Source organism: Streptomyces sp. STAM6, assembly GCF_054963715.1.
The window spans coordinates 54912-112582 of sequence record NZ_JBUEFZ010000020.1; the positions used below are offsets into that span (position 1 = coordinate 54912).

Consider the following 57671-nt stretch of genomic DNA (forward strand, 5'->3'; position numbering starts at 1 on the left):
GGTGGCGGACGCGCTGCGGGCGGAGGCGTTCGAGGAGGTCTCGGTCTTCGACACCCCGGACGGTTCGCAGTCGGTGTACGGCCGGCTGCCGGGGCCGGAGGGCGCGCCGACGGTGCTGCTCTACGCGCACTACGACGTCCAGCCGCCGCTCGACCCGGCCGGCTGGGACACGCCGCCCTTCGAGCTGACCGAGCGCGAGGACGGCCGCTGGTACGGCCGCGGCGCCGCGGACTGCAAGGGCGGGTTCATCATGCACCTGCTCGCGCTGCGCGCCCTGAAGGCGAACGGCGGGATACCGGTCGGCGTCAAGATGATCGTGGAGGGCTCGGAGGAGCAGGGCACCGGCGGCCTGGAGCGGTACGCGGAGGCTCACCCCGAGTTGCTGGCGGCCGACGCGATCGTGATCGGCGACACCGGCAACTTCCGGGTGGGCCTGCCCACCGTCACGGCGTCGCTGCGGGGAATGACGATGCTGCGCGTCCAGGTGGACACGCTGGAGGGCAACCTGCACTCCGGGCAGTTCGGCGGGGCCGCGCCGGACGCGCTGGCCGCGCTCGTCCGCGTCCTCGACTCACTGCGGGCCGAGGACGGCTCGACGACCGTCGACGGGCTCGCGGCGGAGGGCACCTGGGACGGGCTCGGGTACGCGGAGGAGGACTTCCGCAAGGACGCCAAGGTGCTGGACGGCGTGGGGCTGATCGGACACGGTTCGCTCGCGGACCGGCTGTGGGCCCGCCCCGCGGTCACCGTCATCGGCATCGACTGCCCGCCGGTGGTGGGCGCCACGCCGTCCGTGCAGGCATCCGCGCGCGCCCAGATCAGTCTGCGGGTGCCGCCGGGGCAGGACGCGGGCGAGGCGACCAAGCTGCTGACCGCTCACCTGGAGGCGCACACGCCGTGGGGCGCGCGGGTGACGGTGGAGCAGGTGGGACAGGGCCAGCCGTTCCGGGCCGACATCGGCAGCCCGGCGTACACGGCGATGGCCGAGGCGATGCGGATCGCGTACCCCGGCGAGGAGATGCAGTCGGCGGGCATGGGCGGCTCGATCCCGCTGTGCAACACGCTGGGCGCGCTCTACCCGGAGGCGGAGATCCTGCTGATCGGACTGAGCGAGCCGGAGGCACAGATCCACGCGGTCAACGAGAGCGTGTCGCCGGACGAGCTGGAGCGGATGTCGGTCACCGAGGCGCACTTCCTCCTCAACTACGCCCGTTCCAAGGGGGCGTGAAACCCGCACCGGCGGCGGCGCAGGGTTGCGCCGGGAGCGGAAGTAGCCGGGGGCGAAGAACGATGCGGCGGGCGCAGGGGGGTACCTACGTTCGCCGCATGGACTTCATCGAGGTGAACCGCCACCTGTACATGTTCCGTTTCCCGATCGGCCAGGCGTATCTGTGGCGGGACGGGGACGACGATCTGACACTGATCGACGCGGGCCGGGACGATGCCGGCCCGCTCGTCGAGACGGCCTTGCGCCGAGCCGGGCTGCGCCCGGAGGCCATCCGCCGGATCGTGCTCACACACGGCCACCGCGACCACGTGGGCGCGGCCGGTGAGCTGGCCGAGCGGTACGGCGCCGAGGTGATGGCGCACACCCTGGAGGCGCCGGTGGTGCGGGGTGAGGTACCGGTACCGGAGCCGGTGCTGCTCGACTGGGAGATCCCGCTGCACGAGCGCGGGCTCACGGTCCCGGCGGCTCCGCCGACCCGGGTGGACCGGGAGCTCGTGGACGGCGACGAGCTCGGTTTCGGCGACGGGGCGCGGGTGGTGCACGCGCCGGGGCACACGGACGGCTCGATCGCCGTCCATCTGCCGCGCCACGGCGTGCTGTTCACGGGTGACGCCGTGGCGGGGGTCGGCGAGGCGATGCTGGGCGTCATCAACGTGGACCGCGAGCAGGCCAAGGCCTCGATGCGCCGCCTGGCCGGGCTCGCCCCGGACACGGTCTGCTTCGGCCACGGCGACCCGCTGACGAGGGACGCGGCGGCCGTCCTCGCCGCCGCGGCCGGCCGGGACGCGGCCGCCCGCGACGCGGCGGCATAGCGGGCCACCGGCGGGCAGCACCGTGCCGTCCGGCCGTGACCGGCGGCGGGGGCGGCGCCTGAGCGAGGGTCAGCCGACCGGAACTCCCGCCTCCAGGTTGAGGACCGTTCCGCGTTCGCGCGCACGCAGGGCCCAGCGGAGGCGTTCGTAGCGGGCGGGGGGCAGCAGGCCGGCCGCCTCCTCCTCGGTGACGAATCGCCAGCCGCGCAGTTCGGAGCCGGGGAGGAGGACGTCGGCGGCCTGGGCGCCGGTGAGCCGGCCGCCGTCGAACAGCAGGCGCAGCCCTCCGTAGCCGGGCGGGTGGGGCGGTTCCCAGTCCACGAGCAGCAGCTTCGGTACGGATTCGAGGCGGAGCCCGATCTCCTCGGCGACCTCCCGCATCCCGGCCCGGGCCGGCGGCTCGCCCTGTTCGACGACCCCGCCGGGGAACTCCCAGCCCGGCTTGTAGGTGGGGTCGACGAGCAGCACCCGGTCCTGTTCGTCGAAGAGCAGGACTCCGGCGGCCAGGGTCTCGCCGGTCGGTTCGGGTGTCTGGACGATCTCGCAGATGCCGGCCGCCCCGGAACGGACGGCCTCGGCGACGGTCGCGGCGGTCTCGTGGGGAGTCAGGGCGCTGTTGTCGACGGCGTACGCGTCGGCGGACAGCCATCCGCCCAGCGCCGCGTGGTACGGCTCGATGTGGTCGTAGGCCCACTGCCGGACCCGTTCATTGCCGTCGGGGTCGTTCTCGAACTCCTGGCGCGCCGCTATCCGCGACCGCAGGATCGTTTCGTCCGGTGTGAGGACGACATGGCGCACGGTGATGCGGCGGGAAGCCAGCCCGCCGAAGATCTCGTCGCGGTACTCCTGTCTCAGCAGGGTCATGGGCACCACCAGGACCCCGCCGACATCGGCGAGCAGCGCCGCCGCCGCGTCCACGACCATGCGCCGCCACATCGGCAGGTCCTGATAGTCGGTCACCTCGGCCAGGCGCTTCTGAGGCAGCAGGTACCGCAGTGCCCCGCCGATGACCTCGGGGTCGTACAAGGTGCTGTTCGGGATCAGATCGATCAGTTCGCGCGCGGTACTGGTCTTGCCTGCGCTGAACGCACCGTTGATCCAGACGATCACGGTTCCCCCTCTTCCGTAGCCCCCAGTGGCTTGCCCGCAACACCCTGCCACGGAAACCCGTTCCGGAAGGAGACCGTGCGGTCCCCGCCGCCGGGGCACGGCCGTGGGCCACCGAACGGCCCAACGCCGTCGGGGGCTCCCGGACCACCGGGGCGCTCCGGGGTAGAAGTTCCGCACACCGACATCCGGAGGTCTCCCGTGCCAGAATCACGCCGCCTGCTCGTCCTGCGCCATGCCAAGTCCGACCGGCCGCCGGGCGTGGCGGACCACGACCGGCCCCTCGCCGCGCGCGGCCTGCGCGACGCACCCGCCGCCGGTCGCCTGCTGAGGGAGACCGGCCTCGTCCCCGACCTGGTGCTCTGTTCCACGGCGACACGGGCCCTCCGGACGTGGGAGCTCGCCGCCGAACAGCTCGGGACGGCGCCCCAGGTGCGCCTCGACGGCCGACTGTACGACGCGGACGCCGACGACCTCCTCGCGGTCGTCCGTGAAACCCCGGACGACGTACGCACCTTGCTGCTGGTCGGCCACAACCCCGCGATGCAGGACCTCGTCCTGCTGCTGGCCGCGGAGGGGCACGGCGACGCCCTGTCCCGCGCACGCGAGAAGCTGCCGACGAGCGCGGTCGCGACGCTCACGCTGGGGACCGGCTGGGCGCGGAGCGCTCCCGGAGGCGCCGTTCTCACGGACCTGGCGGTGCCGCGGGGGTCGGAGGACTGAAGTCGGGTGACGTCCCCGATTCCCCCTGGCGTCCCAGCGGTCGTGGCCGACGCGACGCGTGCCGCAGCCGCTGCTTCCCCCGCGTTTCGACAACCCCGGCGAGGGCCGGCGTGTCGCTACGCTCACCCGGCCGGTGGTACGGGCGCCGGTCCAAGGCGGCCGGGGCGCCTCGCGGCGCCGCGGGTATGGCGAAGCGCTCCCCATTGCGGCACTCATCGGTGACGCCCGCGTCCCGCCCGCCGGGCGGGCCGGGCCGCCGTCCATGGATCGGACCTCGCGGCGCCGGGCCGCCGGCCCGCCCGACGAGTTCTCCCACCTGGACCGGGGTGAGGAGGCACGTTGGGGCGGGGGCCTGCGGGCGGCGCGCGGCGACCGGGAGTCCGGTCAGGAGTCCGCCGGCGGCGGGACGGCAGTTGCGCCACCGGCCGGCTGCGAAGCCGGTACGGCTTGCGGAGTCGGTACGGCTTGCGGAGTCGGCCGGACCGCGAAACCGGTACGGGCCGCGGAGCCCGCATGGACCGCGAAGCCGTACGGACCGCGAAACCGGTACGGGCCGCGAAACCGGTACGGGCCGCGGAGCCGGTACGGACTGCCCACAGCGCTGTCTCGACACGGCCTCGCGAGGAGCCCGGCACCGGCGCGGTGCGTCAGCCGACGGTCGCCGCCGGGGCCGTGGCCGGCCTGCGACGCGGGGCCGCCGCGGCCGCCGCGCCCAGGAGGCCGGCGTCCGTGCCGGTGAGCGCGGGGGCGACCTTGAGTCCCTGGACGAAGGAGAGCGTGGCGTAGTCGTGCAGGGCGCTGCGCAGAGGGGCGAAGAGCACCTCGCCCGCGCCGGCCACTCCCCCGCCGATCACGGCGATGTCGATCTCGACGAGGGTCGCGGTGGCGGCGATGCCGGCCGCGAGGGCCTGGGCCGCGCGTTCGAACGAGGCGAGGGCGACCGGGTCGCCGGCGCGCGCGGAAGCGGCCACAGCGGCCGCGGTGGTGTCGCCGTCGGGCCCGGGCAGCCAGCCGCCTTCGAGGGCGCGCCGGGCGATGTTGGGCCCGCTCGCTATCCGTTCGACGCACCCGCGTCCACCGCAGGGGCAGGGGTCGCCGTCGAGGTCGACGCTGATGTGGCCGATGTGCCCGGCGTTGCCGGTGGGGCCCGCGTGGAGGCGGCCGCCCAGGACGAGGCCTCCGCCGACCCCGGTCGACACGACCATGCAGAGCGCGTTGTCGTGGCCGCGGGCGGCGCCCTGCCAGTGTTCCGCGGCCGTCATGGCGGCACCGTCGCCGACCAGGGCGACGGGCAGGCCGCCGGTCGCGTCCCGTACCCGGGCGACCAGGGGGTAGCCGCGCCAGCCCGGTACGTTGACGGGGCTGACCGTGCCGGCGGAGGCGTCCACCGGCCCCGCGCTGCCGATGCCGACCGCGCCGACCTCGGCCCACAGCGGCGACCCGGCGAGCTCCGCGACCACCGCCTCGACGGTGTGCATGACCGTCTCACCGTCCTCGCGCGCGGGGGTGGGCAGCTGGGCGCGGGCGAGAATCGTGCCGTTGTCGTCGACCAGCGCGCCGGCGATCTTGGTGCCGCCGATGTCGAGTGCGGCGACGAGGTCGGAATGCATCGGTGTCGGTCCCCCGGTGATGAGTCTGCCCCGGCAGGCCGTGTCAGCCGTTGCCGGACCTGCGAATTCCATGCTGCTTCAAGACTGATTCAAGACCAGTCTCCTCCAGTCTCCCTACCCCTGACAACGTTGTCCAGGGCCTATGCTCGACGCCACACCCTTGCACCACGCCCTTACCCGACGACACGACAGGACTGCGCACCGTGGCCGAGACCGCCCGCCGACCCGATCACCGCTACGGCAATCGGCCGACGATGAAGGACGTGGCGGCCCGGGCGGGGGTGGGGCTCAAGACCGTCTCCCGCGTGGTGAACGGCGAGCCGGGCGTCACTCCCGACACCGAGCGCCGGGTACAGGAGGCCATCGAGGCACTCGCCTTCCGCCGCAACGACAGCGCGCGCGTGCTGCGCAAGGGCCGCACCGCCTCGATCGGTCTGGTCCTCGAGGATCTCGCCGACCCGTTCTACGGCCCGCTCAGCCGCGCGGTCGAGGAGGTCGCGCGCGCTCATGGCGCGCTGCTGATCAACGGTTCGAGCGCCGAGGACCCGGACCGTGAGCAGGAGCTGGTGCTGGCGCTGTGCGCGCGGCGGGTCGACGGGCTGATCGTGATCCCGGCCGGCGCCGACCACCGTTATCTGGAGCCGGAGATCAGGGCGGGCGTGGCGACGGTGTTCGTGGACCGTCCGGCCGGGCGGATCGATGCCGACGTGGTGGTGTCCGACAACTTCGGCGGCGCGCGGGACGGTGTCGCGCACCTCATCGGCCACGGTCACCGCAGGATCGGGTTCATCGGTGACCAGCCCCGGATCCACACCGCCAAGGAGCGGCTGCGCGGCTATCGCGCGGCCATGGAGGACGCGGAGCTGGCCGTGGACGAGGCATGGGTTTCGCTGGGGTCGACCGAGCCCGGCCGGGTGCGTGACGCGGTGACCGCGATGCTGTCCGGCCCCGACCCGGTGACCGCGATCTTCACCGGTAACAACCGGGTGACCGTGACGGTGGTGCGGGAACTCGCGGGGCGCGAACGGCCGGTGGCGCTGGTCGGCTTCGACGACATCGAGCTCGCCGATCTGCTGGGCATCACCGTCGTCGCCCAGGACGCCGCCATGCTCGGGCGGACGGCGGCCGAGCGGCTCTTCCGCCGGCTGGACGGCGCCGACGACGCGCCCGCCCGCACCGAGCTGGGGACGGTGCTGATTCCGCGCGGGTCGGGCGAGATCGCCCCGTCCTCCTGAGCGCTGCTGGTGCCCCGGGTCCGCGGCGGTTCCCCGGGGCGCCGCCCGCACAGGCCGGGGCGGCGTCAGCAGACGGGGAGGCCGGGCAGCGGCGCGTCGTTGTCGCCGCCCTGGATGTAGACGACGCTGACGTACACGTTGGTGTTGCCGCTGTCGTCGTCCGTCCTGGCCCACCAGACGTTGGTCCACTCGCCGTGCGTCTCGCGGCGGCCGAGATTCGCCTGGCAGTAGAAGTAGTTGGTGCCCGCGTTGAGGACGCCCATCTCGCCGCCGTCGTAGCGGTACGACTTCGCGGTGCGCCACACCTGGCAGTTGTACTTGCCGCCGCCGATGGAGTGGCAGACCGGGGCGGGCGCGGGCGCCGGGTCTCCCCCGCCGGTCGTGGTGGTCGAGCCACCGGTCGTGCCGCCGGTGGTGGTGCCCGTGCCTCCGGTCGTGCCGCCGGTCGTGCCGCCGTCGGCGCCTCCGGACCCCTTGCCGCCGTCCGTGCCCGCACCGGGCGCGGGTGCCGGCTTCGACGGGGTGGCCGGCTTCGTGGCGCCGGGCTCGGACGCCTTCGCGCTCGGCGTTCCCGCGGACGGCGAGGGGGCACTGCCGGGGTCGAGGGCCCGGCCGGGTTCGCCGGCCGTGGGAGTGGTGTCGGCGCGGCCGCCCGCCAGTTCCTGGCCGGCCGGGGGCTGTTCGCGGTCCATGAGCGCGTACGTCACGCCTCCGCCCGCCAGCAGGACCGCGGCCGCCGCGGCCGCCACCAGGGCCCCGGAGCGGCGCTTGGCCTTCGCCGCGGCCTGGGGGGCCGGTGCCCGGCCCGCGTGAGCCTGGGGCGCGTGAGCCTGGGGCGCGGGTGTATGCGAGACCAGTGATTGCGGGGCCGGTGCCGGCGGGACCTCGGTGGGTGTCGCCGGACCGAAGCCCTGTGGCTGGTGGGGCAGTACGTTCCGCTCGGTCGGCACATAGGTACCGGCGGGACCCTCGGGGTTCACGGGCGTCTGTCCGGCCGCCACGGCGGCCAGCAGCCGGGCCGCCGTGGCGGCGTCGGGACGCTGGGCCGGGTCCTTGTGCATCAGCTGCCGCAGGACGGGGCCGAGAGGGCCCGCGCGGCGGGGTTCGGGCAGTGGCTCGGCGACGATCGCGGTGAGCGTGGACCAGGTCGACGTACGGCGGAACGGCGACGCGCCCTCGACCGCGGCGTAGAGCGTGGCACCGAGCGCCCACACGTCCGAGGCGGGGCCCGGGTCCTGGCCCTGTGCCCGTTCGGGGGCGAGGTAGTCGAGCGAGCCGACGATCTCGCCGCTGCGGGTGAGGTGGGTGGTGGAGCCGTCCCCCGGGTCTTCCATGGCGGCGATGCCGAAGTCGGTGAGGACCACCCGGCCACCGCGGTCCAGGAGGACGTTGCCGGGCTTGACGTCGCGGTGGAGCACGCCGACGGCGTGGGCGGCGCCGAGTGCCTCCAGCACCTTGGCGCCGATTCCGGCCGCCTCGCGCGGATCCATCACGCCGCGCTCGCCGAGCACGTCGTCGAGGGAGGGTCCGTCGATGAGCTCCATGACGATGACGGGACGGCCGTGGTGGTCGGCGACGTCGTGGACGGCGATGACTCCGGGGTGGCGGACGCGGGCGGCGGCCCGGGCCTCTCGCTGCATGCGCAGCCGCAGGTCGGCGAGTTCGTGGCCGGAGGAGTCGGTGTACGTCCGGAGTTCCTTGAGGGCCACCTCGCGGCCGAGCACCTCGTCGTGGGCGCGCCACACGACGCCCATGCCGCCGCGGCCGAGCTGCCGGATGATCCGGTAGCGCCCGGCGATCACTTCGTTCTCCCCCGAAGACACCGCTGCCCCGTTCCCTGTTTCGCGATTTCCCGTCCGAATGACGCGTACAGAGTACGGGGCTGCGGTGCCGGCCAGGCCTACTGGGCCGTGGCCGTCAGATCGCCGCGCCGCGGCGCGGCGAAACCGTCGAGGTCCGCCCGGGTGAGACCGGTGAGGCGGGCGACCTCGGCGGTGTCGAGGGCGCCGCAGTCGATGCCGCGCAGCAGGTAGGAGCTGAGGGCCTTGGCGGTGGCGGGCTCGTCCATCACGTCGCCGCCGGCGTGGTTGGCGTAGGCGGAGAGGCGCGCGGCGGCCTGCTCGAAGCCCTCGCGGTAGAAGGCGAAGACGGCGGCGTACCGGGTGGGCAGGTGCCCGGGGTGCATGTCCCAGCCCTGGTAGTAGGCGCGGGCCAGGGCGCGGCGGGTGAGGCCGTAGTGAAGGCGCCAGGCGTCGTGAACCTTCTCGGTGGGGCCGACGGGCAGGACGTTGGTGGAGCCGTCGGAGACGCGTACTCCGGTGCCGGCGGCGGCGACCTGCATGATCGCCTTGGCGTGGTCGGCGGCCGGGTGGTCGCTGGCCTGGTAGGCGGCGGAGACGCCGAGGCAGGCGCTGTAGTCGAAGGTGCCGTAGTGCAGTCCGGTGGCGCGGCCCTCGGCGGCGTCGATCATGCGGGCGACGGTGGCGGTGCCGTCGGCGGCGAGGATGGCCTGGCTGGTCTCGATCTGGATCTCGAAGCCGATGCGGCCGGGCTCCAGGCCGCGTGCCTTCTCGAACTCCTCGACCAGCCGCACCATGGCGGTGACCTGCTCGGGATAGGTCACCTTGGGGAGGGTGAGGACCAGGCCGTCCGGCAGGCCGCCGGCCTCCATCAGCCCGGTGAGGAAGATGTCGAGGGTGCGGATGCCCCGGTCGCGTACGGCGGCCTCCATGCACTTCATGCGGATGCCCATGTAGGGCGCGGCGGTGCTTCCGGCCCGGGAGGCGCCCGCACGGTACGCCTCGGAGATCAGGCGGGCCGCCCGGGCCGCGTCGGTGTCCTCGTCCGTGCCGCCGTAGCCGTCCTCGAAGTCGACCCGGAGGTCCTCGATGGGCTCGCGCTCCAGCTTGGCGCGCACGCGCGCGTGGACGTCCTCGGCGAGGTCGTCGGTGAGGCCGAGTACGGCCGCGAAGGAGGCGGCGTCGGGGGCGTGCTCGTCGAGGGCGGCGAGTGCCTGGTCGCCCCAGGAGCGGATGGTGCCGGCGGCGAAGGCGTCACCGGGGACGTAGACCGTGTGGACGGGCTGGCGGGTGCCGGGGTCGCCCGGGTACCGGCGGGCGAGTTCCGCGTCCACCGAGACGAGGGAGGCGCTGATGCCCTCGCTGACCGCGCCCGCGAGGCTCGTCGACACCTTCTCCTGCTGACCCATTCCCACACCCTCCACACTCAGGATTTCCGCTTCACGGAATCAACAATCCGCATAGCGAAGTTAATGGGTGCCCTTGACCTGCGTCAATGGTCCCTCCGACGACGAGGGGCCGCGCGGTGGTGTCCACCGCGCGGCCCCTGGCCGGTTCCGGAGAGCGTCAGCCCTTGCGCGCCTTGACCTCGTCGGTCAGCTGCGGGACGACGTCGAAGAGGTCGCCGACCACGCCGTAGTCGACCAGGTCGAAGATCGGGGCCTCGGCATCCTTGTTGATGGCCACGATCGTCTTGGAGGTCTGCATGCCCGCGCGGTGCTGGATCGCGCCGGAGATGCCGGAGGCGATGTACAGCTGCGGCGAGACCGACTTGCCGGTCTGGCCGACCTGGTTGGAGTGCGGGTACCAGCCGGCGTCGACGGCGGCGCGGGAGGCGCCGACGGCGGCACCGAGCGAGTCGGCGAGGGCCTCGATGATCGCGAAGTTCTCGGCACCGTTGACGCCACGGCCGCCGGAGACCACGATCGCGGCCTCGGTCAGCTCGGGACGGCCGGTCGACTCGCGCGGCGTGCGGGAGACGACCTTGGTGCCGGTGGCCTTCTCGGAGAAGGAGACCGCGAGGGCCTCGACGGCGCCCGCGGCCGGGGCGGCCTCCACGGGGGCCGAGTTCGGCTTGACCGTGATGACCGGGGTGCCCTTGGAGACACGGGACTTGGTGGTGAAGGAGGCGGCGAACGCGGACTGCGTGGCCACCGGGCCCTCGTCGCCGGCCTCGAGGTCGACGGCGTCGGTGATGATGCCGGAGCCGATGCGGAGCGCGAGGCGGGCCGCGATCTCCTTGCCCTCGGCGGAGGACGGGACGAGCACGGCGGCCAGGGAGCCCCCGGCGGACACCGCCTCGTACGCGGCCTGCAGGGCGTCCACCTTCGGTACGACGAGGTAGTCGGCGAACTCGGGGGCGTCGGCGGTGAGGACCTTGACCGCGCCGTGCTCGGCGAGCGTGGCGGCGGTCGCCTCGGCGCCGGAGCCGAGGGCGACGGCGACGGGCTCGCCGATGCGGCGGGCCAGGGTCAGCAGCTCCAGGGTGGGCTTGCGGACGGCGCCGTCCACGTGGTCGACGTAGACGAGAACTTCAGCCATGGGACTTCAATCTCCTGCGATGCGAAGAATCTGGGGCGGTGAGGAGGCTCGCGCGAGCCTTAGATGAACTTCTGGCTCGCGAGGAACTCGGCCAGCTGCTTGCCGCCCTCGCCCTCGTCCTTGACGATCGTGCCGGCCGTGCGGGCCGGACGCTCCGCCGCCGAGTCGACCGCGGTCCAGGCACCCTCGAGACCGACCTCGTCGGCGTCGATGTCCAGGTCGTCCAGCTCCAGGGACTCCACCGGCTTCTTCTTGGCGGCCATGATGCCCTTGAACGACGGGTAGCGGGCCTCGCCCGACTGGTCCGTCACGGACACGACGGCCGGCAGGGACGCCTCCAGCTGCTCGGAAGCGGTGTCACCGTCACGGCGGCCCTTGACGGTGCCGTCCTCCACGGAGACCTCGGAGAGCAGGGTGACCTGCGGCACGCCCAGACGCTCGGCGAGGAGGGCCGGCAGGACACCCATGGTGCCGTCGGTCGACGCCATGCCGCAGATGACCAGGTCGTAGCCGGTCTTCTCGATGGCCTTGGCGAGCACCAGCGACGTACCCATGACGTCGGTGCCGTGCAGGTCGTCGTCCTCGACGTGGACGGCCTTGTCGGCACCCATGGACAGCGCCTTGCGCAGCGCGTCCTTGGCGTCCTCGGGGCCGACGGTGAGGACGGTGATCTCCGCGTCGTCCGCGTCCTCGGCGATCTGAAGCGCCTGCTCGACCGCGTACTCATCCAGCTCCGACAGCAGGCCGTCGACGTCGTCGCGGTCGACGGTCAGGTCATCGGCGAAGTGCCGGTCGCCGGTGGCGTCGGGCACGTACTTCACACAGACAACGATCCTCAAGCTCACGCCGGCTCTCCTACTGCATCGTCATTACTGGGCTGCTTGTGTTACACGCAGCATAGGCGCCTGATAGGGCGGTTTCCGGTCGGGGCGGCTGACGCCCCGCTCCGAATATTACTCGTCAGTACACCGATTGCTTTCCCGCTGAGCAAGCGCTTTGCACTGTGACCTTGCCAACGCTGAGTAACCGGGACTTGTCAGTCGCGCAGGGCGTTGAAGCGCCCCTGGTGGTACAGCAGCGGCCGGCCCGCCCCCGCCGGGTCCCCGGCCACGACCTCCGCGAGCACGATGCGGTGGTCACCGGCCGGGACACGGGCCACGACCCGGCAGACCAGCCAGGCCAGTACGCCGTCGAGCACGGGCACGCCCTCCGGGCCGGTGTACCAGCGGGTGGGGGCGGCGAAACGGTCCGCCCCGCTGCGCGCGAAGGTGGCGGCGAGCTCCTGCTGGTGTTCGCCGAGTATGTGCACGCCGATGTGCTCGGCCTCGGAGACGACCGGCCAGCTCGACGACGAGGTGCCCACGCCGAAGGAGATCAGCGGCGGATCCGCGGCGACGGAGGTGAGGGAGGTGGCGGTGAATCCGACGGGGCGCTCACCCCGCGCGGTGACGACCGCCACACCGGCCGCGTGCCGCCGGAAGACGGAGCGCAGCAGTTCGGGTGCGGCGAGGGGCGTGGCGGTGGCCGGGTCGGCGGAGACCGTCATGGAACTGTCCTTCTCGGGGAGGCGCGACTGGGGGATCCGTGGCTGCTCAGTCACCCGGACAGCGCGCGCTCGCGTTGCGGGCCAGGTCCACATGGGCCCGCCCGTGAAGAAGGAGTTCTGGGGGCACAGCGTCAGACTGACGATAGATGGTGGGCGCAGTCAAGGGCGTCCGGGGATGTGGGAGATGTCTCACGGAGGTCCCCTGGCGGGCGGTCTCACGGGGCGTCACACGGCCTGCCCCAGGGCCGCGATGACATCCGCCCTGCGCGGCATGCCCTCGGCCCTGCGGACGATCCGGCCGGCGGCGTCCAGCACGAGCACGCTCGGAGTCCTGGCGATACCCAGGGCGCGGACGAGTCCGAGGTTCTCCTCGGCGTCGATCTCGACGTGTGCGACGCCGCCGACCATCGCCGCCACGTCGGCCAGGGTCCGACGGGTGGCCCGGCACGGCTGGCAGAAGGCGCTGGAGAACTGCACCAGGGTGGCCCGTTCGCCGAGCGGGGCACCGAGCTCGGCGGGCCCCAGGGCATGGGGCCCCAGGGCCTGGCCCCCGGGTTCCGCGGGGCCCGTGGAACCCGCTGTCCCTCCCGGCCGCGCCGCGCTTCCGGCTTCCGCCGGGCTTCCCGGTTCCGCCGCGCTTCCGGCTTCCGCCGGGCTTCCCGGTTCCGCCGGGCCCGCGTGCCCCCGCACTCCGCCGTCCGCGCGCACTGTTTCCGCCTCCCTCCTCGTCGTCCATCCCTCCAGCGCCGGGAGGGCCCGGATGATTCCCGGCGGGGTCACGGCGGGCCCGACGTGACGAGGATCTCGCCGTTCCCCGGCACCAGGACTGGCTACTCGTCCGTTCATGGGGCACGATCTGCGCAAAGCCGTAAACCTACGGCTACGTAACTTTCCCGCCGGGATCCCCCTTCCCAGGCAGAGAGAAGGGTCCACTCCGTCCATGGCCGAGCTTGCCTATCGTCCCGCCATCGGTCTCGCCCTGACGCTGTTCAAGGCCTGGGACCTGAAGATCGACTGCAAGGGATCGGAGAACATCCCGCGCTCGGGCGGTGCGGTGCTGGTGAGCAACCACATCAGCTACCTCGACTTCATCTTCGACGGTCTCGCCGCCCTGCCCCAGAAGCGCCTGGTGCGCTTCATGGCGAAGGAGTCGGTGTTCCGGCACAAGATCTCCGGCCCGCTGATGCGGAACATGAAGCACATCCCGGTGGACCGCAAGCAGGGCGAGGCGGCGTACGCGCACGCGCTCGCCTCGCTGCGTTCCGGCGAGATCGTCGGTGTGTTCCCGGAGGCGACCATCTCGCAGTCGTTCACGCTGAAGAGCTTCAAGACGGGCGCGGCACGGCTGGCCCAGGAGGCCGGGGTGCCGCTGATCCCGATGGCCGTGTGGGGCACCCAGCGGCTGTGGACCAAGGGACACCCGCGCAACTTCAAGCGCAGCCACATCCCGATCACCATCCGGGTCGGGGAGGCCATCGAGGCCTCGCGCGACAAGTACGCGGGGGCGATCACGCGTCAGTTGCGCGAGCGCGTCCAGGAGCTGCTGGAGGCCGCACAGCGCGCCTATCCGGTACGCCCCAAGGGCCCGGACGACACGTGGTGGATGCCGGCGCACCTCGGCGGCACGGCTCCGACTCCCGAGGAAGTGAAGGCCGCCGAGGCGCGCTGAACTCATCGCGGGCCCGGGTCCGGGGCGTGGACGGTGATCCGCGCTCCGGGGCTCAATTTCTCCAGCGACTCGGCGAGTTCGGTGCCCGCGGCCTCGAGCTCACGATGGGTCATCGGTGCCAGGCTCTCCAGCAGGAAGATCGCGTTCACCGATTCCCCGGTGAGCCGGGTGCGGGGCCCCTGGCGCCAGTTCCAGCGCCGGCACGTCACGCCCTCGTCGTCACGCCAGACGATTTCCCCGGCGTCCGGGTGCTCCACCGTCTCCTCGCCGCCCGCCACGGTGACGAACGGTTCGTCGCCGGCCGCGCGCACCAGCCGCATGCCGCCCTCGATCCGGTCGAGGTCCTCACCGCCGACCGGGACGAGGTGGGCGACGCTGATCGCGTTGTAGGCGTCGACGAGCAGATTGATCCGCGGCAGCCCGCCGTCCGCGAGGGCGCGCTTGGCCAGGGCCTCGGCGGAGTTCCGGGTGCGGGAAGGCTTGGCGCCGAAGGCGGTGTACGCCGCGCGCCAGGCCACCATGTGCGGGTCCTCGTGCGGCGCCCGGCCGTCGAGGCGCTCGGCGAGGCGGCGCGCCGCGTCGTCGAGCAGAGCGGAACTGGTCGCGTCACTGGGACCGTTGACCAGCCCGCGGGCCTCGACGGCAAGATGGGCGAAGCCGGGGACGAGGGTGCGCACCTCGTCGGCGACGGTGAGCGTGAAGGTCATGATCCGCCGTTCGGAATTTTCGTCGGAAACACTGTCTCACGGTTCACCCTACCGCACCGATCAGTACAGTTTACTGAACCACAATCCGCCGGAAACGGCCGACCGGAAGGTGAGGGCCTTCCGGTCGGCCGTTTCCGTCGCCGAGCGTGTCGCCGCCGTGGATCAGCGGGCCATCTCTTCCTTCAGCGCCTGGAGGAAGGAGTCGACGTCCTCCTCCGTGGTGTCGAAGGAGCACATCCAGCGCACATCCCCGGCCGCCTCGTTCCAGAAGTAGAAGCGGAAGCGCTTCTGCAGGCGCAGACTCACCTCGTGCGGCAGCCGGGCGAAGACCGCGTTGGCCTGCACGGGGTGGAGGATCTCCACCCCGTCGACGGCGCGCACGCCTTCCGCGAGGCGCTGGGCCATCGCGTTGGCGTGCCGGGCGTTGCGCAGCCAGAGGTCCTTGGCGAGCAGTGCCTCCAGCTGCACGGACACGAACCGCATCTTGGAGGCGAGCTGCATCGACAGCTTGCGCAGATGCTTCATGTGGCTGACCGCGTCCGGGTTGAGGACGACGACGGCCTCGCCGAAGAGCATTCCGTTCTTCGTGCCTCCGTAGGACAGGACGTCCACCCCGACCGCGTTGGTGAACGCGCGCATCGGCACATCCAACGAGGCGGCCGCGTTGGCTATCCGGGCGCCGTCCAGGTGGACCTTCATGCCGAGCCCATGGGCGTGCTCGACGATCGCGCGGATCTCGTCCACCGTGTAGACGGTGCCCAGTTCGGTGTTCTGGGTGATCGAGACGACCTGCGGCATCGCGCGGTGCTCGTCCTCCCAGCCCCAGGCCTGCCGGTCGATGAGCTCGGGCGTGAGCTTGCCGTCCGGGGTCGGCACGGTGAGCAGCTTCAGCCCGCCCATCCGCTCGGGGGCACCGCCCTCGTCCACGTTGATGTGCGCGGACTCGGCACAGACGACCGCACCCCAGCGATCGGTGAGCGCCTGCAGGGCGGTCACGTTGGCGCCGGTGCCGTTGAAGACCGGGAAGGCCTCCGCGGTCGGGCCGAAGTGGCTGTGCATGACCCGCTGGAGGTGGTCGGTGTAGTCGTCCTCGCCGTAGGCGACCTGGTGGCCGCCGTTGGCGAGGGCGACGGCCGCGAGCACCTCCGGATGGGCTCCGGCGTAGTTGTCGCTGGCGAAACCGCGTACCGCGGGGTCGTGGTGCCGCCGTGCGTCGGTCTTGGCCGGGGTCAGGGCTTGGGGGTCAGCCACAGGCGCTGTCCATTCACTTCCGGGGCGGGCCGGTCCCAGACTCCGGCGATGGCGTCGGCCAGCTCCTTGACGTCGGTGAAGCCCGCGAACTTCGCATTCGGGCGCTCGGCGCGCATCGCGTCGTGCACCAGTGCCTTGATCACCAGGATCGCAGCCGCGGCCTTCGGGCCCTCGTCGCCCCCCGCCTTGCGGAAGGAGTCGCCCAGGGCGAGCGTCCACGCCTCGGCCGCGGCCTTGGCGGAGTTGTACGCGGCGTTGTTGGCGATCGGCTTGTGCGCGCCGACCTGGCTGACCAGGACGTAGCGGCCGCGGCCGCTGCGCAGCAGGGCGTCGTGGAAGGCGAGGGAGGTGTGCTGCACGGTGCGGATGAGCAGCTTCTCCAGCAGGTCCCAGTCGGCGAGGTCGGTCTGCTCGAAGGACGCGCTGCCGCGCCAGCCGCCGACGAGGTGGACGAGACCGTCGACCCGGCCGAACTCCTTCTCCGTCTTGTCGGCCCACTCGCGGGAGGCGCCCAGGTCGAGCAGGTCGACGGTGTCGCCGGTGACGGTGGCGCCGCCGTGCGCGTACCGGGCGGCGTCGACCGCCTCGGCGAGCCGCGCGGGGTCGGCGTCCGCGGCGACCACGGTGGCGCCGGCCTCCGCGAGCCGCAGGAGGGTGGCGCGGCCGGCCGGCCCCGCTGCGCCGGCCACGGCGATGACGGCACCGTCGAGCACGCCGTTTCCGTTGCTGTTCATCGTGGTCTCCTCGGTGACGGCACTCACGCGGCGGGCCGCTCGGACTGGGCGGTGATGCCCTTGGTTGAGGCGATCACGGCCTTCAGCTTCTTGGCGAGGGCCTCGTAGAACATGCTCAGCGGAAACTCGTCCGGAAGCACGTCGTCGACGAGCTTGCGCGGCGGCTGCGTCAGGTCGAGGGCGTCGGGGCCCTTGGCCCAGCGGGAGCCCGGGTGCGGGGCGAGGTAGGTCGAGACGAAGTCGTACGCCGCGAACCAGTGGACGAGCTTGGGGCGGTCGATGCCGTCCCGGTAGAGCTTCTCGATCTCGGCGCAGAGCTGGTTGGTGACCTGCGGGGCGCGGTCCCAGTCGATCTTCAGCGTGTTGTCGGTCCAGCGCACCACGTCGTGCTTGTGCAGGTACGCGAAGAGCAGCTGGCCGCCCAGTCCGTCGTAGTTGCGGACGCGGTCGCCGGTGACCGGGAAGCGGAACATCCGGTCGAACAGCACGGCGTACTGCACGTCGCGGCCGTGCTGGTTGCCCTCGGCCTCCAGCTTCACGGCCTCCTTGAAGGCGGTGAGGTCGCAGCGCAGCTCCTCGAGGCCGTACATCCAGAACGGCTGGCGCTGCTTGATCATGAAGGGGTCGAAGGGCAGGTCGCCGTGGCTGTGGGTGCGGTCGTGGACCATGTCCCACAGGACGAAGGCCTTCTCGCAGCGCTCCTGGTCGTCGACCATCTCGCGGATGTCGTCGGGCAGCTCCAGGCCGAGTATGTCCACCGCCGCCTCGGTGACGCGGCGGAAGCGCGCGGCCTCGCGGTCACAGAAGATGCCGCCCCAGCTGAAGCGCTCGGGGGCCTCGCGGACGGCGATGGTCTCCGGGAAGAGGACGGCCGAGTTGGTGTCGTACCCGGAGGTGAAGTCCTCGAAGGTGATGCCGCAGAAGAGCGGGTTGTCGTAGCGGGTGGCCTCGAGCTCGGCGAGCCACTCCGGCCAGACCATGCGCAGCACGACGGCCTCGAGGTTCCGGTCGGGGTTGCCGTTCTGCGTGTACATCGGGAAGAGCACCAGGTGCTGGAGTCCGTCGACACGGTCGGCGGCCGGCTGGAAGGCCAGCAGCGAGTCCAGGAAGTCCGGCACCCCGAAGGAGCTCTCGGCCCACTTGCGCAGGTCTGCGACGAGCGCACGGTGGTACGCGGCATCGTGCGCGACCAGCGGGGAGAGCCGCTCCACGGCGGAGACGACCCGGTCGAGCGCGGCCTCCACCACGGCACGGGAGGGGGCACTCTCGGCGTCGAAGTCGATCGAGCCGTCCGGCGACTGCCAGCGGCGGATCTCTTCCACGGCATTCTTGAGCTCGGGCCAGGCCGGGTGGTCAACCACCCTGGCGTCGGTGGACACGTCTCCACCCATCACGTCCTGCACAAGAATTTCCGTCATCACCATTCCTCCACGGGAGAACCTCGCGTTAAGGCACCGTATCCATGGGTGGTTCTCCGCCACAAGTGGGCCAGGAAGAAATTATCCTGCCGACCCCCCATGGTCACCGCGATTTTTCCTGTCCAGTCCGCCCCGCACACACGCATCCCTCACGACCCCCGGGCGCCGACCGATCCGGAGCACTCCATTCCGCAGCCTGGCGAGCACGCTCACGGCACGGCCTCGTCAAGGCTTCGGCGACACGCCCACGCGCGAGTGAAATGCCTGTCCGCGCGCGGCCCGGCCCGGGTAGGACGGTCGCGCCCCCTGCCGCCACCCACCCCGGAGCGATACGCCATGAGCATCCGCGCTGTCCTCGTCGCCGCCCTCCTGACCGGCTTCGTGCTCGGCATGGCCGCCACCCGAGCGGACCACTCCGGTCCGTCGCGCGAGACCGGTTCCATCTCGGTGACGGACCGTTAGGCTGCCGCCGTGCCGCGTGGGCACCGCGCCGCGCGGGGAGCCGCTTTCGACGGAAGCGAGAAGACCTTGAGTTTCCTCACCATCGGTCATCGCGGAGTGATGGGTGTCGAACCCGAGAACACCCTGCGCTCCTTCGTCCGCGCCGAGAACGCGGGCATGGACGCCATCGAGCTGGATCTGCACCTGAGCAAGGACGGCGAACTCGTCGTCATGCACGACGCCGAAGTGGACCGCACGACCGACGGAACCGGTCCGATCGCCGAGAAGACCCTCGCCGAGCTGCGCGAACTCGACGCGGGCGGGGGCGAGCGCATCCCGGTGTTCGAGGAGGTCCTGGAGGCGGTGCGAGCCCCTCTCCAGGCCGAGATCAAGGACGTCGCCGCCGCCCGCGCGCTGGCCGACGTCATGGTCCGCCGGGACCTGGCAGGCCGGATCGAGGTCTCGTCCTTCCACGACGACGCGGTCGCCGAGATCGCCCGGCTGGTCCCGGGCGTGCGAACGGCTCTCATCGCCAGCCGCTGGGGCGCCGACATCGTCGAGCGGGCGGAGGCGGTGGGCGCCGCCACGCTGGCCCTGAACATCCGCAGGCTCACCCTGGAGACCACCGAGCGGGCACGTGCCGCCGGACTGCGGATCATCGGCTGGGTGGTCAATACGCAGGAGCACCTGCGGCTGGTGCGCGCCCTGGAACTGGACGGGGCGACCACCGACTACCCGGAGATCCGCCGTACCGGCCGGTTCACCGCCTGATCGGCTTCCCCGCCGCGCCGCCGGGAGTCGCGTTTTGTACCGTTCGTCACAGGTGTAACCGGAATCGCCCCGGGAACCCGCGTCAGGATCCAGCAGGTCTCCCACACCGGAACGGACGCATATGAGCAGCGGCTTCTTGGGCTCGGAGGGCTTCGGCCCTGACCCGTTTCACGAGTTTCTGGCCCGGTTCTTCGGTGCCGGGACGGGTGCGGCCGGCGGGGGGCGGTCCGGCTCCAGGTACCTGGACATCGGCCGGCTGATGAGCGAGCCGGCCCGGCGGATGGTCGACGAGGCGGCCAGCTACGCGGCTCAGCACGGCAGCACCGACCTGGAGACGGAACACCTCCTGCGCGTCGCCCTCGACACCGAGCCGACCCGCGACCTGGTGGCCCGCTCCGGAGCCGACCCGGACGCCCTGGCCGCGGAGATCGACCGGACGGCCGGCGACGGGCCGCCGCAGTCGCGCATCGCGGTCACCCCCGCGGTGAAGCGGGCCCTGCTCGACGCCCACGATCTGGCACGGCACATCGGCGCGTCCTACATCGGGCCCGAGCATGTGCTCGCCGCGCTGGCGGCGAACCCGGACTCCGCCGCGGGGCGCATCCTGAACGAGGCCCGGTTCGGCTCCGGCCCGCTGCCGGGGCCCTTCCCGCGCAGCTCGGCCGGCTCCTGGGAGAGCCCGGCCGAACAGCGGCCCGGCCCGCAGCGCAACACGCCCACCCTCGACAAGTACGGCCGCGACCTGACCGACCTGGCCCGCGCGGGTCGGATCGACCCCGTCATCGGCCGCGACGACGAGATCGAGCAGACCGTCGAGGTGCTCTCCCGGCGCGGCAAGAACAACCCGGTACTCATCGGTGACGCCGGCGTCGGCAAGACGGCCATCGTCGAGGGGCTGGCACAGCGGATCGCCGAGGGCGACGTGCCCGACATCCTGCAGGGCCGCAGGGTCGTCGCGCTGGACCTCTCCGGGGTGGTCGCGGGCACCCGCTACCGCGGCGACTTCGAGGAGCGGATGAACGCGATCATCGACGAGGTCCGCGAGCACTCCGGGGAACTCGTCGTCTTCATCGACGAGCTGCACACCGTGGTCGGCGCGGGGGCGGGCAGCGGCGGCTCCGAGAGCGGCTCGATGGACGCCGGCAACATGCTCAAGCCCGCGCTCGCCCGGGGCGAGCTGCACGTCATCGGTGCCACGACGCTCGAGGAGTACCGCCGGTACATCGAGAAGGACGCGGCGCTCGCCCGCCGCTTCCAGTCGATCCTGGTGCCGGAGCCGAGCCCCGAGGACGCGCTGGAGATCCTGCGCGGGCTGCGCGACCGGTACGAGGCGCACCACCAGGTCCGGTACACCGACGAGGCGCTGCTCGCCGCCGTCGAGCTGTCCGACCGCTACCTCACCGAGCGGTTCCTGCCCGACAAGGCGATCGACCTGATCGACCAGGCGGGCGCCCGGGTCCGGCTGCGGACGCGGACCGCCGACACCGATGTGCGCCTCCTGGAGCGCGAGGCGGAACGGCTGCATCGGGACAAGGACCAGGCCGTCGCGGCCGAGCAGTACGAGCGGGCCACCGAGCTGCGCGACCGGATCATCGAAATCGACCGGCGGATCAAGGACGGTCACGGCGAGCGGCCGACCGGCGACGGCCGGATCATCGAGGTCACCGCCGAAGACGTGGCCGAGGTGGTCAGCCGGCAGACCGGCATTCCGGTCAGCAGCCTCACCCAGGAGGAGAAGGAGCGGCTGCTGGGCCTGGAGGAGCGTCTGCGAGGGCGGGTGATCGGCCAGGACGAGGCGGTCGCCGCGGTGTCCGAGGCGGTGATGCGGTCCCGTGCCGGGCTCGCGGACCCCCGCCGGCCGATCGGCAGCTTCCTGTTCCTGGGGCCGACCGGAGTGGGCAAGACCGAGCTGGCCCGGGCTCTCGCGGAGGCGCTCTTCGGCAGCGACGAGCGCATGGTGCGGCTCGACATGAGCGAGTTCCAGGAGCGTCACACCGTGAGCCGGCTGGTGGGAGCCCCACCGGGATACGTGGGCCACGAGGAGGCCGGCCAGCTCACCGAGGCGGTGCGCCGTCACCCGTACTCGCTGCTGCTGCTGGACGAGGTGGAGAAGGCCCACCCGGACGTCTTCAACATCCTGCTGCAGGTGCTGGACGACGGCCGGCTGACCGATTCCCAGGGCCGCACGGTCGATTTCAAGAACACTGTCATCGTGATGACCAGCAACCTCGGCTCCGAGGCCATCGGCAGCGGAAGGGGCCTGCTCGGCTTCGGCGCCGGCGAGTCCGAGGCCGACGCCGAGGCGATGCGGGAGCGGGCGCTGCGACCGCTGCGTGAGCACTTCCGGCCGGAGTTCCTCAACCGTATCGACGAGATCGTCCTCTTCCACCGCCTGGTGGAGGACCAGCTGCGCCGGATCACGGACCTGCTGCTGGAGGAGACGCGCCGCCGGATGCAGGCGCAGGACATCGGCGTCGAGTTCGCTCCGGAGGCGGTCGAGTGGCTCGCCCGCCGCGGTCACCAGCCCGAGTACGGGGCGCGCCCGCTACGCCGCACGATCCAGCGCGAGGTGGACAACCGGCTGTCCCGGCTGCTGCTGGACGGGCGGCTGGTCGCGGGCGCCCGGGTGAAGGTCACCGTGGGCAACGGCCAATTGGCGTTCCACACCGACGAACCGCAGGCCGGGGCCGCGCCGGACGGCGGGGCGGCGCCGCCCGCCGGGCCGGCCCCGGACACCGGACCGGGCGCGGCTCCGGAACCGCCGCTGCCGCCCGGTACCTAGCGGTCACGGCCGGTCGTCAGGCCAGGTCCTTGACCAGGAGCTCGAACTGGAGGTCGTCGCGCTGCGGCAGGCCGAAGCGCTCGTCGCCGTAGGGGAAGGGGGTCATCTTCCCCGTACGGCGGTAGCCGCGCCGCTCGTACCAGGCGATCAGTTCCTCGCGCACCGAGATCACCGTCATGTGCATCTCGCGCGCGCCCCACTCCTCGCGCACCAGGCGCTCCGCCTCGGCGATCACAAGCCGGCCGAGACCGCCGCCCTGGAGGCCGGGCCGGACGGCGAACATGCCGAAGTAGGCGGCCTCGTCACGGTGCTCGAGCTGGCAGCAGGCGATCAGGTCACCGTCGCGCTCGACCACGAGGAGCCGGGAGCCTGGCGACGTGATGACCGCCCGGACGCCGTCGGGGTCCGTGCGCTGCCCCTGGAGGATGTCCGCCTCGGTGGTCCAGCCGGCGCGGCTGGAATCACCGCGGTACGCCGACTCGATCAGCGTGACGAGCGCGGGCACATCGGCCTCTGCGGCGTCGCGGTACGTCAGCCCGGCCGTGTCCTGGGGCACTGCGGTGTCCATGGTGAGCGGTCTCCCCTCGGTCCTGGTCTTCCCGGCTGCCGAGCCTAACGCGGCTGACGTCGTGCTCCCCCCGTACGCCCCTGCGCTCGCGTGGGCGCGGGCCGGTGCGGGCATCGTCCCAGGAGCCGTCCGGTCGAGGGGGAGGTGTGCCGTGCACGGACCTGCGTTGTCCGGCTGGCTGCTGGTGACGCTGTGCGGGCTGACGGGGGCGTATTGCCTGCTGCGGACGCGCAGCTGCGAGGGGGAGGCTCGGCGGGCGGCCGGCGGAGAGGCCCTGATGGGGCTCGGGATGGCCGCGATGTCGCTGCCCGCGGCGGTGGTCACGCCGCCGGGGTGGGCGTGGGCGGTGTACACCGCGGTCTTCGGCGCCGCCTCGCTGCACGCCCTGTGGTCGGCCGCGACTTCGGGTGGCGGGCACCATCTGCACCATCTGGTGGGCTCACTGGCCATGGTCTACATGGCGGTGGCGATGGCCGGCGGCGGCGCGGGGGCGCACGCGGGGCACGGGCCGGGCGGCGTGCCGCCGGTGACGGGCGCCCTGCTGGCGTACTTCACCGTGTACGTGCTGCGGACGGGTGTCCGGCTGGTGCCGGTCGCGGCGACGGCCGGCGGGCCGGCGGCGGCCGGCCGGGGCGCCCGCCCCGAGCTCGCGCTCGCGTGCCGGCTGTCGATGGGCATCGCGATGCTGGCGATGCTCCCCACCCTGTGAGGACGGTGCAACGGCATGCGGACGGACGCGTTCGGATTCCGTTGCACCGCGCCACGGAATCCGTGGCGTACGTCACTTGGCGCGTCGGCCCATACCGATGGGTAAGGCGACCCTCATAAAGTGAGGGCATGTTGGTCTCCCTCGCGCTGCTCCTGCTCGGCGCCGTGACCGCCGTGGTGGCTCCGCGCCTTCTGGCGCGGGCCGACTGGCCGGAGCGGGAGCCGGTGGTGGCGCTGTGGGTGTGGCAGTGCGTGGTGGCGGCGGTGCTGCTGAGTTTCGCCCTGTCGATGACGTTCAGCGCGGCGGCCGCCTGGCAGGCGGTCCGGGGCCATGTGTTCGCCCCGGCGCCGCGGGCCGTGGTGGAGGCGTACGCCCTGGGTGCGCAGGGGCCGTGGTCGGCCGTCCTCGCGGTGCTGCTGGCGTGTGGGGGCCTGTGGACGGGGGCGATGCTGACCCGTGAGGTGCGCCGGGCCCGGGCACGACGCCGCCGGCGGCGGGCCGAACTGCTGGAGCGGGCGCCGCTGTTGCCGGGCGAGGACCCGAGGCGGGGGCCGCTGGTCCTGCTGGAGGGCGAGCGTCCCGACGCGTGGTGGCTGCCGGGGGCGGCTCCGCAACTCGTCATCACCACCGCGGCGTTGCGGCGCCTGCAGGGGAACCGGCTCGACGCGGTGCTGGCTCATGAGCAGGGGCACGCGCGCGCCCGGCACGACTGGCTGCTGCACTGTTCGGCGGCGCTGGCGACGGGCTTCCCGCAGATCCCGGTTTTCGCGGCGTTCCGCGACGAAATGCACCGCCTGGTGGAGCTGGCGGCCGACGATGTGGCGTCCAGGCGGTTCGGGCGGCTGACGATCGCGCTCGCTCTGGTGGAACTGAACGAGGACCGGGGCGTCTTCGGACCGTCGGCCGGGCCGGACGCGCAGCTTCCGCAGCGGGTGAACCGTCTGCTGACGGCGGCGCCGCGGCTCCCGGCCGGCCGCCGGCTGCGGCTGACGGCGGCCGCCGCTCTGGTGCCGGTGGTGCCGCTGATGGTGGCGTTCGTGCCGGCGCTGAGCGCGCTGGGGTAGTGGACCGGCGCGCGGTGGCGTGGCCGAGCGTGCCGGGTTGACCTGGGGCGGCGGGCGTCGGGGAGGATCGACCCATGCGCCCCTCCCCCACACTTCCGCCGCCCACTCGGACTCCCGCCCTCTCCGTGGCCGCAGTCGTCTCCGGTGTCCTCGGTACCGCGCTGCTGACGCTGGTGGTGGTGGAGTGGGGGCCGTTGCTGGCCTTCGACCGTGCGGTGGCGGACGCGCTGCACGACTCCGCGGTGCGCAGTCCGGCTCTGACCCGGACCAACAAGGTGCTCAGTGACTGGGTGTGGGACCCGTGGACGCTGCGCGTGGTGGTCGCCGTGGTCGTGGTGTGGCTCTGGCGGCACGGTGAGCGGCTGACGGCGCTCTGGTCGGCCGCGGTGACGGCGGTGGGCACCGCGCTTCAGCAGGCGCTCAAGGCGGTGGTCGGCAGGGACCGGCCGCGGTGGCCCGATCCGGTCGACCAGGCGCATTACGCGGCGTTCCCGTCCGGTCACGCGATGACGGCGACCATCGTCTGCGGGTTGTTGCTGTGGCTGCTCGCGCGGTCCGAGGTGGGCCCGCGCCCCTGGCTCACCGCGGTGATCGCCGCTCTGGTGTCGGTGGTCGGGGTGGGTCTGACCCGGGTGTACCTGGGGGTGCACTGGGCGTCGGACGTGGTGGGCGGCTGGCTGCTCGGCGTGTGCGTGGTGGCCGTCGCCGTCCTGACGTACGACCGGACGGTGCTGCGGCGAAGCTGATCGGGGGGGCCGGGCGGCCGACCGCCCCCTTCAGGACAGCGGCTTTCAGGACAGCAGCGCGCGGGCCGACTCCTTGGCGGGGTCGAGGTCGACCGGCAGCGGGGAGTTGCTTCTCACGAACACGCTTTTCGCCGTCTTCGGAACGGACTTGATCGTGCGCTCGTCGGACTCGTACACGACCCGGCCCTCGCAGTTCCGGCGGTCGTGAAGCTCGGCGGCGGACTTCTCGGGCATTTCGATCACTCTGGTGCCGGGGGCGAGATTGATGCACTCCCCCTGCTTGTCCTTGCCGACGGTGAGGACCTCGCTGCGGTCGGCGGCCTGCACGGTCGGCGTGGCCAGCACGGGGGCGAGGGCCATCGCGGCTACCAGAATCACTCGGCTGTTCATGCCAGGACCAACGAGGCGGGCCGGGCCCGCGTCACCGTCGGCCGGCTCCCGCCGGACCGGTACGGGCGGGGTTCACCCCAATGGACGCACGGCGCGGAGCGGTGTCGTGCCGCGGACCCGGCGATCCCCCGCGTCGCCGGGTCCGGCGGACACACCCCGCCGAACGGCTGCCCGAGGCGCCGTGGTGGGGTCGCGCTGAGTATATTGGCTGAGAGCCAGTCAACGCAGGAGTTAAGCATGTCCCCGCGGAGCGCAGAGGTCAATGAAGAACTGCGGCGGCGTTCACGGGAGCGGTTGCTGCAAGCCACGGTCGAACTGGTCGGCGAACGCGGTTACGACGCGACGACTCTCGGGGACATCGCGGACCGGGCCGGTTCGGCACGCGGTCTGATCTCGTACTACTTCCCGGGCAAGCGGCATCTGCTGCAGTCGGCGGTGCACCGGCTGATGCACCGGACGCTGGAGGCGGCGCTGGAGCGCGAGCCGCGCAGCGAGGACGGCCGGGAGCGGCTGGCGCGGGCCATCGACGCGATCCTGGGGCTGGCGGTGGACCAGCCGGTGCTGATGCGCACGCACATGGCCGGGATCCTGCAGGCGGAGGGATTCGTGCAGGACGAGGAACAGCGGCGCCTCGCGGCCCTGCTGCGGGACACGGTCGCCCGGTACGGGGCGCGGGACGTGGACGCCGACTATCCGCTGCTGCGTGCGCTGCTGATGGGCGCGGTCTTCGCCGTCCTGCTGCCGGGGGCGCCGATGCCCAGGGCGCGGCTTAGGGCCGAGCTTTTCCAGCGGTACGGGCTGGACTGGGAACTGGGCGTTCCGCCGGACGGTGGCCCGTCCGGCGGAACGCCCGGGAGTGGTGCGGTCGCGCCCGGTCAGTCGTCGAAGTCGTCGAAGTAGTCCGGCTGGGTCTGGACGTTGAGCTCGTCCATGCGGATCCGCTTGGCGGGGTCGGTACGGCGGTCGTCGAGCTTCAGGACGTCGAGGCCCTTGCGCTCGTCGTTCGAGTAGATGCGGCCGTTGTAGTAGTAGGACGACCAGGCGCCGCCGGTGGTCAGCTTGTCGGTGGTGAGGGGGCCGCGCTCGAAGTAGGCGATCTCCTTGGGCCTGGTGGAGTCGGTGAAGTCCCAGACCGAGACGCCGCCCTGGTACCAGGCCTGGACCATGAGGTCCCGGCCCTTGACCGGGATCAGCGAACCGTTGTGGGCGACGCAGTTCTCGGTGTCCGCCTGGTGGCGGTCGATCTTGAAGTAGCTGCGGAAGACGAGCTTGCGCTTGTCGCCCTTGCCGACGATGTCGTAGATGCCGTCGGCGCCGCGGTCGGGGCCGGTCCGCTCGTTGCAGGTGGCGCCGACCCCGCCGCCCAGCTCGTCGGTGAAGACGACCTTGTTGGCCCGCTGGTTGAAGGTGGCGGAGTGCCAGAAGGCGAAGTTGACGTTGTCCTGCACCCGGTCGATGACCTTCGGGTTCTCCGGGTCCTCGATGGAGAAGAGGATGCCGTCGCCCATGCAGGCGCCGGCGGCCAGGTCGCGCGAGGGCAGCACCGTGATGTCGTGGCAGCCGGTGGTCTTGGAGACGCCGGGGTTGGTGGGCCCGCCCGGGTTGCCGCCGCCGTCCGGCCCCTCACCGGGGAAGAGGACGGGGAAGCCGACGAGGGCCGCCTTCTCGGGGGCCTTGCGCGGCACCTTGATGACCGAGATGCCGTCGTGCGGCGGCTGGCAGTCGGGGAAGGTGGCGTTCGGCGAGTAGGAGGACACGTAGACGTAGACGTTCCTGCGCTCCGGCACCAGCGTGTGGGTGTGCGAGCCGCAGGCGGTCTCGACGGCGGCGACGTACCTGGGGTTCCGCTTGTCGCTGATGTCGAAGATCTTCATGCCCTCCCAGGAGGACTTCTCGGTGGCGGGCTGCGTGGTGCTGGAGCAGGAGTTGTCGCTGCGCGAGGAGTCGGTGGAGAGGAAGAGCAGGTCGCCGGAGACGGAGATGTCGTTCTGGGAGCCGGGGCAGAGCACCTGGGAGACGATCTCGGGCGACCGGGGGTCACTGATGTCGATGATCCGGAAGCCGTCGTAGTTGCCGGCGAAGACGTAGTCGTCCTGGAAGGCCAGGTCCGTGTTGATGCCGGCGAACGCCTCACTCGGGATGGTGGCCAGGTGCTTGATGTTGCCGCTGTGGACGATCTCGTCCACGCCCGGTATTTCGCCGCTCCGAATGGCGTCTCTGGTTTGGGCCTCCTGCTGTGAGGAGACCTCTTTCTGGGTGGCGGGAGCGTCTCCGGGGTCGGGGGTGGCGGCCGCGGGTCCGGCCGTCAGCAGGGTTGCGAGAAGTCCGAACGCGGCGGTGGCCACGCCCAGACGTCTCCGTCGCACGCGGGTGCTGCGCAACGAGGTCAATGCCGTCCTCCCTTGGAATCAAGTCAGGGACCACGGCAGTATCTTCCTCGCCATGTACATCTCAACAGGTGCAACAGAGACTTAATCAAGGCGTTGGACAACCGGGTGCCACAGGAGGTCACCGTGCCGCATCGCAAATGGACCGCCGCGCCGGTCCGGGGAGCCGCCGCCATGACGGCGGCTCTGTGCGCCGTCCTCGCCCTCGCGGGCTGCGAGTCCGGGCCGACCGACCGGGCGGCGGACCAGCGGCCCAGGTCGCAGGCGGGCCCCGCGGTCGTGGCGCCCGGCAAGCCGGGCGAACCCGCCCGGACGCTGTCCCCCGGCGAGGCCGCCGCGGCCGTTCCCCCCGACACACCGAACGCCGCCGACTTCTCGTACACGCAGATGATGATCGTCCATCACCGGCAGGCCCTGGAGATGTCCGCGCTGGTGCCGCAGCGGGCGGCGTCTGCGCAGGTGAAGAAGGTGGCGGCGCGGATCGCCGCCGGACAGCAGCCGGAGATCGGCGCGATGGAGGGATGGCTGAAAACGCATGGCGGACCGAAGGCGCAGCACGGCCACGACCACGACAGCATGCCCGGTATGGCCAGCGACGCCCAGTTGGCGCAGTTGCGCGGCGCCGAAGGGAAGGCCTTCGACGAGCTCTTCCTGAAACTGATGATCACCCACCACCAGGGGGCCGTCACCATGGCCACCGAGGCACTGTCCCAGGGCAACAACCTCCAGGTGGAGGAGATGGCCAACGATGTGATCGCCCAGCAGACGGCCGAGATCAACCGCATGCGCTCGATGTGACGGGCGGCGCGCGCCGTCTCCCGTGAGGCCGCTGCCGGTGCGATGCTGGGAATCGCCCTAGGGCTCTCCCCCAGCGGGAAGGAGCGCAACCGTGCTTCGTGTCGCCGTCGTCGGTTCCGGCCCCAGCGGGGTCTACACCGCACAGTCCCTGGTCGAGCAGAGCGCCGTGCCCGACGTCCGGGTGGATGTGCTGGACCGGCTGCCCTGCCCGTACGGCCTGGTGCGCTACGGCGTCGCGCCGGACCACGAGAAGATCAAATCGCTGCAGAACAACCTGCGGACGGTGCTGGAGCACGAGCGGGTCCGCTTCATCGGCAACATCGAGGTCGGCAGCGACGGCTTGACCCCTGAGCGGCTGCTGGAGCTCTACCACGCGGTGGTCTACTGCGTCGGGGCGGCGCGCGACCGCACGCTGGGTGTGCCGGGGGAGGATCTGCCGGGCAGCTGCTCGGCCACCGACTTCGTCTCGTGGTACAGCGCGCACCCGGACGCCGTCGGCCACGGCTTCGCACTGGACGCCCGGTCGGCCGTGGTCATCGGCGTGGGGAATGTCGCCGTCGACGTCGCGCGGATCCTCGCGAGAGGGCCCGACGAGCTGCGGCCCACCGACGTCCCCGAGACGGCGCTCGACTCCCTGGCCGCGAGCAGGGTACGCGAGGTGCACATGGTGGGCCGGCGCGGCCCGTCGCAGGCCAAGTTCACCACCAAGGAGCTGCGCGAACTCGGCGCGATGCCCGAGGCGGAGGTCGCGGTGAATCCCGCCGACCTGGCGCTCGACCCCGCCTTCGCGGACCCCACCGGGCTGCCTGCGGTCAACCGGCGCAACGTGGAGGTCATCCGCGGCTGGTCGGAGGTCCCGGAGCCGTCCGCGCACGGCAGGCACAGCCGGGTCATCCGGGTGCGGTTCTTCCTGCGGCCGGTGGAGGTCCTGGAGGAGCACGGGCGAGCCGCCGGGGTGCGCTTCGAGCGGACGGTGCCCGACGGCGCGGGCGGCGTCCGGGGCACCGGGACGTACGAGGACATCGCGGCCCAGCTGGTGCTGCGGGCCGTCGGCTACCGAGGCGTGCCGCTGCCGGGGCTGCCGTTCGACACCACGCGGGGCACGGTGCCGCACGAGGCGGGCCGGGTCCTGCGGGACGGGGAACGCTCCCCGGGCGAGTACGTCGCCGGATGGATCAAGCGCGGCCCGACCGGCGTGATCGGCACCAACCGCCCCTGCGCCAAGGAGACGGCGGGCTCGCTCCTGGACGACGCCCCGGCCCTGGCCCTGCGCACGGTGGCCGACGACCCGCTCGTCACGCTGCGCGCCTGGGGCCACCGGCCAGTGGAGTGGTCCGGCTGGCTGTCGATCGAGCAGGCGGAGTCGGCGCTCGGCCGGGCCCTCGGCCGCGGCACGGTCAAGATCCCCGACTGGCAGGGGCTGCTGCTCGCCGCGCGGGAGCACTGAGAGGCCGCGAGCACGGAACGGACCGCGCGCCCCCTCGGGCGGCGGGGTTTCCGCGGCCGGGGAGGTCTGCGTGCCTGGGGACTCGTGCCCAAGGGCTTTCGTGCACGGGGTGTCTGTGTGCCCGGGCCCCGTGCCCAGGGGGTCCTTCTGCCCGGCAGGTCTTCCTACCCGGCCCCGGTGCCCAAGGGCTTTCGTGCACGGGGTGTCTGTGTGCCCGGGCCCCGTGCCCAGGGGGTTGTTCTGCCCGGAAGGTCTTCCTGCCCGGCTCCGGTGCCCAGGGGCCGGTGCCCCAAGCCCGTGCCCGTATCAGCCCCTCGGCGCCGGGCTCAGGTCTCGGCGCCGGGCGGCGTGCCGGCCGGCAGCAGGCGCAGGGCCTGTAGCGCCACGCCCAGTTCGGCGATCGCGCGCGGGTCCTGGAGGGAACGGCCGGTCAGCTCCTCGACGCGGCGCAGCCGGTAGCGGACGGTGTTGCGGTGGCAGTACAGGCGGCGGCCCGCCTCGGCCGTGGAACCCCCGGCCGCGAACCAGTGCTCCAGTGTCTCCAGCAGCCGGTCGCGCTCCTCCGGCGGCAGTGCCAGGACCCGGTCCAGAACCGCCCCGGCGACACGTTCGGCCTCTCCCGGTGCGGCAGCGACCAGCATGGCGACGGGGCTGTCCTCGAACCGCGCGATGCCCGGTTCCCCGCCGCGCAGCCCGGCCAGCGCGAGCCGGGCGAGCCGCAGGGCGCGCGGGGTGTCCCTCAGCGAGTCGTACGGCGGGCTGACGCCGATCCGCGCCGCCGGGGAGTGGGCCAGGAGCCGCAGCACCGCCGCTTCCCCGCCCGGGACGCGGACACAGACGGCACCGGCCTGGACGTCCGGCCCCAGACGCCAGGCGGAGTGCACCCGCTCGGCGCGCAGGCGCTCCTCGATGCCCGGCAGCGCGTCCCGCCCCGGGACGGGTACGGCGGCCGCGACGACGACGTAGGGGCCCTGCGTGGGCAGCCCGAGGACACCGGCGGCCTCCCACAGCGTGGTGCCCTCGGCGAGCGCCCCGGTGAACAGCGCCTCGACGAGCACCGCACGCTCGCGCTCCCTTTGGAGCATCAGTGCGGCGGCCGTCTCCCGGTAGGCCTCGCCGGCCGCGGCCGCGTACCCCTCGTTCAGCCACCAGGTGGCGAGTGAGATCACGGTGTCCGCGGTGACTCCGTCCGTGACCCGCGCTTCGGTGGCGAGTTCACGCCAGAGGAACTCCGAGCCGACGCGGTAGGCGTGCAGCAGCTCGCCCAGTGGTGCGCCCTGCCGGGCCCGCTCGCGGCCCGCGTCCCGGGCCGGGGTCAGGTCCGGGCCGCTGCCGTCGACGAGGTGGCCGTAGACCAGTTCCAGGTTCCGCCGGCACGAGGCGCTCAGTTCGGCGAACGGGACGCGGTCCTCGCTCGCGTAGTACGCCACCTCCCCACGGATCCGGCGGGCCATGGCGTCGCCGAGGCCGGACGCCCGCGCCAGCAGGGCCCGCGCGGCGGGTGCCATCTCCGCGGGAGGGCTCGGAAGGGTCATGGCCCGCAGGCTACCGGGGGCGCTTCTGTGCCCGGGCACAACCGCGGCGGGTGTCCGTTGTCCGCCTGCCCATGGCCGGGCCGGCGGAAGGCCGCCACGATAACGGGACGTTACCGGCCGGTATCGAAGCCACCCGCCCATCCTCTTCCGCAGGAGGAACCGTGCCCAGAGCCGCATCCCCCCGGTGGTCGCCCGTGCTGGCCGGCTGCGCCGCCGTCACCGCCCTGATCTCCCTGGGACCCACCGCCCACGCCACCGGCTCCCCCGGGACGCCCACCGGCGGTACCTACGTCGCGCTCGGCGACTCGTACGCCGCGGGCGCCGGGATCCCCGCGCAGTCGGCCGGCCTCTGTATGCGATCCGACCGGAACTACGGCCGTCTCGTCGCCGAACAGCTCCGCCCCGCCGCGTACACCGACGCGACCTGCACCGGAGCGAAGACGCACGCCTTGACCCGGACCCAGACCCACGGCGGCATCCCCGTCAACAATCCACAACTGCAGGCCGTGACGTCCGACGCCGCCCTGGTCACCCTCACCATCGGCGGCAACGACCTCGGCACCTCCGACCTCGGCGTCGGTGATCTCATCAGCGCGTGCCACGCCCTGGCGATCACCGACCCGTTCGGGGCGCCCTGCCGCGACATGTACACCGAGGACGGCGAGGACGTACTCGCCCGGCGCCTCGACGAGGCCGCTCCCCGGCTGGCCGCCGCGCTCGACCGGATCCGCGCCACGGCGCCGCGCGCCAAGGTGCTGATCGTCGGCTACCCGTCGGTGCTCCCGGCGGATCCGCGGGACTGTCTGGGCAAGTCGCTCCTCACCTCCGGCGACACGGCGTATCTGTACGGCGTGCTCGGGAAGCTGAACACGATGGCCGCGAAGACCGCCGCCGAGCACGGCGCCACCTACGTGGACACGGCCACGCCCACGCGCGGGCACGACACTTGCTCGGCCGACCCCTGGATCGAGGGCCTGCTGCCCCTGCGGCCGGCGATCTCGTACCACCCGAACGCCGAGGGCGAGCGTGCGATGGCGGACGCGGTCCTGAGGGCGCTCGGACACTGATGTCCGCCGAGACGGCCCGGTCCCGCGCGCTCCTGGCCCGCGGGACCGGGCCTCCGCGCAGGGCCGGCGCGGGCCCGGCCGTCCGCCCGCGCGGCTACGCGTCGCCCAGGCGGCCCGCCTGGTGGTCGGCCGCGGCGAGGACCGTGTCGAGCAGGCCGGGGAACAGGGCGTCCAGGTCGTCGCGGCGCAGGCCGTTCATCTTGGCGGTGCCCCGGTAGGTCTGCCGGACGACTCCGCTCTCGCGCAGCACGCGGAAGTGGTGCGTGGTGGTCGATTTGGTGACCGGGAGCTCGATCCGGGAGCAGCTCAGTTCGCCCTCCGCCAGGGCCAGTTCGCGCACGACGCGGAGCCGCATCGGGTCGGCGAGCGCGTGGAGCACCTCTTCCAGGCGGATCTCCTCGCGCGCGGGGTGGGCGAGCTCGCGCGTGCCGGCGGTGGTGGTCACGGTGGCTCCACTTTCCTCGGGGAACTCCATTGTACGAGATCTCTCGTAGTTTGACAGGTGACGTACTACGACGAGTATCGTACGACCCGTACCGACGGCCCTGCCGCCCTGAATGGAGTCTGCCGTGAGCGCACTGTTCGAGCCCCGCACCCTGCGGTCGCTGACCGTCCCCAACCGCGTGTGGATGGCGCCGATGTGCCAGTACAGCGCGGAGGCGTCCGGCCCCGGCGCGGGCGTCGCGCACGACTGGCACTTCGCCCACTACGCGGCCCGCGCGGCCGGCGGGACGGGGCTGATCCTGGTCGAGGCCACCGCCGTCTCCCCCGAGGGCCGGATCAGCCCGTACGACCTCGGTATCTGGAACGAGGCGCAGGTCGAGGCACTCCGGCGGATCACCCGCTTCCTCAAGAGCCAGAACACCGTGCCCGGCATCCAGATCGCGCACGCGGGCCGCAAGGCGTCGACCGACCGGCCGTGGAAGGGCGGCGCCCCGGTGGGCGCCGCCGCACACGGTTGGCAGCCCGTGGCGCCGAGCCCGGTCCCGTTCGACGACGGTCACCCGGTGCCGGACGAGCTGACCGGCGACCAGATCGGTGAGATCACCGGCCACTTCGCGGCGGCCGCGCGCCGCGCTCTGGACGCGGGTTTCGAAGTCGTCGAGATCCACGGCGCCCACGGCTATCTGATCGGCGAGTTCCTCTCCCCGCACAGCAACCACCGGACCGACGAGTACGGCGGCTCCTTCGAGAACCGCACCCGGTTCGCGCTGGAAGTCGTGGACGCGGTGCGGGAGGTGTGGCCCGAGGAGCTCCCGCTGTTCTTCCGCGTCTCGGCCACCGACTGGCTGGAGGGCACCGCGGGCTGGACGGCGGACGACACGGTCCGTTTCGCCGCGCTGCTGAAGGAGCACGGGGTGGACCTGCTCGACGTGTCGACCGGCGGCAACGCCGCCCGGGTCCGCATCCCGGTGAGGCCCGGCTACCAGGTGCCGTTCGCGGCCCGGGTGAGGGCCGAGGCCGGCCTGCCCGTCGCGGCGGTCGGCCTGATCACCGAGCCGGAGCAGGCCGAGAAGATCATCGCCAACGGCGAGGCGGACGCCGTGCTGCTCGGCCGCGAGCTGCTGCGTAACCCCTCGTGGGCCCGGCACGCGGCCCGTGAGCTCGGCGGCGAGGTGCACGTGCCGGACCAGTACCACCGCTCGGTCTGAGCACCCCGCGCCGCGTGCCCGCCCTCGGAGGAGGACGCGGGGGCCGGCGGGTGGGCGGGACGTGCGGGCCGGCGGGTGAGCAGGACGTGGGGGGCCGGCGGTGGGCGGCGCGCTCACGGCTGCCGACAGCACCGTCATGACCTGCGGAAAGCCGGGCTCCGGGGGCCACTGTCGGTGGGCGGGTGCAGACTGGCCCGTATCCGTGACAAAGGCGTCCTGGAGGTGTCGGTGATGACCGACGAGGTTCTGCTGGCCGTAGGCACGCGCAAGGGACTCTTCATCGGCCGCAGGCGCGGCGGCCGGTGGGAGTTCGACGAGCCCCGGTTCAACGCGCAAGCGGTGTACGCGATCGGGATCGACACGCGCCGTCTCACCCCGCGGCTGCTGGTCGGAGGGGACAGCGCGCACTGGGGCCCGTCCGTGTTCCACTCCGACGACCTGGGGGCGTCCTGGACCGAGCCGGCGACACCGGCCGTCAAGTTCCCGCAGGACACCGGGGCTTCACTGGAGCGGGTGTGGCAGCTGCACCCGGCGGGGCCCGCCGCACCCGGCGTGGTCTACGCCGGCACCGAGCCCGCCGCGCTGTTCCGCTCCACGGACGAGGGCGAGACCTTCGAGCTGGTGCGGCCGCTGTGGGAGCACCCGACCCGGTCGCAGTGGGTGCCGGGCGGGGGCGGCGAGGCGGTGCACACCGTCGTCACCGATCCGCGCGACCCGGACGCCGTGACGGTCGCCGTGTCGACGGCCGGGGTCTTCCGCTCCCGGGACGGCGGCGAGAGCTGGTCGCCGTCCAACCAGGGGGTGTCGGCCGTCTTCCTGCCCGACCAGCACCCGGTGTTCGGGCAGTGCGTGCACAAGATCGCCCAGGACGCGGGCGATCCCGACCGGCTCTACCTCCAGAACCACTGGGGCGTGTACCGCAGTGACGACGCGGGCCTGAGCTGGACCGACATCGGCGCGGGCCTGCCGTCGGACTTCGGCTTCGCCGCCGTCGCCCACCCTCGGCACGCCAATGTGGCCTACGTCTTCCCCATCACCGCGGACTCCGACCGTGTTCCGGCCGGGCGGCGCTGCCGGGTCTACCGTACGAGGGACGCCGGCGAGACCTGGGAGGCGCTGGCCGACGGTCTGCCCCAGGGCGACCACTACGGCACGGTGCTGCGCGACGCCATGTGCACCGACGGCGCCGACCCGGCCGGCATCTACTTCGGCAACCGCAACGGCGAGGTGTACGGCAGCGCGGACGACGGCGACAGCTGGCAGTTGCTCGCCTCCCACCTTCCCGATGTGCTCTGCGTGCGGGCGGTGGTGATCGGTTGAGGAGCCGGTCCACTGCGCCAGTAGAGTGACGGCCGTGGCAGCACGACCGTTGAAAGAAATCGTCGAGCCGGGATGGGCCGAGGCCCTCGCACCGGTGGCCGAACGCATCGCAGGAATGGGTGACTTCCTCCGGGCGGAGATCGCCGCGGGGCGCACCTACGTCCCCGCCGGATCGAAGGTGCTGCGGGCGTTCCAGCAGCCGTTCGACGAGGTGCGGGTACTGATCGTCGGACAGGATCCCTATCCGACGCCGGGGCACGCCGTGGGTCTGAGCTTCTCCGTGGCACCGGAGGTACATCCGCTCCCGCCCAGCCTGGAGAACATCTTCCGGGAGATGCACACCGATCTGGGGGTGGCGAGGCCGTCCAACGGCGACCTCACCCCATGGACCCGTCAGGGGGTGCTGCTGCTCAACAGGGCGCTGACGACGGCTCCCCGCAAGCCGACCGCGCACCGCGGCAAGGGCTGGGAAGTGGTCACGGAACAGGCCATCAAGGCGCTCGCCGCGCGCGGGAAGCCCCTGGTTTCCGTCCTGTGGGGCCGCGACGCCCGCAATCTGCGTCCGCTGCTCGGTGATCTCCCCGCGATCGAGTCGTCCCACCCCTCCCCCATGTCGGCGGACAGAGGGTTCTTCGGCTCACGACCGTTCAGCCGCGCCAATGACCTGCTGGTGCGTCAGGGTGCCCAGCCCGTGGACTGGCGACTTCCATGATCCCCCCGGGGCGGGACCGGTGAGGTCTCGCTGCTGGGTGCTCGGCGTCGACTCGGGCGGCTCCGGGCTGCGGATCGCGCTCGCCGCGGTGGAGAGCGGCCGGGCCGGGGCCGGGGGCGGCGTGCTCGTCGAGGTCGTCCACACCGCCGCGGGTGACCGGCCGGTGCGTACCGGGCCGGACGGGATCGAAGCCGGGCATCTGCTCGAACTGGCGTTGCCTGCGGCCGAGGAGATGCTGGCGCGGGCGGATGCGGAGGGTACGGCCGCGGTGGCCGTCGGCGCCGCCGGGATGGCGTCGCTCGGAGACGATCTGCGGGCCATGCTGCCCGCGGCACTGCACCGCTCGCTGGGGGTGCGCCGGCTCGCGCTGGCGGCCGACGCGGTCACCGCCTACGCGGGAGCGCTCGGCCAGCGGCCCGGGGCGGTGGTCGCCGCGGGCACCGGGCTGATCGCGCTCGGCACCGATCTCACCGGGTGGCGGCGCGCGGACGGCTGGGGGCATCTGCTCGGCGACTGCGGCGGCGGGGCCTGGATCGGCCGCGCCGGGCTGGAGGCGGCGCTCCGGGCCCACGACGGGCGCCGCGGCGGCTCCGCTGCGCTCCTCGCGCGGGCCGAGGCGGTGTTCGGGCCCGTCGCGGAGCTGCCGGGCCGGCTCTACCCGCGGACCGACCGGCCGGCGGTACTCGCCTCGTTCGCGCCCGAGGTGGCGCGGTGCGCGGCGGACGACCCGGTGGCCGCGGGCATCCTCGAACAGGCCGCCGCGCACATCGCGGAGGCCGCGGCCGCCGTGTGCCCGCCCGGCGGGGAAGGCGTGGTCGCGCTGACCGGTGGGCTGTTCAGGACGGGCGATCCGCTGCTCGTACCGCTGCGGGCGGAGCTCGCGGAGCGACTGCCGTACGCGCGACCGGTTTCCGCCGCGGGCGATCCGCTCAGCGGTGCGCTGGCCCTCGCTGCGGCGCTCGCCACGGACACGCTGCGGCTTCCCCGGGAGCCGGGTCTGCTGGATGTGACCGAGCGGTAGGTCCGGCTGCCGGAGCCTGCGGGCGACTCGCCGGACAAAGGCGGACAGAGGGAGCCGGACTGCCCCCTCCCCGAGCAACGGGGCAGGTAAAACCAGTAGCATGCGGCGCCATGAGCTCCCCCACTGGGCCCGCTTCCGGCCTGCCTGTACGAATGCCGCGACCCCGCCAGTCCGGGCGGCACCGTCGCCCCGAACCCGTGGCGGCGCCCGAGGGCGCGCCCGCGCTCGTTCTCGCCGTTCCCGGCGCCCCTTCCGCGGCTGTGCGCAGCCTGGCGGAGGAGGTCGTGAGCATCGCCCGGTCCGAGCTGCCCGGCCTGGAGGCCGCCATCGGCTTCCTCGACGGTGACGGCGCCGAGTACCCCACGCTCACGGCGGTACTGGCGCAGGCCTCGGCCCTCCGGGTCGAGCGGTACGAGCTGGCGCTCGCGGCCGGCCGCGAGGTCGCCGAGCCCGAGGGCCCGGCCGCCGTCGTGGTGCCGCTGCTCGCCGGCCCGGACAGCACCCTGATGGGCCGCATACGCGAGGCCGTCGCGGAGAGCGGCGCGGCCGTCGAGCTGACCGATGTGCTCGGCCCGCACCCCCTGCTGGCGGAGGCCGTGCACGTCCGGCTCTCGGAGGCCGGTCTGGCCCGCGCCGACCGGGCGCGGCTGTTCACGGTGGCCACCGCCGCGGACGGCATCGTGCTGGCCACGGTCGGCGGCGAGGAGGCCGTGCAGGCGGCCGGGATCACCGGCATGCTGCTGGCGGCCCGGCTGGCCGTCCCGGTGATGGCCGCCGCCCTGGACCACGAGGGGTCGGTCGCGGCGGTCGCCGAGCAGCTGCGGGGCTCCGGTTCCGCGCAGCTGGCGCTCGCGCCGTACCTGGTCGGGCCCGAGCTGCCCGAGGGGCTGCTCGACGAGGCGGCGAAGGCCGCCGGCTGCGCGGTCGCCGAGCCGCTGGGGGCGTATCCGGCGGTGGGCAAGCTCGTGCTGTCGCAGTACACGACGGCGCTGGGCATCGCCCCGCGGCCGCAGGGCGCTCCGGTCCGCTGAGGCCGTTTCTCGAGCACACCGCGAAGGGCCCGCACCGTGAGGTGCGGGCCCTTCGTCATGCGTCCGGGCGGCGCGGCCCGTCAGACGAGGACCACGCAGGAGGCGGCCGGTACCGGGAGGGTTCCGGCGGGGCGGGGTGTGCCTTTGTCCGGGTCGATGTCGAACCAGGTGACGTCGCCCGAGCGTTCGTTGGCGGCGTAGAGGCGGCGTCCCCGCGGGTCGATGGCGAGGTCCCTGGGCCAGTGGCCGCCGCACGGGACGGCCGCGACCGCGTCGGCCTTCCCGCCGGCCGGGTCGAGCGCCAGGACGGCGATGACGTCGGCGCCACGGACGGCCGCCCAGACGAAGCGCCCGTCGGGGGCCACGACGAGGCCGGAGGGGTGGCTGACGGGCCCGCCGCCGGTGGGGAGCACCTCGGTCTCCCCGACGGGCTCCAGGACGCCTGTGGCGGCGTCCCAGCGGCATACGGTCAGGGAGGGCGTCAGCTCGCCGAGCACGTACACGTGGCTGCCGGACGGGTGGAAGGCCAGGTGGCGCGGTCCGGTGCCGGGGCGCAGCGCGGTCTCGCCGTGGGGCACCGGGGTGCCGGTGGCCGGGTCGAGGGCGCTGATGTGCACCGAGTCGGTGCCGAGGTCGACGCTGAGCAGCCACCGGCCGCCGGGGGCGGCGGTCACGTGGTGGGCGTGGGGTCCGCCCTGGCGGTCCGGGTCCGGGCCCGTGCCGCGGTGCGGAAGCAGGGCCGTGACGGCGCGGGGTGCTCCGTCGGCGGCCAGCGGCAGGGCGCTCACGCTGCCCGAGCCGTAGTTGGCGGTGACGACGTGCCCCGGGGTGAGCGCCAGGTGCGTGGGGCCCGCGCCCCCGACGGCGACGGGCTCCGTGACGAGCCGGGGTGCGGGGCCCGTGATGTCGAACGCCGCGACGGCGCCCTCGTCGGTCTCCGACACCGCGTAGAGCAGGCCGCGGCCGGGGTCCACCGCGAGGAAGGACGGGTCGGCGATCACGTCGGCCCCGCCGGTCACCGTCAGGCCACCGGTCCGCGCGTCGACGTCCGCCGCGAGGATTCCGCGGCCGCCGGACGAGGTGAACGATCCGATGAAGGCGCGCCGGCCGTGCGGACCCCCGTTTTCCGGCGTGCTCCCGCCCGCTTCCGCACTGCTCGTCATCGCGCTGCCTCCCCGCCGCCGGTGCTCGTCGCGGCGACGGTAGCAGGTCTAGACCAGGTGGGGCGAGCGGTCCAGCGGGGCCCGCGGGGAGCTGTGCAGCGGCGTCGCCAGCTCGGCGAGGGCCTTCTCCAGGCCGTGCAGATGGGTGAGCGCGGCCTCGGCGGCCGGGTGGTGGGCCGCGCCCCCGGCGGCCTCGGCGCCGGCCGGTTCGGCGGGGCGCGCGCCGGGTGCCACCAGGGCCTGCACGGCCGCCTCGACGCGCCAGCAGGCGGCGGCCAGCCGGGCATCGTGCGAGGCGTCCGGGTCGGCCGCCACGGCGACGAGGCCGCGCACCTCGCCGGCGCAGGCGTCCAGGAGGGCGATCACCTGGCGGGCGCGGGCCTTGCGGGCACGCAGCGGGCTCAGGGGGTGGACGAGCGGGGCGAGGGAGACGCGCACCCGGCCGAGCAGCAGTTCCAGCTCGGCGGCGAGCGGAGCGGGGTCGGCCTCGGGGTCACCGGCGAGCCGACGGGCGGCGGCGGTGGTGCAGCCGTGGACGCAGTGCAGGGCGCGCTGGATCCAGGCGTCGGTCGCGGCGTGGGTGGTGACCGGCAGGATCAGCGCGACCCCGATGGCGGCGCCGAGGGCACCCGCGGCGGTCTCCTCGAAGCGGAGCAGCAGCAGGCCGGGGTGGAGGACGCCCAGCAGCCCGTACAGCAGTCCGGCCATCACGGTGACGAAGAACATCATCCAGCTGTACGACGGCGCGGCGGTGTAGAAGATGCCGAAGACGCAGACTCCGACGAGCGCGGCCGTCGGGCCGGGCGCACCGTCCAGCGGGACGGCGATCAGCAGGCCGGCGGCGATCCCGGTGACGGTGCCGACGACGCGGCGGAAGCCGCGCACCAGGGTCTCGCCGCGCGAAGCGGTGTTGACGAAGATCCACCAGGCGGTGCCGACGGCCCAGTACCACCGTTCCTGCGAGAGCAGCTGGCCGACGGCGAGCGCGAAGCCGCAGGCCACGGTGGCCTGGAAGGCCTGCCGGGTGGTGGGCCGGGCCAGCCCCCGGCCGGGCAGCGGCACGGGCGCCGCGGGCGGCGGCGTACGGCGCTCGATGCACCACAGGCCGAACCGGACGCCGCCGGACGCCACCAGGGCCAGCGCGACCGCGCCGTACAGCTCCGGCAGCTGCGCCGGGAGGGCGTGCAGGAACTGGGTGACGAAGAACATCATGAACGCGAAGATGCCGAGCGCGTGCCCGCGCGGCCCCCAGCGGCGGGCGTACACGCCGCAGAAGACCACCGCGAGCCAGGAGAGGTCGCGCAGCAGGGGGGCGCCGTGCAGCACCGTCGCGAGGGCCAGCACGGGGAAGCCGACGACCGGCAGCAGAACCGTGGTGACCGCCTGGCGGCGGACCGTCCCGTCACCGACGGTGAAGAGCGCGAGCAGCGCGGCGAGGCCTCCGGTGACGGAGGCGGTGAGGGAGAGTCCGGCGAGCTCCGCGGCGGTCACCGCGAGGCCCACGCCCAGCACGGCCCGCAGCGAGACCCGCAGCCGCATGCGCCCCGGATCCGGAGCCACGAACATCCTCTTGACGCTCTTCACGACGGTGAACCGCCCCCTTGCCGTACCACAGCCGTTCCCTGACATGGCGAAGGCGCCGCGGGGTCCGGCCCGGCTCCGTCGCCGACCGGCGCTGCGCAGCGCCAACTACTTCAAGAGGAAAGCATCACTCCGCCCACTGGCTCAACCGAGCCGGCTGACATTGGGCCATTGGTACAGTCGAAGAAGAGACGACCGGGCCAGAAGGGAGCCAACGGACCATGGCGGTGGATGAGCTCGACACCCGGATCCTGCGGCTGCTGATCGAGCAGCCCCGTACCAGCGTGCGCGAGTACGCCCGGATCCTCGGCATCGCGCGCGGCACGTTGCAGGCGCGCATCGACCGGTTGGAGCGTGACGGGGTGATCACGGGTACGGGCCCCTCTCTCTCCCCCGCCGCGCTGGGCCATCCGGTACTGGCGTTCGTCCACATCGAGGTCACCCAGGGGCATCTGGACGAGGTGGGCGACGCGCTCCCCGAAGTACCCGAGATCGTGGAGGCGTTCTCGATCACGGGGGGTGGCGACCTGCTGACCCGGGTCGTGGCGAGGGACAACGGTCACCTCGAGGACGTCATCCAGCGGCTGATCAATCTGCCCGGGGTCGTCCGGACGCGGACGGAGATGGCGCTGCGCGAGCGCGTGCCGCACCGGCTGCTGCCGCTGGTGGAGGCGGTGGGCCGGGTCTCCGGCGGCCGGCGCTGACGCGGCTTGGCATGCTGGGCCCATGGGCCCCTCACGCACCGCCGTCGTCTTCGACCTCGACGGCACCCTGGTGGACAGCGAACCGAACCACTACGAGGCGGGGCGCCGCCTGCTGGCGGCCCATGGCGTCACCGGCTTCACCTGGGAGCGCCACACCGACTTCATCGGCATCGGGACGCGCGAGACGCTGGAGGCGCTCAAGGAGGAGTACGGCCTGGACGCGTCGGTCGACGAACTGCTGGCCGGCAAGAACCGCCACTACCTGGAGCTGGCGCGGGCCGCGACCGAGGTCTTCCCCGAGATGCGGGCCTTCGTCGAGCGGCTGCACGCCGCGGGGGTGCCGATGGCCGTGGCGTCCGGCTCGTCCCGCGCCGCGATCGAGGCGGTCCTGGGCGGCACGGGCCTGGACGCGTACGTGGCCACGCTGGTCTCCGCCGAGGAGGTGGAGCGGGGCAAGCCGGCCCCGGACGTCTTTCTGGAGGCGGCGCGCAGGCTCGGCCGTGATCCCGCCGAGTGCGTGGTACTGGAGGACGCACCGCCCGGCGCTGCGGCGGCGCACGCGGCGGGCATGCGGTGCATCGCCATTCCATATCTGCCCGCCACCGTCGGCGATCCGGCCTTCCGGCGCGCGGGGCTGTTGTTCCCGGGCGGTCAGGGCGAGTTCACCGCGGTGGCGGCGTACGACTTCGTGGTGCGCGGCTGAACCGCGCGGCGCGGCGCACCCGGGTGGTGCGCCGCGCCGTGGGGTCAGGCGAGTGCGGGGGCCGGGTCGCCTCCTGCCGAGGCCCCGCCCTTGGCCGAGACCCCACCGTCGGCCGGGGTCCGGCCGTCCGCGGTGAACGGGCCGCCCGCCGATGCCGTTCCTCCCGCCGGGGCCGTCCCGTCCGACGGGGCCGTCCCGTCCGACGGCGTCCGGGCGTCCCTGAGCCATTGGGCGAGGGCGCGGACCGTGGGCCGGGAGAACAGCGCGGAGACGGGCATCTCCACGCCGGTCTCGCGGCGCAGCACCGCCACGAGCCGGACGGCGCGCAGCGAGTCGCCGCCGAGCTCGAAGAAGTTGTCGGTCACGGACAGTTCCGGCAGGTCGAAGAAGTCGCCCCAGATGCCGAGCAGCAGCTTCTCCTCGGCGTCCGCGGGGAGTGCGGCGGCGCCGTCCGCGGGGGGCGTCTCCTCCGGCAGGGCGGCCAGCGCGGCGCGGTCCACCTTCCCGTTCGGGGTCAGCGGGAAGGCCTCCCGGACCGTCACGGCGGTGGGGATCATGTAGCCGGGCAGCCGGTCCACGAGGAGCCCGCGCAGATCGGCACCGGAGCACTCGGCCCCCGGTTCGAGCAGGACCTGGGCGGTGAGCCGGGTGCGGCCCCGCCCGCCGTCGACGCAGGCGACGGCCGCCCGCACACCGGGACAGCCGAGCAGCGCGGACTCGACGTCGCCCAGCTCGATCCGGTGTCCGCCGATCTTGACCTGCATGTCCTCCCGGCCGAGGAACTCGATCTCGCCGTCCGGCAGCAACCGGCCCCAGTCACCGGTGCGGTACAGACGGACGCCGGTGGCGGGGTCGACGACGAAACTCCGGTCGGTCCGCTCCCGGTCGCCGAGGTACCCGCGGGCGAGGCCCGTGCCGGCGATGTGGATCTCGCCCGGCACCCAGCAGGGGCGGGGCCGCATCAGCCGGTCGGCCACGAAGACGTGCTGGTTCCCCATCGGCCGGCCGTACGGGACGGAGTCGCGCTCCCCGTCCTCGGGCGTGATGCGGTGCCAGATGGACCAGATCGACGCCTCGGTGGCCCCGCCCAGGCTCCACTGGTCGGCGGCCGGGAACAGTCCCCGGACCTCGGCCGGAAGGGACACCGGGATCCAGTCGCCGCTCATGAGCACGGCGCGCAGCGGGGGCAGTCGGTCCGGCGGCCCCTCCAGGGCGTGCACGTGCGCGCAGAGCATGGCCATCAGCGCCGGGACGCTGTTCCACACGGTGACGCCACTGTCGGACATCAGGCGCAGCCACTGGCCCGGTTCGCGCTCGTCGCCCGGTGCGGGGACCACTACGGCGCCACCGACGGAGAGAGGGCCGAAGATGTCGTACACGGAGAGGTCGAAGTGCAGGGCGGACAGCGCCAGTACCCGGTCCTCCGCCGTGAGGGACAGTTCCTCGTTGACGTCCCGGACCGTGTTGACGGCCGGGCCGTGTTCGATCATGACGCCCTTGGGGACGCCGGTGGAACCCGACGTGTAGATCACGTACGCGAGGTCTCCGGGCGACACCTCGGCGTCGGGAGCGGCGGCGGGGGCGTGCTCGGGCGACCGGGGGGACACGGGCCGCTCCACCTGCGTGACGGAGGTCCCGTCGGGCCAGGCGACCGCGTCCCGCAGCCGGGGCTGCGTGAGGACCCGGGTGATCCCCGCGGAGGAGAGCACACCGGCGAGCCGTTCGGCCGGCCAGTGCGGGTCGACGGGGACGTACGCCGCGCCGCTGCGCAGGACGGCCAGGCAGCCGACGACCTGCTCCCAGCCCTTCTCCGTCACGACGGCCACGAGGGACCCGCGGCCCGCGCCCCCGGCAGCCAAGTGCCCTGCCAGGAGCGCCGATTCGTCGGCCAGCTCCGCGTAGGTGAGGGTCCGGTCGGGCGCGACGACGGCGATCGCCCCGGGGGTCTCCGCCGCCCGGGCGGTGAAGGCCTGGTGCAGCAGGGCGTCCGGCGGGAGGACCGCGAGGGGGTCCGTTTCCAGGAGCGACTCCGGGAGGCCGGTGAGGTGCCCCGGCCGGGCGGGCGCCGTCCAGGCGGAATCAACGACAGAGTTCACGAATCAGCCCTTCGTACGCGGCGAGCATGGCGTCCACGACGCCTTCGGGGAAGGCTTCCTCCACGACGTCCCAGTTCAGGATCAGCGCGCCGGCCTCCTCGAACGCCTGGTGGTCGAGGATGACCTGGGGAGTGCGCACACCGCTCCATACCGGTGTGCCCGATTCGCCCAGCCGGCACAGCGCGCCGACGGGGCCGGCCGCGGACGGATCGGCCGAGTGTCCCTGGGCGCCCAGGGTGCTGTTGAAGACGACGGGCATCCGGGCCCGTCCGGCGTCGCCGTCCAGTCGGCTGAGGTCGCGCAGGACGTCCAGCCCGGTGTAGGCGACATGCTCCATGTCCAGCATGAGCTGCCGCTGCACGGCCGCCGCTGTCTCGCGGAACGGCGCGGCCTGGTCGACGTGTACTTCGAGCAGGCTGGTGGAGGAGAAGTTGCCCACCACCCCCGACATGTCCTCCTCGCCGAAGGCGCCGCGCTGGGAGACGAGCACGGTGAGCGTGAAGTCGGGCGTCTTGGACCAGGTGGCCAGCACCTGGCAGTACGCGGCGAGTACGGCGCTCGAAGCGGTGACCCCGGCCGCGGCCGCGTTCCGCCGGAAACGCTCCCAGTCGTCGGGCTCGACCCGGATGAACCGGTTGCCGAAGACGGGTCGCTCGATGTCCCCGAGCCGTACCGCCAGGGGGAGTTCGGGCGCGGGCGGCAGGGACGCGGCCCGCTCCTGCCAGTACGCCCTGCCGGCGGCCAGGGCGTCGGACGCCTCATGGGCTCGCAGCGCGCGCGCATGGCCGGCGAACGAGGCCGTGGGAGCGGGCAGTTCGGCGTCCGGGTCCCGGTACAGCCGGGCCCACTCGTTGAACAGCAGGGTGCTGCTCGCACCGTCGGAGATCAGTACGTCGATGGCGACGTGCAGCCGGGTGACGGTGTCGTCGACACGGGTGGCGCGCACCAGGAAGAGCGGCCAGTGGGCGGTGTCGAAGGTGTGGGAGGTCACCTCGTCGTGGATGCCGGCCAGCCGGGCCGCGCGCTCCTCGGCGGTCAGCCGCCGGATGTCCTCGACGGGGATCGCGTACCCGGGGACGTCGTCGAGGACACGCTGCCCGCCCGCCGGGTCGAACACCGCGCGCAGCATCTCGTGGCGCTCGACGAGCCGCCGGAACGCGCGCTCCGCCGCCCCTACGTCGCACCCCGTGAGGTCGACCTCGATGCACAGCACCGTGGGAACGTTGCCCAACTCGAAGTCGCCGGCCCGGCCGGCGAGATAGGCCTCCTGGAGCTTGGTCAGCGGGAAGGGGGGCGCGTCGGGCCGGGCGGGCGCCGGGGCCACGGCCGGAACCGCTGCCACGGTCGCGGAAGCGGTCGTGGCAGGGGGGACGGGCGCGGACGCTGCCACGGGCGTGGAAGCTGCGGCGGGCGCGGTTTCGTCGTGCGCCGCGGCCCTCGCTCCGGGGGCCGGGACCGCCTGGGACGCCGTCGTGGCCTCATCGGGCTCAGGGGAGCGTGCCCCGGGTGCGGCGGCTGCCCCGGTCGCGGTCCGGGTCCGGAAGAGCGCGGCCACGTGCTGGGCGAGCGCCTCCGGGGTCGGGTGGTCGAAGACCACGGTGGCGCCGAGCCGGATCTCCAGGCCGCGGCCGATCCGGTTGCGCAGCTCCATCGACGTCAGCGAGTCGAAGCCCATCTCGTAGAAGGAGCGCTGGGCGTCCACCCGTTCGGGCTTGGTGCCGAGGAGGGCGCCGACGCACTCCCGGACCAGGCCGAGGAGGGCGGCGGTCCGCTGGTCGGCCGACACGTCCGGCGAGGTGAGCAGCGCACGGAGGGCGTCGGTGCCGCGCTCGGCCGCGGCCGGAGCGGCCGCCGGTGCGGTGGTGGGCGCTGCGGTCGCGGAGGCCCGGGCCGGCTCGGTCGCCGGTGCGGCGGCCCGGCTCGTGGACCGGAGGGAGGGCGCGGCCGCGGCCGTCGTGGGACGGACGGTGCGGGAGCCGGCGCGCCGTGCGGTGAGGTCCGCCAGCAGGAACGGGGCGTGCGCGGGGTCGCCCGACTCGGGGAACGCCAGGCGTGCCGCGACGAGCGCGGCGGCGCCGCCGGTGAGCGCGCCGTCGAACAGCGCGAGCCCGTCCTCCGTGGCGAAGGGGGCGACGCCGTTGCGGCGCAGCCGGAGCAGGTCGCTCTGGTCGAGGTGGCCGGTCATGCCGGTGGCCTCGGCCCAGAGGCCCCAGGCGACGGCGGCGGCCGGCCGGCCCTGGGCCCGCCGCCGGGCGGCGAACTGGTCGAGGAAGGTGTTGGCACCCGCGTAGTTGGCCTGCCCGGGGCCGCCCAGGACGCCGTAGAGCGACGAGAACAGCACGAAGCAGCGCAGCTGGTCCTCGCGCGTCGCCGCGTCGAGGTGGAGGGCCGAGTCCGCCTTGCTGCGCAGGACCGAGTGGAGCTGGTCGGGCGTCATGTTCGCCACGATGGAGTCGTCGAGCACTCCGGCCGCGTGGACGACACCGTTGACGGGGCCGTCGGCCCGTATCTCCGCGAGCACGCGGTGCACGTCGGCCGCGTCGGCCACATCGGCAGCCAGAACGCGCACGGTGGCTCCGAGCCGCTCCAGCTCCGCACGGAACTCCGCGACGCCGGGGGCCCGGTCGCCGCTGCGGCTGAGCAGGGCCAGCGAGGTGCTGCCCCATTCGGACACGAGGTGACGGGCCACCGCCCGGCCGAGGGTGCCGGTGCCGCCGGTGATGACGACGGTGCCCTCGCTCAGATCGGGGCGCTCGACGGGGCGGGCCGGGTCCGTGGCCTCGGTGTACGGGGCGAGCCGCGGCACGAGGACGTCACCCGAGCGGACGGCGAGCTGCGGCTCGGTACGGGCCAGCGCCCGTACGAGAGGCTCGGCCGAGTCCAGGGCGCGGGCGTCGAGGTCGACGACCCGGAACTGGCCGGGGCGCTCGGTCTGCGCGGAACGGACCATGCCCCAGACGGCGCTGTCCCCCAGAGCAAACGTTTCATCACCGGGCACGGCGACCGAGTCCCGCGTGACGAAGGTCAGCAGCGCCCGGTCTTCCAGGGCCTCGACGCGCAGCCACTTCTGCAGGGCTTCCAGCGTGCGTGCGGCGGAGGTGTGCACGCGCGCGAGCGGGTCGCCCTCTTCCGCGCCGTCCCCGGGGCAGGGCATGACGACCTGCCACCGGCCGGGCATGCTGGACACGATCATGATGGCCTCGTCGAGCGTGGCGACCGAGATACCCCCGCGGTTGGCGTCCCGCAGGAGGGTCGGGAGCCGGCCCTCGCCCCCGCCGACGACGCACAGCCTCGGCGTGTCCGGGCCCTCCGCCGCGTCGGGGCCGTACGAAGTGCCGGAGGCGTCCGCCGAGTCACCGCCGGACACCGTCGCCCACTCGACCGCGAACAGTCCGGGCCGGTCGAGGTCGACGGCCGCCGCGCTCGCGTGCGCCGCGCGGGCCGGTTCAAGGCCCCGTACCACCATGCGTTCAACGGCCAGCACGACCGTGCCGTCGTCGTCGGTGAGGGTCAGGGAGATCGCGTCGGGTGCGACGCGGCGCGCCACGGCACGGCACCGCTCGCCGGGGACGCCGGGGCCGGTGCGTACGCCGTTGAAGACGAACGGGACCGCGATCCGGCCCGCGCCGGGCTCCCCCAGCAGTCCGCGGTCGACGGCGGCGTGCAGGGCCGCGTCGGTCAGCGCGGGGTGCGCGGCGAAACCGCTGTGGTTGACCAGGGCAGCGGCGGGGAGAACGACCGTCGAACGGACCACGTCGCCGTCGTGTGCACCGGAGCGGACGCCCTGGAACGCTTCCCCGTAGCCGTACCCGAGCTCGCGCAGGCGCGCGTACATCGGTGCGGGCGTCAGGGCGGCGGTGCCGGCCGGGCCGGTGAGGTCGACGGTGGCCGCACCTTCGCGCGGGTGGGACAGGACGCCCTCGGCGTGGCGCCGCCAGGAGTCGGCTCCCGCCGTTCGGGAGAAGACGGTCACCGCCCGGGCTCCGGCCGCGTCCGGGGGTTCGACGGCCACCTGGACGTCGACGGCCGAGCCGTCCATCGGCAGCGGCAGCGGGTCGCTGAGCAGCATCTCGTCGACGCCCTCGCAGCCCAGCTCGCGACCCGCGGTCAGCAGCAGTTCCATGAAGGCCGTGCCGGGCAGCAGGGCCGTGTCCTCGACGCGGTGGTCCATCAGCCAGGGGTGGCTGCGGACGGACAGCCGGCCGGTCAGAAGGACCGTGCCGCCGGGCGTGTCGACGACGGACGACAGGAAGGGGTGACCGCCGTCGCGGACCGAGCCGGGCCCGCGGCGGAGTGCCGCCGTGGGCGTGGTCGCCGCCGGGAGAGCAGGCCGCGTGGGCGCCGGGGCAGCCGGCGCATCGGTGGACAGCCAGTACCGCTCGCGTTCGAAGGGATACGTGGGCAGTTCGGCCCGCGCCGCGGCCGTGTCGGCCGCCCCGGGGGCGGGGATCAGCCGGGCCCAGTCGATCGTGTGGCCCTGGACGTACGCCTCGGCGGCGGCCGTCAGGAACCGCTCGAGGCCGCCCTGGTCGCGCTTGAGCGTCGCGCAGACCGGGGCGGGGGCGCCCGCGTCCGCGAGGACGGCCTCGAGGGAGCCGACCAGGACGGGATGGGGGCTGATCTCGATGAAGGCGTCATAGCCGTGGGAGGACATCTCCGCGACGGTCTCGGCGAACCGCACCTGCCCGCGCAGGTTCCGGTACCAGTACCCGGCGTCGAGTTCGTCGCCGCGCAGACGACGGCCCTCGACGCTGGAGAACACGGGAACCGCCGAAGGCGCGGGCGTGATGCCGGCGAGGCCGTCGACGACGAGGTCCCGCAGCTCCTCCATGGCCGGGGAGTGGGAGGCGCACTTGGCCGGCACGCGCCGGGCGTAGACGCCCCTGGTGTCGCACAGGTCCAGCAGCCGCCCGATGCCGGGCTCGTCGTCGCCGGAGACAATGACGAACGAGGGACCGTTCGTGGCGGCGATCACGAGGTCGGCGCCGGATTCGGCCAGCAGGGCCGCGGTGTCCTCGGCGGACGCGGCGACGGCCGCCATGCCGCCCCGGCCGTGGCGCTCCAGGACGCGACTGCGGCAGGCGACCACCTCGGCCGCCTCCTCCAGGCCGAGCGCACCGGCCACGCACGCCGCGGCCACTTCTCCCTGCGAGTGGCCGACGACGGCCGCCGGTTCGACGCCGGCGGACTGCCACATGGCGGCCAGGCCCAGCATCACCGAGAACAGCAGCGGCTGGACGACGTCCGTGCGCTCCAGGTCGGTGTCCCGGTCCTCGCCGTGCAGCACGGCCATGAGGTCGAAGTCGAGGTGCGGCTTGAAGGCCGCGGCGCACTCCTCGACCCTCAGCCGGAAGGGCGCCGACTCGGAGAGGAGCCGTACGGCCATGTCCGGCCACTGCGAGCCCTGGCCGGGGAAGACGAAGACGGGGCGGCGGATGCGGCGGGCCTCGCCGTGGACCGCCGTGGAGTCCTCGGGGGAACCGGCGAACGCCCGGAGCGCGGCGACGAGTTCGTCGCGTCCGGTGCCGGTGACGACCGCGCGGTAGTCGTAGTCCTCGCGCTCGGTGCGTGACGCGTGGGCGACGGCCGGGAGCGGGGCGGTGCCCGCGGCGAGCCGGTCGGCCAGGGCCAGGGCGTAGGCGCTCAGCGCCGTCGGGGTCTTGGCGGAGACCTTCAGCAGGCTGGGGCCGTCCTCGGCGGCCCGGCCGGTCTCCCAGCCGGGGTCCGGGTCTCCGGCCTCGACGGACGCCCGGTGGGGACCGCCCGCATCCGTGCCCGTCCCCGGCTCTTCCCGCCAGCTCTCCAGGATCACGTGGGAGTTGGTGCCGCTGACGCCGAAGGAGGACACCGCGCAGCGCCGGACACCCTCGCGCAGCGGCCAGTTCCGGTTCTCCCGGAGCACGTCCACCGTGCCCGACCAGTCCACGTGCGAGTTCAGGGGCCCTTCGACGTGCATCGTGCGGGGCATCTCGCCCGCCTTCATGGCGGTGAGGCACTTGATGACGCCGCCGACGCCCGCGGCGGCCATGGAGTGCCCGATGTTCGACTTGAGCGAGCCCAGCCAGACGGGCGCTTCGCGCTCACCCTGGCCGTACGTGGCGTGGATGGCGTTGACCTCGATGGGGTCGCCGAGCTTGGTGGCGGTTCCGTGCGCCTCCACGAGCTGGATGTCCTGCGGCTGGAGACCGGCGTCGGCGAGCGCCTGGTTGATCACCTTCACCTGGGCGCGGCCGCTGGGTGCGGTCAGACCGTTGCTGGCGCCGTCCTGGTTGACCGCGGTGCCCTTGATCACGCCGAGGATGCGGCGGCGCAGACGCCTGGCCTTGGTGAGCGGCTCCAGGACGAGGATGCCCGCGCCCTCCGCCCAGACCGTGCCGTTGGCGGCGTCGGAGAAGGTCCGGCAGCGCGCGTCGGGCGAGAGCGCCTGCTTCTTGGCGTAGTCGACGAACATGCCGGGACCGGCCAGGACGGTGCACCCGCCGGCGAGCGCGAGGTCGGTCTCGCCGCTGCGCAGCGACCGTACGGCGGTGTGGATGGCCACGCCGGAGGACGAGCAGGCGGTGTCGATCGTCAGCGCGGGCCCTTCCAGGCCCAGCAGGTAGGAAATACGGCCGGAGGCGACGCTGGGCGAGGTTCCGGTGCCCATGAAGCCGGCGGTCTCGTCCTGCCACTTCCACAGCGGCATGCCGTATTCGTTGGGCATGACGCCGACGAAGACTCCGGTGCGGGAGCCCTTGAGGCTCGACGGCACGACACCGGCGCGTTCGATCGCCTCCCAGGCCACCTCCAGAAGGGTGCGCTGCTGGGGGTCCATGGCCTTGGCCTCGGCGGGGCGGATGCCGAAGAAGGCCGCGTCGAACGAGTCCGCGCCGTGCAGGAAGCCGCCCTGGCGCACATAGGCGGGGTCGTACAGGTCGTCGGTGTCCCAGCCGCGGTTGCCGGGGAAGTCGCCGACCGCGTCACCGCCCTCCCTGACGAGTTCCCACAGGTCTTCGGGGCTCTCCACCCCTCCGGGATAGCGGCAGGCCATCCCGATCACGGCGATGTCGTCGCGCGGCGCGTCGTGCTCAGCCATGCTTCGACTCCATCTCCTTGTTCACGCATTCCGCCAATTCACTGATCGTGGGGTGGTCGAAGACGACGGTCTCGGAGAGCTCCAGACGCGTCACTTCGATGATTCGGTCGAGGAACTCGATCAGGGTCATCGAGTCGATGCCCTGGTCCGTGAAGGACCGGTCCGGGTCGAGCCGGGGGAACGATCCGTCGAGCACGGAGGCGAGTTCACGCTCCAGGACGGAGCGGATGAGCCACTGCCGGTCGGCGTGGTCACGGGCCAGCGTCCACCTCTCGGGGAACGAGGGCCCGGGTGTGTGCGGCTCGGGTGCCGCCCGGTTCGCCTGCGGCCCGGGCAGGGCTGCGGGCTCCATCGCGGGTACGGCCGCAGACCTGGGTGCGGGCGCGGGCGCCGCGGTGGCGGCCGGTGCCGGGAGGGGGAAGCGCTCGCGCTGGAACCGGTAGCCCGGCAGTCCGGGCACCTTGCGCGGGCGTTCGCCCATGAGGGCCCTGACGGCGGTCGCGTCGCCGGCGTGGACGTACGCGCTCGCGGCCCGGACGTACCGCACGCGGTCGCCACCGTCCGCACCGCCGACGGAGCCGCCGCCCGCGAGCCAGTCGGGGGGCACGGCGAAGTCGTGGCCCGCCACCACCTTCTCCAGGCCCTGTCTGAAGTGTGTCCAGTCGGAGCCGACGACGGCCGCGCGGTGCTCGAAGTGGGTACGGCTGCCGAGGGTCCACGCCACGGCGCCGACCGGCGGCCGGCCCGCCGGGAAGGGGTGGTCGAGCAGGGCTGCCGCCAGGTCGCGCACGGCTTGGCCGGTGCGTCCGGACAGGCACCAGACGGCGGCCTCGTCCGCGGGTTCGCCGTCGCCGTTGCCGGGTTGGACCGCCGCCGCGGGTTCCGGCGCCGGGCCGAGCAGGACGTGGACGTTCGTACCGCCCATGCCGAACGAGCTCACGCCGACGGCCTCCCCCGCCGCGAACGGGCGGACCCTGTGGTGCGTGACGACCTCGATGTTGAGCTCGTCGAAGGCGATGCCGGGGTTGCCGGTGGTGTGGTGGAGCGTGGCCGGCAACTCCCCGTGCCGGAGCACCAGGCAGGCCTTGAGGAAGCCCGCGATCCCCGCCGCCGCCTCCAGGTGTCCGATGTTCGTCTTGACCGAGCCGACGCGGACCGGGTCCCCGTGCGGCCGGGCACGGCCGACGGCGGCGCCGACGGCGCGTGCCTCGACGGGATCGCCCACCGGTGTGCCGGTGCCGTGGAGTTCGATGTACGCGACGTCGGCGGGTCCGACTCCTGCGGCGGCCTGGGCGGCGGTCATCGCCTCGCGCTGGGCGTCCGCCGACGGCACGTTCAGCCCGCCGCGTCCGCCGTCGTTGGTGACGGCGCTGCCCCGGACGACACAGGTGATGTGGTCCCCGTCGCGCAGCGCGGCGTCGAGCGGCTTGAGGACGACGCACCCGCCTCCCTCGCCCCGCACATAGCCGTTGGCCCGCGTGTCGAAGGTGTGGCAGCGGCCGTCCGGCGACAGGCCTCCCCACAGCTGCACCTGGTCGGTCAGCCGCTGGAGGAGGTTGAGCCCGACGCCGCCGACGACGGCCGCCTCGCATTCGCCGAGGCGCAGCGCGGCCAGGGCCCGGTGAAGCGCGGCGAGCGACGACGACTGCCCGGTGTCGACGACTTCGCTGGGGCCGGTGAGACCGAAGTGGTGCGAGATCCGGTTGGCCAGCATGCAGCGGCTGCTGCCGGTGTGGCCGAACCGGTCCAGGCTCCCGGCCATGAGGTACTGGAGCCGGAAGTCGTCGGCGCAGGCACCGACGAAGACGCCCCAGCGCCTGCCCTTCAGATCCGGGGCCGGCACGGCGGCGTCCTCCACGGCCTCCCAGGCGAGTTCCAGCAGGAGGCGCTGCTGGGGGTCCATGTACGTCGCTTCCCGGCGCGAGACCCCGAAGAAGTCCGCGTCGAAGGCGTCGACTTCGCCGAGGAAGCCGCCTGTGCGGATGCGGCTGCCGCCGTCGTCCTCCGGACCGCTCCCGGCACCGGGCCGGTCGGTCCAGCGGCCGGCCGGGACGTGGCCCGTGCTGTCCCGTCCGGCGACCAGGTTGTCCCAGAACCGGGCCGGGTTCTCGGCGCCGGGGAAACGGCAGGACAGGCCGATGACCGCGACGGGTGGTGCGGAAGGTGAGGCAGGTGCCGAAGACAGGGAGGACGCCTGCGGTGCGGAAGGTGAGGCAGGTGCGGGGTACGCACCGCCGGGGTGGTGCGGTGTCGTCACGCGGATTCCGCCTCGCTGTCCGTGGCGCCGGCGGTCGGTCCGGGACCGACGCGCAGGTTCCGCAGCCCCCTGAAGGTGGGGCTGGCCTTCCATTCGTGGGCCTCGGCCGGGGTCAGGACCGTGAGGCCGGGGCAGCGCTCGATCAGCGTCTCGAAGGCGACGATCGCCTCCAGCCGGGCCAGGTGCTTGCCGATGCAGTTGTGGATGCCGCCGCCGAAGGCGAGGTGCTCGCGGCGGGGCTTGTCGATGTCGAACTCCTCGGAGTCCTGGAACCGGCGGTCGTCCCGGTTGGCCGCGGCGAACGCGAGGAAGACGATGGCGCCCGCCGGGATGGTCACCCCGTTCAGTTCGACGGTCTCCGTCGCATAGCGGTAGAGCGAGAGGTTGAACGGCGACTGGTGGCGCAGCATTTCCTCGACCGCGCCCGGCACCAGTGCGGTGTCCTGCCAGAGCCGCTCGCGCTGCTCCGGGTGGGCGTCCAGGGTCAGGAAGCCCGTGACGATGAGGTTCGCGGTGGTCTCGTAACCCGCCGCGAGGAGCGCGTACGCCTGGGCCACGGCCTCGGACTCGTCGAGCGAGTCGGCCAGGTGGGTCAGGACGTCGTCGTCCGGGCCGCCGCGCTTGGCCAGGATCAGTTCCCGCAGGTACCCGGTCATCAGGGCCGCGTCACGGCGCAGCACCTCGGGGGCGGCCGCGCTGGTGATCGTCTGGACCCAGCCGTGGAAGGTGCCCCGGTCGGCGTCCGGCACGCCCAGCGTGCGGCAGATCACGGCTATGGAGAAAGGAAAAGCAAAATCCTGGACAAGATCGAAAGACTCGCTTCCGGTCACGGCGTCCAGCGTCTCCCTCGCGGCCCGCCGGATGTCCTGGCGCCTCGCGGCGACCGAGCGGGAGGTGAAGGCGGCGTTGAGCGGCTTGCGCAGTCTGGTGTGCTTCGGCGGGTCGTTGTTCGCCATGTTGTCGTAGAGCAGCGAGGCGCGCGCCCGGCCGTCGGCCTCGCGCGCGGTGCCGGACGAATTCGCGGAGAAAAGCGGCATGGCTTCGTCGATGCTCTTGCGGAATCGCGGGTCCTGGAGGACGAATTCCACATCCTCGTAAGACGTGACGAGCCACGCCTTCAGTCCGGGTGGCAAATAGGCCATGCCCGTCGTCAGCACGATTTCCCGGGGCTTGTTGCCGTTCTCTCTGACGGCCCGGTAAATGGTGTGCGGATCGGCATAGAATTCATGGTCGAGAGCTATCGGACACGCACTGGGTCCGTCGCTGTGTGAGCCAGTCATTTCAACCTTCGTGGTGCGGTCGCGGCAGGCGCCGCGCAGGGCCGCCCGGGGGGCGGCCGGCGGGACGTGCGGGCAGGGGCGTTTCGTTCGTCTCTTGCCGGGCTCGCGGGCCCCGGCGCTGGCGCGGCCGCACGCACCAGCACCCGCTCACCGGCCCGGCCTGATCCGGAGGAAGCGCCCTGGGGCGTGTTTCGAAAGTGGCGTCGTCCGCCCGGGGGGCGGGGCCGGGGGGCGTCCGGTGATTGTGATCGCAAGGCGGAGGGTGGGGGTACCTCCCGCGCCGCCGGGCGCAGGGGGAGGGAGCGCGGCGGGCTGCACGGACGAGCGACCACGCCGCGAGCGTGCGTGCCGGGCGTTCCCGGCCGGACGGGGCTTTCGCAACACGCTCTAGGGCCGGCCGAAGACGAGGGACACGTTGTGGCCGCCGAAGCCGAAGGAGTTGGCCAGGGCGGCGTCCCAGCGGCCGCCGCGCGGGCCGCGGCGCACGACGTCGAGCGGGACCTCGGAGTCGAGTTCGTCGAGGTTGCGGGTGGCCGGGACGGAACCGTCGCGCAGCGCGAGCATGGCGGCGATGGCGCCGAGGGCTCCGGAGGCGCCCAGCAGGTGGCCGGTCATCGACTTGGTGGCCGTCACGACCGGGTGGGTGCCCACCGCTTCGGTGATGGCCCGGGCCTCGGCGACGTCGCCCTGCGGGGTGGACGTGGCGTGCGCGTGGACGTGGCCGATGTCGCCGGCGGCGGTCCCGGCGTCCCGCAGCGACTGGTTCATCGCCCTGACCTGCCCGGGGACGTCCGAGGCGGTGATGTGGGCGGCGCTGGAGGTGATGCCGGCGCCCAGCAGGACGCCGTGCGGGGTGGTGATGCCGCGGGCGCGCGCGTGGTCGGCCCGCTCCAGGACGACGACGGCGGCGCCTTCGCCCAGTACGAAGCCGTTGCGCTTGGTGTCGAACGGCCGGCAGGCGTGCTCGGGGTCGTCGTTCTGCGTGGACAGGGCCATCATCTGGGCGAACGCCGTGAGCGGCAGCGGGTGGACGCTGGCCTCGACACCACCGGCCACCACCATGTCCACGCGGCCGGAGCGGATCAGGTCGAGGCCGAGGGCGAGGGCCTCGGCTCCCGAGGCGCACGCGCTCACCGGGGCGTGCGCGCCGCCCTGCGCGCCGAGGTCCATGCTGACCCAGGCGGCGGGACCGTTGGCCATCAGCATGGGCACCGTGTGCGGCGACACGCGGCGGGGGCCGGAGGTCTCCAGGACGTGGTTCTGGCCCAGCAGGGAGGTCACGCCGCCGATCCCCGTACCGATGACGACGGCCAGCCGTTCGGCGTCCACTTCAGGGCTGCCGGCGTCCTGCCACGCCTCGCGCGCGGTGGTGAGCGCCATCTGCTCGGAACGGTCGAGGCGGCGCGCCTCCGTGCGCTTCATCGCGTCGGCCGGATTCACGGTGAGCTGAGCGGCGATACGCACCGGCAGCGGCTCGGCCCACGTTTCGTCCAGCGCCCGGATTCCATTCTCTCCGGCCTGCATCGCCGCCCAGGTGGTGGCCATGTCGGCACCGAGGGGAGTCATCGCTCCGAGACCGGTTGCCCATACGTCGATCGCTTTCTGCATGTGGCCGGACGCTAGCCAAACGGGCAGTTGATTGGCAAGTGGCCATTTCCTGGCCGAGAACCGTTTCTAGGGGGGTGGCGAGAACCCCCTAATTTCTTTCCCGGGAAATGGGACTTCGGCGATTAGGGGGGTGTTCGGGGTGGCCTCTGGGCGGGCCCGTGGCGGTGCGCCGGGGCGCCCGCCGGTGTGCCACGGGGCTTGGTCGGCGTCCGGCTCCGCATGTTTTGATCTACCTGGCGCGTCGCGCAGCGAGGGAGCGCCGACGGTGTGCAAGGGAGGCATCTGTGGAGACGGTGGACGGAGCCAGGGGGCGGCACGTCCTCGAGGACCTGTTCTCACAGGCCCGGAACGGCACCGGCAGAGCCGTCCTCGTCACCGGCCCG

General features: G+C 73.2%; 47 protein-coding genes (2 of these 47 cut by a window edge). 23 read left to right on the forward strand and 24 right to left on the reverse strand.

Translation table 11 applies throughout. The features are described 5' to 3' along the window. Both ACY34K_RS22170 and ACY34K_RS22175 read left to right on the forward strand, forming a co-directional pair. Positions 1–1228 carry the 3' portion of a M20/M25/M40 family metallo-hydrolase gene (locus ACY34K_RS22170; RefSeq protein ID WP_462749716.1) on the forward strand. It extends 140 nt beyond the left edge of the window, so only the last 1228 of its 1368 coding nucleotides appear in the window; the start codon falls outside the window, past its left edge; it ends in the stop codon at positions 1226–1228. 98 nt (positions 1229–1326) lie between these two features. Continuing rightward, positions 1327–2040, forward strand: coding sequence for an MBL fold metallo-hydrolase (locus tag ACY34K_RS22175; RefSeq protein WP_462749717.1), 714 nt, complete (start codon positions 1327–1329; stop codon positions 2038–2040). A gap of 69 nt (positions 2041–2109) precedes the next feature. Here the strand turns inward: ACY34K_RS22175 and ACY34K_RS22180 are convergent, their stop codons facing one another. After that, positions 2110–3150 (reverse strand): NUDIX hydrolase, encoded by a 1041-nt coding sequence (locus ACY34K_RS22180; protein ID WP_462749719.1) that lies wholly within the window; start codon positions 3148–3150, stop codon positions 2110–2112. A gap of 198 nt (positions 3151–3348) precedes the next feature. Between ACY34K_RS22180 and ACY34K_RS22185 the strand changes: the two genes are divergently transcribed. Continuing rightward, the gene (locus ACY34K_RS22185; RefSeq protein WP_462749721.1) at positions 3349–3870 is read left to right on the forward strand and encodes a SixA phosphatase family protein; all 522 of its coding nucleotides are present in this window, start codon (positions 3349–3351) and stop codon (positions 3868–3870) included. A 647-nt stretch (positions 3871–4517) separates the two neighbouring features. On the opposite strand, the gene ACY34K_RS22190 is transcribed toward ACY34K_RS22185, so the two are convergent. Next, entirely contained in the window at positions 4518–5480 is a 963-nt protein-coding gene (locus tag ACY34K_RS22190; protein WP_462749723.1) for an ROK family protein, read from the reverse strand. Between the two features lie 254 nt (positions 5481–5734). On the opposite strand from ACY34K_RS22190, the gene ACY34K_RS22195 reads away from it, so the two are divergent. Next, entirely contained in the window at positions 5735–6715 is a 981-nt protein-coding gene (locus ACY34K_RS22195) for a LacI family DNA-binding transcriptional regulator (protein ID WP_462749810.1), read from the forward strand. A gap of 65 nt (positions 6716–6780) precedes the next feature. Here the strand turns inward: ACY34K_RS22195 and ACY34K_RS22200 are convergent, their stop codons facing one another. From ACY34K_RS22200 to ACY34K_RS22225, 6 genes are all read right to left on the reverse strand, one after another. Further along, entirely contained in the window at positions 6781–8538 is a 1758-nt protein-coding gene (locus ACY34K_RS22200; protein WP_462749725.1) for a serine/threonine-protein kinase, read from the reverse strand. A 77-nt stretch (positions 8539–8615) separates the two neighbouring features. Then, complete coding sequence (locus ACY34K_RS22205; protein ID WP_462749727.1) at positions 8616–9923, reverse strand: DUF6986 family protein; 1308 nt, start codon at positions 9921–9923, stop codon at positions 8616–8618. 157 nt (positions 9924–10080) lie between these two features. Further along, positions 10081–11055 carry an electron transfer flavoprotein subunit alpha/FixB family protein gene (locus ACY34K_RS22210; RefSeq protein WP_462749729.1) on the reverse strand — a complete coding sequence of 325 codons (975 nt, stop codon included), beginning with the start codon at positions 11053–11055 and terminating at the stop codon, positions 10081–10083. A 59-nt stretch (positions 11056–11114) separates the two neighbouring features. Continuing rightward, positions 11115–11900 carry an electron transfer flavoprotein subunit beta/FixA family protein gene (locus ACY34K_RS22215; protein ID WP_462749731.1) on the reverse strand — a complete coding sequence of 262 codons (786 nt, stop codon included), beginning with the start codon at positions 11898–11900 and terminating at the stop codon, positions 11115–11117. Between the two features lie 191 nt (positions 11901–12091). After that, positions 12092–12601, reverse strand: coding sequence for a flavin reductase family protein (locus ACY34K_RS22220; protein WP_462749733.1), 510 nt, complete (start codon positions 12599–12601; stop codon positions 12092–12094). Between the two features lie 225 nt (positions 12602–12826). Continuing rightward, entirely contained in the window at positions 12827–13141 is a 315-nt protein-coding gene (locus tag ACY34K_RS22225; RefSeq protein WP_462749813.1) for a TlpA family protein disulfide reductase, read from the reverse strand. A gap of 400 nt (positions 13142–13541) precedes the next feature. Between ACY34K_RS22225 and ACY34K_RS22230 the strand changes: the two genes are divergently transcribed. After that, positions 13542–14270, forward strand: coding sequence for a lysophospholipid acyltransferase family protein (locus ACY34K_RS22230; protein WP_462749735.1), 729 nt, complete (start codon positions 13542–13544; stop codon positions 14268–14270). Between the two features lie 2 nt (positions 14271–14272). On the opposite strand, the gene ACY34K_RS22235 is transcribed toward ACY34K_RS22230, so the two are convergent. The 4 genes from ACY34K_RS22235 to ACY34K_RS22250 form a co-directional block, all read right to left on the reverse strand. Continuing rightward, positions 14273–14977, reverse strand: coding sequence for a B3/B4 domain-containing protein (locus ACY34K_RS22235; protein ID WP_462749737.1), 705 nt, complete (start codon positions 14975–14977; stop codon positions 14273–14275). A gap of 162 nt (positions 14978–15139) precedes the next feature. Further along, complete coding sequence (locus ACY34K_RS22240) at positions 15140–16210, reverse strand: threonine aldolase family protein (RefSeq protein WP_462749816.1); 1071 nt, start codon at positions 16208–16210, stop codon at positions 15140–15142. Beyond that, positions 16207–16962 carry an SDR family NAD(P)-dependent oxidoreductase gene (locus ACY34K_RS22245; protein WP_462749738.1) on the reverse strand — a complete coding sequence of 252 codons (756 nt, stop codon included), beginning with the start codon at positions 16960–16962 and terminating at the stop codon, positions 16207–16209. The genes ACY34K_RS22240 and ACY34K_RS22245 overlap by 4 nt, the downstream gene beginning before the upstream one ends. Before the next feature lie 23 nt (positions 16963–16985). Next, positions 16986–18380 carry a DUF6421 family protein gene (locus tag ACY34K_RS22250; protein ID WP_462749740.1) on the reverse strand — a complete coding sequence of 465 codons (1395 nt, stop codon included), beginning with the start codon at positions 18378–18380 and terminating at the stop codon, positions 16986–16988. 336 nt (positions 18381–18716) lie between these two features. Between ACY34K_RS22250 and ACY34K_RS22255 the strand changes: the two genes are divergently transcribed. The 3 genes from ACY34K_RS22255 (at position 18717) to ACY34K_RS22265 (ending at position 22374) form a co-directional block, all read left to right on the forward strand. Then, a complete protein-coding gene (locus ACY34K_RS22255) occupies positions 18717–18842 on the forward strand; it encodes a hypothetical protein (protein ID WP_462749742.1) in 126 nt (41 codons plus the stop codon). A gap of 66 nt (positions 18843–18908) precedes the next feature. Continuing rightward, complete coding sequence (locus ACY34K_RS22260) at positions 18909–19592, forward strand: glycerophosphodiester phosphodiesterase (RefSeq protein ID WP_462749819.1); 684 nt, start codon at positions 18909–18911, stop codon at positions 19590–19592. A gap of 121 nt (positions 19593–19713) precedes the next feature. Further along, positions 19714–22374: an ATP-dependent Clp protease ATP-binding subunit gene (locus ACY34K_RS22265; protein ID WP_462749744.1), complete on the forward strand. Its 2661-nt coding sequence runs from the start codon at positions 19714–19716 to the stop codon at positions 22372–22374. 16 nt (positions 22375–22390) lie between these two features. On the opposite strand, the gene ACY34K_RS22270 is transcribed toward ACY34K_RS22265, so the two are convergent. After that, on the reverse strand, positions 22391–22942 hold the full coding sequence (locus ACY34K_RS22270) for a GNAT family N-acetyltransferase (RefSeq protein WP_462749746.1): 552 nt from the start codon (positions 22940–22942) through the stop codon (positions 22391–22393). Between the two features lie 151 nt (positions 22943–23093). Between ACY34K_RS22270 and ACY34K_RS22275 the strand changes: the two genes are divergently transcribed. The 3 genes from ACY34K_RS22275 (at position 23094) to ACY34K_RS22285 (ending at position 25461) form a co-directional block, all read left to right on the forward strand. Continuing rightward, positions 23094–23651 (forward strand): DUF5134 domain-containing protein, encoded by a 558-nt coding sequence (locus ACY34K_RS22275; protein ID WP_462749748.1) that lies wholly within the window; start codon positions 23094–23096, stop codon positions 23649–23651. 128 nt (positions 23652–23779) lie between these two features. After that, positions 23780–24715 carry a M56 family metallopeptidase gene (locus ACY34K_RS22280; protein ID WP_462749750.1) on the forward strand — a complete coding sequence of 312 codons (936 nt, stop codon included), beginning with the start codon at positions 23780–23782 and terminating at the stop codon, positions 24713–24715. A 74-nt stretch (positions 24716–24789) separates the two neighbouring features. Then, complete coding sequence (locus tag ACY34K_RS22285; RefSeq protein WP_462749752.1) at positions 24790–25461, forward strand: phosphatase PAP2 family protein; 672 nt, start codon at positions 24790–24792, stop codon at positions 25459–25461. Between the two features lie 45 nt (positions 25462–25506). Here the strand turns inward: ACY34K_RS22285 and ACY34K_RS22290 are convergent, their stop codons facing one another. After that, on the reverse strand, positions 25507–25851 hold the full coding sequence (locus ACY34K_RS22290) for a hypothetical protein (protein ID WP_462749754.1): 345 nt from the start codon (positions 25849–25851) through the stop codon (positions 25507–25509). Positions 25852–26088: 237 nt separating this feature from the next. On the opposite strand from ACY34K_RS22290, the gene ACY34K_RS22295 reads away from it, so the two are divergent. After that, positions 26089–26751, forward strand: a complete 663-nt coding sequence (locus tag ACY34K_RS22295) for a TetR/AcrR family transcriptional regulator (RefSeq protein WP_462749756.1) — start codon at positions 26089–26091, stop codon at positions 26749–26751. Here the strand turns inward: ACY34K_RS22295 and ACY34K_RS22300 are convergent. Next, positions 26727–28241, reverse strand: a complete 1515-nt coding sequence (locus ACY34K_RS22300; RefSeq protein WP_462749758.1) for an LVIVD repeat-containing protein — start codon at positions 28239–28241, stop codon at positions 26727–26729. The two genes, ACY34K_RS22295 and ACY34K_RS22300, sit on opposite strands and share 25 nt — an antisense overlap. Positions 28242–28412: 171 nt before the next feature. Between ACY34K_RS22300 and ACY34K_RS22305 the strand changes: the two genes are divergently transcribed. Next, the gene (locus ACY34K_RS22305) at positions 28413–29036 is read left to right on the forward strand and encodes a DUF305 domain-containing protein (RefSeq protein ID WP_462749821.1); all 624 of its coding nucleotides are present in this window, start codon (positions 28413–28415) and stop codon (positions 29034–29036) included. A gap of 91 nt (positions 29037–29127) precedes the next feature. Continuing rightward, complete coding sequence (locus ACY34K_RS22310) at positions 29128–30483, forward strand: FAD-dependent oxidoreductase (RefSeq protein WP_462749760.1); 1356 nt, start codon at positions 29128–29130, stop codon at positions 30481–30483. 326 nt (positions 30484–30809) lie between these two features. On the opposite strand, the gene ACY34K_RS22315 is transcribed toward ACY34K_RS22310, so the two are convergent. Beyond that, complete coding sequence (locus ACY34K_RS22315) at positions 30810–32018, reverse strand: PucR family transcriptional regulator (protein ID WP_462749762.1); 1209 nt, start codon at positions 32016–32018, stop codon at positions 30810–30812. A 161-nt stretch (positions 32019–32179) separates the two neighbouring features. Here ACY34K_RS22315 and ACY34K_RS22320 point away from each other — a divergent pair, with 161 nt between their 5' ends. Next, entirely contained in the window at positions 32180–33085 is a 906-nt protein-coding gene (locus tag ACY34K_RS22320) for an SGNH/GDSL hydrolase family protein (protein WP_462749764.1), read from the forward strand. 94 nt (positions 33086–33179) lie between these two features. Here ACY34K_RS22320 and ACY34K_RS22325 read toward each other — a convergent pair whose 3' ends face one another. Continuing rightward, on the reverse strand, positions 33180–33560 hold the full coding sequence (locus ACY34K_RS22325; protein WP_462749765.1) for an ArsR/SmtB family transcription factor: 381 nt from the start codon (positions 33558–33560) through the stop codon (positions 33180–33182). Positions 33561–33654: 94 nt separating this feature from the next. Here ACY34K_RS22325 and ACY34K_RS22330 point away from each other — a divergent pair, with 94 nt between their 5' ends. The 5 genes from ACY34K_RS22330 to ACY34K_RS22350 all read left to right on the forward strand — a co-directional run bounded on the left by ACY34K_RS22330 (position 33655) and on the right by ACY34K_RS22350 (position 38821). After that, the gene (locus tag ACY34K_RS22330) at positions 33655–34737 is read left to right on the forward strand and encodes an NADH:flavin oxidoreductase/NADH oxidase (protein WP_462749767.1); all 1083 of its coding nucleotides are present in this window, start codon (positions 33655–33657) and stop codon (positions 34735–34737) included. A 231-nt stretch (positions 34738–34968) separates the two neighbouring features. Beyond that, positions 34969–36057, forward strand: a complete 1089-nt coding sequence (locus ACY34K_RS22335) for a WD40/YVTN/BNR-like repeat-containing protein (RefSeq protein ID WP_462749769.1) — start codon at positions 34969–34971, stop codon at positions 36055–36057. A gap of 34 nt (positions 36058–36091) precedes the next feature. Further along, positions 36092–36769: a uracil-DNA glycosylase gene (locus ACY34K_RS22340; RefSeq protein WP_462749771.1), complete on the forward strand. Its 678-nt coding sequence runs from the start codon at positions 36092–36094 to the stop codon at positions 36767–36769. 19 nt (positions 36770–36788) lie between these two features. Beyond that, positions 36789–37790, forward strand: a complete 1002-nt coding sequence (locus tag ACY34K_RS22345) for an N-acetylglucosamine kinase (RefSeq protein ID WP_462749773.1) — start codon at positions 36789–36791, stop codon at positions 37788–37790. A 110-nt stretch (positions 37791–37900) separates the two neighbouring features. Continuing rightward, a complete protein-coding gene (locus ACY34K_RS22350) occupies positions 37901–38821 on the forward strand; it encodes a sirohydrochlorin chelatase (protein ID WP_462749775.1) in 921 nt (306 codons plus the stop codon). 80 nt (positions 38822–38901) lie between these two features. Here the strand turns inward: ACY34K_RS22350 and ACY34K_RS22355 are convergent, their stop codons facing one another. Both ACY34K_RS22355 and ACY34K_RS22360 read right to left on the reverse strand, forming a co-directional pair. After that, on the reverse strand, positions 38902–39984 hold the full coding sequence (locus ACY34K_RS22355; protein ID WP_462749777.1) for a lactonase family protein: 1083 nt from the start codon (positions 39982–39984) through the stop codon (positions 38902–38904). A 48-nt stretch (positions 39985–40032) separates the two neighbouring features. Next, the gene (locus tag ACY34K_RS22360) at positions 40033–41550 is read right to left on the reverse strand and encodes an FUSC family protein (protein ID WP_462749824.1); all 1518 of its coding nucleotides are present in this window, start codon (positions 41548–41550) and stop codon (positions 40033–40035) included. A 236-nt stretch (positions 41551–41786) separates the two neighbouring features. On the opposite strand from ACY34K_RS22360, the gene ACY34K_RS22365 reads away from it, so the two are divergent. Further along, positions 41787–42269 carry an Lrp/AsnC family transcriptional regulator gene (locus ACY34K_RS22365; protein ID WP_462749779.1) on the forward strand — a complete coding sequence of 161 codons (483 nt, stop codon included), beginning with the start codon at positions 41787–41789 and terminating at the stop codon, positions 42267–42269. Between the two features lie 22 nt (positions 42270–42291). Beyond that, on the forward strand, positions 42292–42972 hold the full coding sequence (locus tag ACY34K_RS22370; RefSeq protein ID WP_462749782.1) for an HAD family hydrolase: 681 nt from the start codon (positions 42292–42294) through the stop codon (positions 42970–42972). 44 nt (positions 42973–43016) lie between these two features. On the opposite strand, the gene ACY34K_RS22375 is transcribed toward ACY34K_RS22370, so the two are convergent. From ACY34K_RS22375 to ACY34K_RS22395, 5 genes are all read right to left on the reverse strand, one after another. After that, positions 43017–45068: a non-ribosomal peptide synthetase gene (locus ACY34K_RS22375; RefSeq protein ID WP_462749785.1), complete on the reverse strand. Its 2052-nt coding sequence runs from the start codon at positions 45066–45068 to the stop codon at positions 43017–43019. Beyond that, a complete protein-coding gene (locus ACY34K_RS22380; RefSeq protein WP_462749788.1) occupies positions 45052–52143 on the reverse strand; it encodes an SDR family NAD(P)-dependent oxidoreductase in 7092 nt (2363 codons plus the stop codon). Before ACY34K_RS22380 ends, ACY34K_RS22375 begins: the two co-directional genes overlap by 17 nt. Further along, positions 52136–54400: a beta-ketoacyl synthase N-terminal-like domain-containing protein gene (locus tag ACY34K_RS22385; RefSeq protein ID WP_462749791.1), complete on the reverse strand. Its 2265-nt coding sequence runs from the start codon at positions 54398–54400 to the stop codon at positions 52136–52138. Before ACY34K_RS22385 ends, ACY34K_RS22380 begins: the two co-directional genes overlap by 8 nt. Next, a complete protein-coding gene (locus ACY34K_RS22390) occupies positions 54397–55542 on the reverse strand; it encodes a cytochrome P450 (RefSeq protein ID WP_462749794.1) in 1146 nt (381 codons plus the stop codon). The genes ACY34K_RS22385 and ACY34K_RS22390 overlap by 4 nt, the downstream gene beginning before the upstream one ends. Before the next feature lie 525 nt (positions 55543–56067). After that, positions 56068–57288, reverse strand: coding sequence for a beta-ketoacyl-[acyl-carrier-protein] synthase family protein (locus ACY34K_RS22395; protein ID WP_462749797.1), 1221 nt, complete (start codon positions 57286–57288; stop codon positions 56068–56070). 284 nt (positions 57289–57572) lie between these two features. Here ACY34K_RS22395 and ACY34K_RS22400 point away from each other — a divergent pair, with 284 nt between their 5' ends. Next, positions 57573–57671 carry the start of a helix-turn-helix transcriptional regulator gene (locus ACY34K_RS22400; RefSeq protein WP_462749799.1) on the forward strand. 2619 nt of this gene lie beyond the right edge of the window, so only the first 99 of its 2718 coding nucleotides appear in the window; its start codon is at positions 57573–57575; its stop codon lies off the right edge, out of view.

What these genes read in the sequence shown, in the direction of transcription:
- ACY34K_RS22290 (WP_462749754.1), bottom strand. Translation starts at nt 25,851, where the DNA reads ATGAACAGCCGAGTGATTCTGGTAGCCGCGATGGCCCTCGCCCCCGTG.
- ACY34K_RS22195 (WP_462749810.1), top strand. Translation starts at nt 5,735, where the DNA reads ATGAAGGACGTGGCGGCCCGGGCGGGGGTGGGGCTCAAGACCGTCTCC.
- ACY34K_RS22230 (WP_462749735.1), top strand. Translation starts at nt 13,542, where the DNA reads ATGGCCGAGCTTGCCTATCGTCCCGCCATCGGTCTCGCCCTGACGCTG.
- ACY34K_RS22250 (WP_462749740.1), bottom strand. Translation starts at nt 18,380, where the DNA reads ATGACGGAAATTCTTGTGCAGGACGTGATGGGTGGAGACGTGTCCACC.
- ACY34K_RS22205 (WP_462749727.1), bottom strand. Translation starts at nt 9,923, where the DNA reads ATGGGTCAGCAGGAGAAGGTGTCGACGAGCCTCGCGGGCGCGGTCAGC.
- ACY34K_RS22325 (WP_462749765.1), bottom strand. Translation starts at nt 33,560, where the DNA reads ATGGAGTTCCCCGAGGAAAGTGGAGCCACCGTGACCACCACCGCCGGC.
- ACY34K_RS22175 (WP_462749717.1), top strand. Translation starts at nt 1,327, where the DNA reads ATGGACTTCATCGAGGTGAACCGCCACCTGTACATGTTCCGTTTCCCG.
- ACY34K_RS22335 (WP_462749769.1), top strand. Translation starts at nt 34,969, where the DNA reads ATGACCGACGAGGTTCTGCTGGCCGTAGGCACGCGCAAGGGACTCTTC.
- ACY34K_RS22315 (WP_462749762.1), bottom strand. Translation starts at nt 32,018, where the DNA reads ATGACCCTTCCGAGCCCTCCCGCGGAGATGGCACCCGCCGCGCGGGCC.
- ACY34K_RS22245 (WP_462749738.1), bottom strand. Translation starts at nt 16,962, where the DNA reads ATGAACAGCAACGGAAACGGCGTGCTCGACGGTGCCGTCATCGCCGTG.
- ACY34K_RS22380 (WP_462749788.1), bottom strand. Translation starts at nt 52,143, where the DNA reads ATGGCTGAGCACGACGCGCCGCGCGACGACATCGCCGTGATCGGGATG.
- ACY34K_RS22390 (WP_462749794.1), bottom strand. Translation starts at nt 55,542, where the DNA reads ATGGCCTATTTGCCACCCGGACTGAAGGCGTGGCTCGTCACGTCTTAC.
- ACY34K_RS22370 (WP_462749782.1), top strand. Translation starts at nt 42,292, where the DNA reads ATGGGCCCCTCACGCACCGCCGTCGTCTTCGACCTCGACGGCACCCTG.
- ACY34K_RS22365 (WP_462749779.1), top strand. Translation starts at nt 41,787, where the DNA reads ATGGCGGTGGATGAGCTCGACACCCGGATCCTGCGGCTGCTGATCGAG.
- ACY34K_RS22350 (WP_462749775.1), top strand. Translation starts at nt 37,901, where the DNA reads ATGAGCTCCCCCACTGGGCCCGCTTCCGGCCTGCCTGTACGAATGCCG.
- ACY34K_RS22305 (WP_462749821.1), top strand. Translation starts at nt 28,413, where the DNA reads ATGACGGCGGCTCTGTGCGCCGTCCTCGCCCTCGCGGGCTGCGAGTCC.
- ACY34K_RS22395 (WP_462749797.1), bottom strand. Translation starts at nt 57,288, where the DNA reads ATGCAGAAAGCGATCGACGTATGGGCAACCGGTCTCGGAGCGATGACT.
- ACY34K_RS22220 (WP_462749733.1), bottom strand. Translation starts at nt 12,601, where the DNA reads ATGACGGTCTCCGCCGACCCGGCCACCGCCACGCCCCTCGCCGCACCC.
- ACY34K_RS22270 (WP_462749746.1), bottom strand. Translation starts at nt 22,942, where the DNA reads ATGGACACCGCAGTGCCCCAGGACACGGCCGGGCTGACGTACCGCGAC.
- ACY34K_RS22190 (WP_462749723.1), bottom strand. Translation starts at nt 5,480, where the DNA reads ATGCATTCCGACCTCGTCGCCGCACTCGACATCGGCGGCACCAAGATC.
- ACY34K_RS22355 (WP_462749777.1), bottom strand. Translation starts at nt 39,984, where the DNA reads ATGACGAGCAGTGCGGAAGCGGGCGGGAGCACGCCGGAAAACGGGGGT.
- ACY34K_RS22360 (WP_462749824.1), bottom strand. Translation starts at nt 41,550, where the DNA reads ATGTTCGTGGCTCCGGATCCGGGGCGCATGCGGCTGCGGGTCTCGCTG.
- ACY34K_RS22280 (WP_462749750.1), top strand. Translation starts at nt 23,780, where the DNA reads ATGTTGGTCTCCCTCGCGCTGCTCCTGCTCGGCGCCGTGACCGCCGTG.
- ACY34K_RS22210 (WP_462749729.1), bottom strand. Translation starts at nt 11,055, where the DNA reads ATGGCTGAAGTTCTCGTCTACGTCGACCACGTGGACGGCGCCGTCCGC.
- ACY34K_RS22295 (WP_462749756.1), top strand. Translation starts at nt 26,089, where the DNA reads ATGTCCCCGCGGAGCGCAGAGGTCAATGAAGAACTGCGGCGGCGTTCA.
- ACY34K_RS22265 (WP_462749744.1), top strand. Translation starts at nt 19,714, where the DNA reads ATGAGCAGCGGCTTCTTGGGCTCGGAGGGCTTCGGCCCTGACCCGTTT.
- ACY34K_RS22235 (WP_462749737.1), bottom strand. Translation starts at nt 14,977, where the DNA reads ATGACCTTCACGCTCACCGTCGCCGACGAGGTGCGCACCCTCGTCCCC.
- ACY34K_RS22255 (WP_462749742.1), top strand. Translation starts at nt 18,717, where the DNA reads ATGAGCATCCGCGCTGTCCTCGTCGCCGCCCTCCTGACCGGCTTCGTG.
- ACY34K_RS22285 (WP_462749752.1), top strand. Translation starts at nt 24,790, where the DNA reads ATGCGCCCCTCCCCCACACTTCCGCCGCCCACTCGGACTCCCGCCCTC.